Source organism: Vibrio sp. S/42/10, assembly GCF_029890535.1.
Lineage (GTDB): Bacteria > Pseudomonadota > Gammaproteobacteria > Enterobacterales > Vibrionaceae > Vibrio > Vibrio cyclitrophicus.
In genome coordinates this window covers 1-57671 of sequence record NZ_JAKMZC010000021.1, presented here as the reverse complement: position 1 = coordinate 57671, position 57671 = coordinate 1, and the positions used below count along the sequence as shown (strand labels likewise).

Genomic DNA, 57671 nt, shown 5'->3' with positions numbered 1-57671 from the left:
GTACTGATTTATCCAAGTTATTAGCGTGGATGGAAAAGAACAATTATCGCCTCGACTTCATTAGCCTTTCTGGTTTACAGGATTATCAAGGCTGGTTAGCTGACGCTGATTTTAAGCAGACTTCTCGTGCTCGCATGCTGTCGGCAATTCGTCGCTTATTTCAATATTTACACCGCGAGAAAATTCGAGGAGATGATCCCAGTGCCTTGTTGATCAGCCCTAAGTTGCCGCAACGCTTACCGAAAGATTTGAGCGAAGAACAGGTTGATGCCTTGCTTGAAGCGCCTGATCCGAACGATCCTATTGAGCTTCGTGATAAGGCGATGCTTGAATTACTCTATGCGACGGGTTTACGTGTTACGGAACTGGTCAGCTTAACCATGGAAAACATCAGCTTAAGACAAGGCGTAGTACGTGTTATCGGTAAAGGCGGTAAAGAACGCTTGGTTCCCATGGGCGAAAATGCCGTGGATTGGATAGAGACTTTTATTGAACAAGGTCGCCCACAACTACTCGGCGACAATAGCTCTGATGTGGTTTTTCCGAGCAAGCGTGCCAAGCAAATGACCCGTCAGACGTTTTGGTATCGTATTAAGCACTATTCAGTTGTGGCTGGTATTGATACTGAATTACTGTCACCACACGTATTAAGACACGCTTTTGCCACGCATTTACTGAACTATGGCGCAGATCTCAGGGTCGTACAGATGTTGCTGGGGCATAGTGACTTATCGACAACCCAAATTTATACTCACGTGGCGACCGAGAGGCTGAAGCAAATTCACGCTCAGCATCATCCACGTGCTTAAATCCATTTATTTTTAAGGTGAACTTAATGAGCGTATTACGCCGTCTTCCTCTATTAGCGTTTCCTCTTATGATTACTGCATGTAATGCATCAGAAGCGAAAGTAGAACCAACATCAACAGCCGTAGAAGTTGCTTCAGCTCAAGCTATTGATACCGCTGCGTTAACTAAGCGCTTTGAGAAAATCGGTATTAAAGTCGATAAGATCGTTCCTTCAGATATTGATGGCCTGCTGGAGGTTCAAACGAACAGCGGCATTATCTTTTCTTCTCCAGAAGGTGATCATTTTATCGCGGGTACTCTTTACTCTTTGGACGACAACGGCAAGTTCAGTGATGTTTTGGCTGAGCGTCAAGCGCCGTTGAATGCTGAAAAAGTCGCGGCAATGTCAGATACGGTTATCGAATATAAAGCCGATAATGAAAAGTACTTTGTGACTGTATTTACTGACATTACGTGTGGTTACTGTGTTCGTCTGCATAGCCAAATGCAAGGCTATAACGACTTAGGAATTACTGTTCGCTACATGGCTTACCCGCGCCAAGGCGCAACTGGACAAGTTGCCGACCAAATGGCGGCAATTTGGGCTTCTGACGATCCAAAAGAAGCCATGCACGATGCGAAAGTCAATCGTCAAATGCCAGCTTCTGGTAAAAACCTAGCAGAGCAAAAGCAGATCATCGCTAAGCAATACCAATTAGGCCGTGAGCTTGGTATTAATGGCACTCCAGCTATCGTGCTAGCAAGTGGTGAATTGGTGAGTGGTTACTTACCACCAGCACAACTGCTTCAACGTTTAGAGCAGTAATCTTCATTTCTGTATTACCAACATATTCCCCATGTTTTTGATTTAAGGAGTGGCCTGATTGATATCGGGCCCATTTTTATATGATAGAGATCCAACGCCGTCCTGAGGTCGATACTTCAGTTTTACCTGCTCATTTACCTGACTTGTTAAAGCGCATCTATGTGAGTCGCGGAATCAACAGTGCCGACCAATTAGAGACAGCAGCGAAAGGCCTACACTCTTATCAAAAACTGGGTGGTATCGATGCTGCGGTTGAATTATTGTTCAAAGCCATTCAGCAGCAAAAACGCATTATCATCGTTGGTGATTTTGATGCTGATGGTGCGACCAGTTCTGCTTTGTCGGTATTGGCACTGCGCATGCTGGGTAGTTCGAATGTTGATTATCTGGTACCAAACCGTTTTGAAGATGGCTATGGTTTGAGTCCTGAAGTTGTCGTGCAGGCTATCGAACTTGGCGCTGAGGTCATCATGACGGTCGACAACGGTGTCTCTTCGATTGAAGGGGTTCGTTTTGCTAAAGAGAAAGGATTAGAAGTTTTAGTTACTGACCATCATTTACCGGGTCATGAGTTGCCCATCGTCGATGCGATGGTCAATCCGAACCTTGAAAGCTGCGCTTTTCCATCAAAGGCTTTAGCGGGGGTTGGTGTCGCCTTTTATTTGATGATGGCGCTTTGTGTTCATATGCGTAAGTTGAATTGGTTTGCAGAACGCGGCATGACAGAACCTAAGTTGATGGAACTGATTGACCTTGTGGCTCTGGGCACCGTTGCCGATGTAGTCCCGCTTGATGAAAACAACCGAATTTTGGTACATCAAGGGTTGCAGCGTATTCGTGCAGGTAAAGCTCGTCCGGGTATTCAAGCTTTGATTGAAATTGCCAAGCGAGACGCTAAGCGTTTAGTCGCATCTGATTTTGGCTTTGCACTTGGTCCTCGCATTAATGCGGCCGGCAGACTGGACGATATGTCTTTTGGTGTTGAGTTGCTAATGAGTAACAACATCCATGCTGCACGTCGAATGGCGAGTGAGCTGGATGGTTTGAACCAAACACGTAAAGAGATCGAAGAGGGTATGAAGCAAGAAGCGATGGCTTTTTGTGAGCGCCTTGAGTTTGGTAAAGACGATCTGCCTTCGGGTTTAGCGTTGTTCCAGCGTGATTGGCATCAAGGTGTGATTGGTATCTTGGCTTCGCGCATCAAAGATAAATACCATCGTCCAGTGATTGCTTTCGCTGATGGTGGGGAAGGGAGCATAAAGGGCTCTTGTCGTTCGATTCCGGGTTTACATATGCGTGATGCGTTGGACCGAATCGACACTCAAAACCCAGGTTTGATTCTTAAGTTTGGCGGTCACGCAATGGCGGCAGGCTTAACGATTATGGAAAAGGACTTTGATCGCTTCAGTAAGCTGTTTAACGATGTCGTGAAGAATGAGCTTGGAGAAACAGCACTGAAGGGCATTATCTTGTCTGATGGTGAGTTGTTACCTGAAGAGTTCTCAATGCACACCGCCGAAACGCTTCGTTCAGGTGGTCCGTGGGGACAAGCTTTCCCTGAGCCAATCTTCGATGGTGAATTTAAAGTACTGCATCAAAAGTTGGTGGGTGAAAAACATCTTAAGTTGATGTTGGAGCCGCTCTACAAAGGTCACCCGACCAATGTGATGATTGATGGTATCGCCTTTAATGTGGACCTACGCCGCTGGCCTGATGCTTCGGTGAAAACTGTGCACCTTGCATTTAAGCTCGATATTAACGAGTTTCGTGGCAACCAATCTTTGCAGCTGATGATTGATTACATCGAGGCCAAATAGTTCTTTTTAGACTCAACAATTCTCATCATATAGCGCCAAATTCAACAAGCTTTGTTCAAAAACAGAGCTTGTTCTCTTTCCTTCCCTTACAAATTTTACGTGTTTTTTCTGCCTGTCAATTTTATATCCCATTAAGTTATTGAATCTTGGTTCACCGCTCTAAAAAATTCTGTATCTCCGTCACACTTTTGAGTACAATTCTTCGGTTAAATTCTACTCATAAATGATGAGCTAAAATGTTTGAAATCAATCCTATAAAAAACCGTCTGCAGGATGTGTCTGAGCGCACAAATATCCTGAGGGGGTATCTTTGACTATGACGCTAAGAAAGAGCGTCTAGAAGAAGTAAACGCAGAATTAGAACAACCGGATGTATGGAACGAACCTGAGCGTGCTCAAGCGCTAGGTAAAGAACGTTCTGCATTGGAAGCGGTAGTAGAAACAATCGACCAACTTGACCAAGGCGTTGAGGATGTTGATGGCCTATTAGAGCTTGCGGTTGAAGAAGAAGATCAAGAAACGTTCGATGAGATTGAACCAGAACTCGCCGAGCTTGAAGCTAAGCTAGAGAAGCTGGAATTCCGTCGTATGTTCTCTGGTGATCACGATGCATCAGATTGCTACATCGATTTACAGTCAGGCTCGGGCGGTACAGAAGCTCAAGACTGGACTTCAATGATGTTGCGTATGTACTTACGTTGGGCTGATTCGAAAGGCTTCAAGACTGAAGTTATCGAAGTGTCTGATGGTGATGTTGCTGGCCTTAAAGGTGCAACGGTACGTATCTCTGGTGAGTACGCTTACGGTTGGTTACGTACAGAGACTGGTGTTCACCGTCTAGTTCGTAAGTCACCATTTGATTCAAGTGGTCGTCGTCATACTTCATTTGCCTCTGCGTTTATCTATCCTGAGATTGATGACAACATTACGATCGACATTAATCCTTCTGACTTACGTATTGATGTATACCGTGCCTCTGGCGCTGGTGGTCAGCACGTAAACACCACGGAATCAGCGGTACGTATTACTCACGTTCCGACTAACACCGTGGTTCAGTGTCAGAATGACCGTTCGCAGCATAAGAACAAAGATCAAGCGATGAAGCAGCTACGTGCTAAGCTTTTTGAACTTGAGATTCAAAAACAAAATGCTGAAAAACAAGCGAGCGAAGAAACGAAATCAGACATCGGTTGGGGTAGTCAGATCCGCTCTTACGTACTGGATGATTCTCGTATCAAAGATTTACGCACCGGCATCGAAAACCGTAACACTCAAGCGGTTCTTGACGGTGACTTAGACAAGTTTATTGAAGCTAGCCTGAAATCAGGTCTGTAAGCTTTATCAACTATTAAGCTTTACCAATAATATTGGTAAAAATGCCTATATTTGAAAAAATATAGCTGTCCAAATTATAAAAGCAGGGTACATCTCTAATGACTGATGCTGTTCAAAACGAAAACGCACAAGAAGCTTCTTCACCTGAAGAGAACAAACTAATCGCTGAGCGCCGCAGCAAGCTGGATCACATCCGCCAAAACTGCAAAGCTAACGGTCACCCAAATGACTTCCGTCGTGAGCACCTAGCTGGCGACCTTCAAGCGGAATTCGGTGAGAAGACTAAGGAAGAGCTCGAAGAGCTTAACCACATCGTTGCGATCGCTGGTCGTATTATGGCGAAGCGTGGTCCATTCCTTGCGATTCAAGAAACTTCTGGTCGTATCCAAGCATACGCAGCGAAAGACGTTCAAAAAGTACTAAAAGAGAAGTACCAAGGCCTAGATATCGGTGACATCATCGGTGTTAAAGGTGCGCTTCACAAATCAGGTAAAGGCGACCTTTACGTGAACATGGAAGAGTTTGAATTGCTAACGAAAGCACTTCGTCCTCTGCCAGAGAAGTTCCACGGTCTAACTGACCAAGAGATGCGTTACCGTCAGCGTTACGTTGACCTAATCGTGAACGAAGACTCTCGTAACACATTCATCGTGCGTTCGAAGCTTGTGTCTTCAATCCGTAACTTCATGAGCTCAAAAGGCTACCTAGAAGTTGAAACGCCAATGATGCACGTGATCCCAGGCGGTGCAACAGCACGTCCATTCATCACTCATCACAACGCACTAGACATCGACATGTACCTACGTGTTGCACCTGAGCTTTACCTTAAGCGTCTAGTGGTTGGTGGTTTTGACCGTGTATTCGAGATCAACCGTAACTTCCGTAACGAAGGTCTTTCTCCACGTCACAACCCAGAATTCACAATGATGGAATTCTACCAAGCGTACTCTGACTACAAAGATCTAATGGATCTAACGGAAGAGATGCTAAGCACAGCAGCAATGGACGTTCTTGGTTCTACTTCTATGCCTTACGGTGAGGAAACAGTTGAGTTCGGTGGCACTTACGCTCGCATGAGCATGTTCGATGCAATCAAACACTACACTCCTGAAAATGCAAACATTCAAGCTTTGACTGAAGATGATCTTCAGAACAGAGAATTGATGGTTAAAATTGCAGAAGAAGTAGGTCTGTACGTTGAGAAGTTTTGGACGTGTGGTCAGCTTCTTGAAGAGATCTTTGGTGAAACGGCTGAGCCTCAGCTAATTCAACCAACGTTCATCACTGGCTACCCAGCGGACATCTCTCCTCTAGCACGTCGTAGCGATGACAACCCATTCTTCACAGACCGTTTTGAGTTCTTCATCGGTGGCCGTGAAGTCGCGAACGGTTTCTCTGAGCTTAACGATGCACAAGATCAAGACGAACGTTTCAAAGCGCAAGTTAACGCGAAAGACGCGGGTGATGATGAAGCTATGTACTACGATGCAGACTACATTACAGCACTAGAGCACGGCCTACCGCCAACAGCGGGTCAAGGTATCGGTATCGACCGTCTAGCGATGCTATTTACAAACACGCACACAATTCGTGATGTGATTTTGTTCCCGGCAATGCGCCCACAAGCGTAATTTTCGCTTACGGTTTGTAACAAACGCGTTAATTGAAAAGCCACCTTCGGGTGGCTTTTCTGCTTTTATGACTTTAAAACCTTGCTTGCACCGCACTCTTGATTCGAAAAATCACTATTTCTGACATAGTCTTACTATTGAGACGAAAAATCTAAGATAGTCTCATTATTATACGCCTCGGCGCTGAATACGATCTCGTGGCATTTTGTAGAGTTATCAGCATTAAACTCGTATTAGTCTGATTTAAATAAAAATAGAATAAGGAAGAAGGATGGGAACTCAATTTAAGATGGATTCCTTACCAGGTTCTCTTATCGTGGTTGGTGGTGCGTACGAACCCTGGTTATCAGTGTTAGAACAAGTGGGTTGGCAGTGTACCCAGTGTGCAGATCTACGAAAAGCCGATGCCTTGATTGCTGACATTGGTCCATGTATCGGTATTGTTGATCTTAGCCATGATGAGTTTAGTCTTAACGGTATTGCTAACCTCGTAAGCAATAACAAGCAGGTGCGATGGCTCGCCTTTATTCGTGAATCTCAATTGAGCTCTGATACGATCTGCCAATTTATCGTTAACTTCTGTATCGACTTTTTCACGGCACCAATCCCTGATGCTCAGCTACTGAGTACTATTGGTCACCAGTTGGGTATGCTCAAGCTTGAGCAGAAAGTATGGCCAAACTACGGCATTAACAACAATATGGGCCTATTGGGTGACTCTGTGGCTGTGAAGCGCTTGAGAGACCAAGTAAAGCGCATTGGGCCTACTGATGTCAGTATCTTAATTTACGGAGAGAGTGGGGCAGGTAAAGAGACGATCGCACGTTCTATTCATCAAAACTCTTCGCGAGCACAGAATCCATTTCTAACGGTTAATTGCCGTGCCTTGTCTGAAATGAGAATAGAAGCTGAAGTGTTTGGTATTTCAACACAGCAAACTTCGGCACCGTGTATATTAGAAGAAGCAGACGGCGGAACTATCTTACTCAATGATGTGTTGGCGATGCCCCGTAATCAACAATTGAATCTACTTCGCTTTTTACAAGAAGGCAAAATTGAAACTGCGGCAGGGCCAAAATCTATCGATGTACGTATTCTGGCGGCGAACTCTTCTGATATCGAAAAAGCATTGATTGAAGGTGACTTCAATGAAGAATTGTATCATTACATTAATGTGTTGCGTATTCATGTTCCGAGTCTGAAAGAGCGTGTGAGCGATATTTCTGTGTTAGCGAATCATTTCTTACGTGAGTACTCGAAAGAGTTTAATGCTCAGGCTAAGAGTTTCTCAGAGGATGCTATTCGTTCAATGAATCGCTACCACTGGCCAGGCAACGTTCGTGAGCTGATGAATCAGATAAAGCGTGTTGTTCTGATGTCGGATGCCGTGATCATAGAAGATCACCAACTTGATTTACCAAAACAGAATGATGAACGTCGCAGTTTGAAAAGCATTCGTGAGCGTTCAGAGCGCGATGCATTGTTGATTGTATTGGAATCTTACGGTGGACAGGTCTCGTTGGCTGCTAAGGAGCTCGGAGTATCACGAGCAACGATGTACCGTTTATTGAATAAACACAGCCTTATTTCTGAGGGCGTTATTTAGAATTCTTTGCTAAGTGATTCAATCTGTTAGTGTAAATTTAAGAGCGACGCATCATGCGTGGCTCTTTTTGTTGTTAGTCGCTGTGTTCACATTCGAACAATTGAGAGATGCCCCCTAGGTCACTAAGAGATATGTTCTGTGATTTTATATAATAATAGTGAATATCTTATATATAAATGTATATGCAACTTATATTCCAGGTGAATGCATTGTTTTAAAAATGTGAGCCAATTAGCGGTTGAATAATATACTCACTTGGTTAGAATTTAACCGTGAAAGCAGCGTTTTAACAAAGACTTGTCTGCTTTCACTACCCCATTTCTTTTTGGATTTTTAGTTAGCTTGGAGGCGCAAATGAAACATTTCGATTTTATACAGCATATTTGCGCTTCGTTTGATCCGTGTTCTGACATGGTGACTGTTATGTCACAAACATCAGCCATGGCCGATCGAAACACCCAAGATAAACCTAACTAATAGATCCGTATCCTTATTTGGCTGCGGAAAAATAGCAGCTAAGTGAGAAACCCTCATACGATCTAACACGCTATTTTTCCTCAGTTTATTCAACAACTGGAGAGTTATTATGCGTCACTCAGTATATTTAAAATTAGCAACAGTCCTTATCCGTGCAGACCTTCGTCGTGAAGAGCGTGAATGGCAACGAAAAGTTCGTCGCAGTTCATATGATCTACCATGGAACAATACTCACTTACTAAGAGATATTGGTCTTGAAGCCGATGGTCGACCTATTGGTTTTTCTGAACCCGAAGTTGTTACGATTGAACGTCGAGTACGTCACCTTCGTCGTGTCTTAAGTGCGCGAATACCGACGTAATCTGCGGGGTTGATAGCACCTTTCAACCCCTAGGATAAATCACAGTGATAGTTATGGCGTCGAAAGTGCAAACTTTTGAATTAGAACTGGCCAAAAAAGAGAAGCACTTGCTTCTCTTTTTTGCTTTTTTAAGTCGTTACCTAGTAAAGGAAAAGAGTTCTACTACTCTTTAAAGAGCAGGGGAGGACGGTTATGCAAAAGCATCAATTAGACATGTGGTTACATGGAGAGCACAAAGACTCTTATCAAACACCCAAAGTGTACGTTATTGGTTGTTCTGATATCTCAGAGTATCTATTGGCGGTGGAGTACAAACACAAGCTAGAACCTGTAAAGCAAGACGGCGAGCCGCTTCACTTTGGATCCTTGGATCAAGTGAAAGAGGAGTTACTCCGGCTCGGCTTTGAAAAGGCTTACCTTCGCTTGCACAACGCGTATGATGAGTTTGGTAATGAACCTAGCCAGAGTTACTGCGATATTGAATTAGCGCTTAAACCTCATTAGAGGGAATTTACAGCGTACTTATAATCAGTATGTTCGACTTTCGTTCTCGACAGTTATGCATAGTGTGCAGTCAGCAGTTTATGGGTGAACTGGGTTCTTAAGTAAAAACCACGAGGTTTGGTTTTTATGGGTTTACCGCTTGCACCGTAAGCTTCCGTTAACACACGACTGTTTGCGGCCTTAGGGCGTAAATGGAGTGCTTCACCGTGCCTTGCTGTTATCTGTTCAACATTGCCTAAAACAATCAACTCCATCAGCTCTTCCCAATCTCTTTTTAGAAGTTCATCTTCTTCTTGGCTTGGCGTCCATAATAAAGGTGAACCAACATGCCTTTCTGCCAACGGGATTTCTCTTTCTCCTTCAACTGGGATCCACAGCACTTTAGACAGTTTATTTCTAACGTGGCTAGTTTCCCATGTTATGCCTTGTACGCCCATCAGTGGCGCAACACAAACAAACGTTGTTTCGAGTGGCTTTCCAGAATAACCAATCGGAATGCTTTTAAGTTCGATGCCCAGCTTTGCAAAATCCTGTTCTGGCTTACTGCCAGCGGGTGCACCTAAATGCCATTCTAACAGCTGCCCAACCCAACCTTTATCACGCTTAAGGTCGCTTGGCATCACCATCTCGGCTTCATCGGAGAGCTCTTTGAAGGTCATCCCGGCAATAGTATACGCTCTGTCTAATAGCTCTTGTTGTGTTTGTGGTTCTGGTTTCATAATAAAAAGCATAATCAAAAAAACGATTTTACCAGAAGTTATCACCATATGACGACTGGTTAAGAAATGATCTCCTTACTTAAAAAGGGATCAAGCTCGTGGTTATCCACAGGACATAAAGGTAATTAATTGAAATATTAATTTGGTGTATAAATAAACAGGGGTTTGTGGTGGATAAAATGCTTGCTAAATAGGGGGCAAAATGAATCTTTCAGTTGCTAGTGTGGATAAACACCTGAGTGGTTGATCTTTAACCACGTTCGATTTTTGAAAGATCTTTTGCTTTCTAAATGTTTTTAAAATTATGATTATTATTTTAATTTGTTGATTTTTAATGGTTTAAAATGTTGATAATTGATTTGTTGTTTAAGGTGTTGATGAATCTATGGATTAAAAAAAACGATTGCGGGGAATTCTTCACATAGTTATTCACAGAAAAGGTGAATAAATGTGGTCTATGTCTCACTATTGTGTGGGTAACTAGAATTTGAGCAAAACTTATCCATATTCGTAGTTAATATTCATAAATATAGCGCTTATCACGTCACTAAGTTTGCTCCGATTGGGGATATGTGGAAAAATCAGAGTAATTAAAAATTTAGATAGAGGTTGGCCAGTGATAGATGGCGATGGTTACCGATTAAATGTTGGTATTGTAATCTGTAACAACCATGGTCAGGTCTTCTGGGCTAAACGATACGGGCAACATTCATGGCAATTCCCTCAAGGGGGAATAGATGAAGGTGAAACTCCGGAACAGGCAATGTACCGTGAGTTGTATGAAGAGGTTGGCCTTACTAAAAAGGATGTAAAGATCGTCGCGACAAGTCGTCATTGGTTACGCTATAAGCTACCCAAACGACTGGTTCGGTGGGATTCTAAACCTGTCTGTATTGGACAAAAACAGAAGTGGTTCCTTTTACGCTTAGATTGCGATGAATCGCAGATCAATATGCAGCGTGGAAGTACACCTGAATTTGATGGTTGGCGTTGGGTGAGTTACTGGTACCCTGTTCGACAAGTTGTTTCTTTTAAGCGAGATGTGTACCGTCGAGCGATGAAAGAATTCGCATCTTTGGCAATGCCGTTTAAAGAGCGAAAAACAAAAGGAAAACGCAAATTGCGTAGAGGTTAAGCATGCTCAGTCAACTAAGGGAAATAGTTGAACACGTATCAAGAGTTGAAGATGTGTCGACGGCTCTTGATATTTTAGTTAAAGAGACATGCAGTGCGATGCAGACGGAATGTTGCACCGTGTATTTGGCAAATAATGATATGCAGCGCCTTGAGTTGATGGCAACTCAAGGCCTGATCTTCAAAGGCAATAGTATTCACATTGGTTTTGACGAAGGCCTGGTTGGCCTTGTTAAAAGAAGCGCTGAACCTATCAACCTTGCACAAGCGTCTGCTCACCCTGCTTATAAATTTTTTCCGGAGTTGGGAGAAAAGGTTTATCACTCTTTTCTCGGTACTCCGATTATCCATCGCAAGCAAGTGCTTGGTGTTTTGGTTATTCAACAGAAATCTCCTCGTTTATTCAGTGAAATGGAAGAGTCTTTCCTTGTCACTCTTTCAGCACAACTTGCGGTTATTGTGGCGCATGCCCAAACCCAAGGTCATTGGTTATTAGAACAACAAAAGTTGCCGGCGACGAAAGGTATCGCAGCGTCATCAGGTGTAGCGATTGGTGATTTGTGGTGGGACAACACGCAACCTGAATTAACCGATGTTTATCCGGCTTCGACGCTTAATGTTGAAAGAGAGCATGAGTTGCTGGCGGTTGCTGTCGAAAATGCTCTGAATGACTTTAAGCGCATGCGCAAGCGTTTGGACAGCGAAATAAACAAAGATGCGTTGGCGATCTTTGACCTGTTTACTCACTTACTCAACGATCCCATGTTGCGTAAGGATCTGAAAAGCCAAATTCAGAAGGGCGATAAAGCTGATTGGGCACTAAGACAAGTTGTTGAAAGTTACTCTAATCGCTTTGCTCGTATGTCTGATGTCTATCTTCGCGAGAGAGCACAAGACATTCGAGAGCTCGGACAAAGGCTGTTGTATTTCCTTCATAACTCTGAGCATGAACTCCGCACGTTAGACAAGCCCATTATTCTGGTGGTACGTGAACTAACGGCCTCTGTTTTGGCGTCTATTCCAAAAGAAAAATTGTTGGCGGTCATTTCCTTGGAAGGGGCGGCGAACTCTCACGCAGCGATCTTATCTCGTGCGCTTGGCATTCCTTCGGTGATGGGGGTCAATTTCAACCTTGCCCAAGCTAATGGTAAGCAAGCGATTGTCGATGGGTATAGCGGTGAGATTTTTATTGAGCCGAGTCATAACTTACTTAGTGAATACCAAGGGCTGATTCTAGAAGAAAGTGAACTCTCTTCTATGGTCAACCGAGAATTATATTTACCAGCAAGAACGCAAGATGATCAGCAAATAGAGATCTTGCTCAATGCTGGTTTGAGTGCGGATACTAATATAGCGATTAACCAAGGGGTTGACGGCGTAGGCTTGTATCGAACGGAAATTTCTTTCTTGTTACAGCAGAGATTCCCGTCAGAAGACGAACAGTTCAAGCAGTACCGTTCTGTATTATCGAGCTATCCCGAGAAGCAAGTGGTGATGCGTACGTTGGATATTGGTGGTGATAAGGCATTACCTTATTTCCCGATTGAAGAGGACAATCCGTTTCTTGGCTGGCGTGGTATTCGTTTTACACTCGATCACCCAGATATCTTTATTATTCAACTACGCGCCATGTTGCGTGCGAGCTGTGATAGTCAGAATTTAAGTATCCTATTACCAATGATTTCGGGTGCTCAAGAGCTGGATGATGCGGTTCAGCTTATAGAACAGGCTTACGATGAAGTACACGAGCTTGATAATAGAGTACGCATGCCTCGCATTGGTATCATGATCGAAGTGCCATCAATGCTGTATTTGCTGCCGTTAATCGCAGGCAAGGTCGATTTTGTTTCTGTGGGTACCAATGACTTAACCCAATATTTATTGGCGGTTGATCGGAACAATTCCCGCGTATCTGATGTCTATGAATCCATGCACCCTGCGGTGATCATGGCATTAAAACAAATTCATGATACATGTAAGCAATATCAATTACCTGTGTGTATTTGTGGCGAGCTAGCTGGTGATCCTATGGGCGCATTACTGTTGATTGGGCTAGGGTACGAAACGTTAAGTATGAATACCTCAAATGTCGCTAGAACCAAATACTTGATTCGCCAATCTAACCTGAGTGAATTACAGGATTTAGCAAATAAGGCACTTTCAAAACCGTATGGTCGTGACATCTATAGTATGATGCTCAACTATTTCGAAGAGCGTGAATTTACAGGCTTCATTCGAGCAGGTAAAAAATAGGATTTGACGTGTCATATGAACTAATAGGCTTGTTAGCAGGTCTTGGTGCTGTTGTTGGTGTTTTAGCGGGTTTGCTGGGCATTGGCGGTGGCTTGCTGGTGGTGCCTGCCTTATTGTTTTTGCTTCCTAAAGCGGGCATCCCTCAAGAGTTTGCGATGCAGATGGCATTGGCGACTTCGTTATCAACCATTATTGTTACGTCAGGATCGTCTGCGATTAACCACTTAAAGTTGGGTAACGTAGAGATATTTGTCGTTAAATGGTTGATGCCAGGTGTGGTCGTGGGTGGTTTTCTCGGTTCTTTTGTCGCCGACATCATTCCAGCTCAATATCTACCGAAAGTCTTTGGTGTGATTGTATTGGTATTGGCATTACAAATGCTGTTATCGATTCGTTCTACGAGTCAGAAAGCGATGCCAGGCTCTGCAAAAACGATGTTATGTGGTGGCGGTATTGGTTTAGTCTCAAGCTTGGCTGGTATTGGTGGTGGATCTTTATCTGTGCCTTTTCTTAACCATCATGGTGTAGAAATGCGCAAGGCCGTGGGTTCCTCTTCGGTGTGCGGCTTTGTTATTGCTATTTCAGGAATGCTCGGGTTTATTTGGCATGGTTCGTCTGTAGATGATCTTCCAGCGTTTAGTTTGGGCTATGTTTACCTACCAGCTTTGGTCGCAATATCTTGTACTTCAGTTCTAACTACTCGAGTTGGTGCGAAACTGGCGACGCAATTGCCAACTCCCGTGCTAAAGAAATTCTTTGCAATATTTTTAATGTTTATAGCAGCTACAATGCTGCTGTAGTGTCTTTTTTGTCAGCTGCTGAGCTGACCGTTATTCAATTTAGATAGAGAGCCACGTATGTCTCAGGGTTTTATCGAATTCCCAAATATCGATCCTGTTCTTATCGAACTAGGACCAATTTCAGTTCGCTGGTATGGCTTAATGTACCTTGTTGGCTTTATGTTTGCTCTTTGGCTAGCAAATCGCCGAGCTGATCAACCAGACAGTGGTTGGACCCGAGAGCAAGTATCAGATTTGTTATTTGCAGGCTTTCTAGGTGTAGTACTTGGCGGTCGTATTGGCTACGTACTTTTCTATAACTTTGACCTTTTCCTAGCAGACCCTCTTTACCTCTTTAAGGTATGGACGGGTGGTATGTCTTTCCACGGTGGTTTGCTTGGTGTTATCACTGCGATGTTCTGGTATGCGAAAAAGAACGGTCGAACCTTCTTTGGTGTAGCTGACATGATCGCGCCATTGGTTCCATTTGGTTTGGGCATGGGGCGTTTAGGTAACTTCATGAACAGCGAGCTTTGGGGCCGTGTGACTGATGTGCCATGGGCAATCGTATTCCCTAATGGTGGTCCACTTCCTCGTCACCCATCTCAACTTTACGAGATGGCGCTTGAAGGTATTGTGCTGTTCTTCATCTTGAACTGGTTTATCAAAAAGCCGCGTCCTCTTGGTTCTGTGTCAGGGTTATTCCTCGCAGGATATGGTACATTCCGCTTCTTAGTAGAATACGTACGTGAACCTGATGCTCATCTAGGTTTGTTCGGTGGATTTATCTCTATGGGACAAATTTTGTCACTGCCAATGGTTATCATCGGTGTGCTGATGATGGTGTGGGCATACAAGCGTGGTCACTACAAAGATGAATTACCACAACAAACGAAGTAAGGAACTGGTGTGAAACAGTATTTAGACCTCTGTCAGCGTATCGTTGATGACGGTACTTGGATTGAAAATGAACGCACTGGCAAGCGCTGCCTAACTGTGATCAATGCTGACCTTGAATATGATGTTGGTAATAACCAATTCCCACTGGTAACAACGCGTAAAAGCTTTTGGAAAGCGGCAGTTGCTGAACTGCTTGGTTATATCCGTGGTTACGATAATGCTGAAGATTTTCGCAAGCTAGGGACTAAAACCTGGGATGCGAATTCGAACCTGAACGAGGCATGGCTGAATAATCCTTACCGCAAGGGTGAAGACGACATGGGCCGTGTTTACGGCGTTCAAGGACGTGCATGGGCAAAACCTGACGGCGGTCATATCGACCAACTGAAGAAGATTGTTGATGATTTAACTAACGGTATTGATGACCGTGGCGAGATTTTAAACTTCTACAACCCAGGCGAGTTTCACATGGGTTGTTTGCGTCCGTGTATGTACAGCCACCACTTCTCTCTGCTTGGTGACACCCTGTACCTAAATAGTACTCAGCGCTCTTGTGATGTCCCTCTAGGTTTGAATTTCAATATGGTTCAAGTGTATGTGTTCCTCGCTATCATGGCGCAGATCACCGGCAAGAAGGCGGGCGTGGCTTACCACAAGCTTGTTAACGCTCATATCTATGAAGATCAACTTGCACCAATGCGCGATGTTCAGTTGAAGCGTGAGCCGTTAGCTGGCCCTACATTCCATATCAATCCTGAGATTAAGTCTCTAGAAGATTTAGAAACATGGGTAACGATGGATGACTTCTGGGTTGAAGGTTACGAATGCCATGAGGCGATTAAGTACCCATTCTCGGTTTAATGCAATCCGTTTTATTTGATTAAAAGGCTGCCATTGTGCGGCTTTTTTTGTACCTGTAGCTCGGTAACGAGATACGAAGAGCGTGTTTAGATTTGAGTCAGTGATATACGAAATATCAAACGCAGATAATGAGGGGAGTCGCTTTTTTTTACTCGTTTACTCGAATCACGCATCTGCTTTTGCTTTTCGTCACTCGCTACTCGAATCCCACACCTTCTTTTTCTTCCCTCATCGGCTCCTAAAAAGAAAAAGCCCGCAACCTAGGAGGTTGCGGGCTTTGCTATAAGCGATGTGTCTTTCTAGCGGTTAAGCTATCTAATTCTTTAGCTATTAAGCAGTCAGTGCTAACACAGTACCAGGCAGTACAAGGAATACTGCAACAAGGTAACCAGCGACTACAGACTTATTCTTCACAGCCATATCAGAAATGATGTCAGAAGCTTTCACTGGAAGTTCACGTAGGAACGGAATACCGAAGATGAATACCGTTGCCATGATGTTGAACACCAAGTGTACTAGAGCAATCTGTAGTGCGAATACTGCAAACTCACCAGATACTGCTGTAGCTGCAAGTAGAGCGGTAATACAAGTACCAATGTTTGCACCCAGAGTGAATGGGTAAACGTCACGTACTTTAAGAACACCTGAGCCTACTAGCGGAACCATCAAGCTTGTTGTCGTAGAAGATGACTGAACAAGGATAGTCACGATAGAGCCAGAAGCGATACCGTGGATAGGACCACGACCGATTGCATTCTTTAGAATCTCACGAGCACGACCAACCATCAGGCTCTTCATTAGCTTACCCATTACAGTGATAGCTACGAAGATTGTTGCGATACCAAGAACGATAAGCATGACGCCGCCTACAGTGTCGCCAAACGTTGATAGTGGTTCTTTAATCGCACTGACTACTGGTTTAGTGATTGGCTTGATGAAGTTAAGACCACCCATGCTCATATCACCTGTTGCTAGCATCGGTGATACTAACCAGTGAGAAATTTTCTCTAGAATACCAAATGCCATCTCTAATGGTAGGAAGATAGCGACGGCTAATAAGTTAAAGAAGTCGTGAATGGTCGCACTTGCGAATGCACGTTTGAATTCTTCTTTACAACGAACATGACCAAGACTAACAAGTGTATTGGTTACTGTTGTACCAATGTTTGCACCCATGATCATAGGGATTGCTAGCTCAACAGGTAAACCACCTGCCACAAGGCCAACGATAATTGAAGTAACTGTACTTGATGATTGAATAAGTGCTGTTGCCACTAAGCCGATCATTAAGCCTGCAACTGGGTGTGAAGCAAATTCGAAAAGAACCTTTGCTTGTTCGCCTGTTGCCCATTTGAAGCCTGTACCAACCATTGAAACTGAAAGTAATAGTAGGTAAAGCATGAATGCCAAGTTAGCCCAGCGTAGCCAACGAGTAGTGCTCGAAATCGGCGCTGCTGCAGTAGTAGCTTGGTTCATAATGTTTTCTCCATTGGACCGTTTAAGTCTGTGTTTGGTCTGTTTGTTTAATCTGAGCGTGATGTTAGAGGGGAAATATTTCAGTAATATTACATTTTGGTTTAGGTGAGACTTTTTTGTGATGATTTGCTATTTAAATATCAAAACTTTAAATGGTGGTTGGTTAAGGTGTTGTTTTTAAATAATTTTATTTTTATTTTTGAGAGGTGATATAGATCTTAAAAGTTAGAAAAAAATTGAAAATAATCGCTTAAATATTACATTATGAAATTAGACACTTCGAAAAAATAAGTAGTAATCGATGTATAAGTTAGGTTTTTCCGAGTTTGTTGAGTGAGTGCGTCATATTTGATATAAAGGATATCTTCTCTTTTATTATTACGGCACATCTATGTCGCACCTCAACTACAACCACCTCTATTACTTCTGGATGGTTTGCAAGCAAGGTTCTGTTACTAAAGCTGCAGAAGCCCTATTTCTCACACCTCAAACGGTTACAGGTCAGATTAAAGCGTTAGAAGAGCGCATGGATGGCAAGTTAACTAAGCGCAATGGTCGCAGTGTTGAACCTACTGAGCTTGGTCAGCTGGTGTTTAAGTATGCTGATCGTATGTTTGGCTTAAGTTATGAAATGTTGGATATTGTGAATTACAGCCAGCACTCAAATATTCTGTTTGATGTGGGTGTAGCGGATGCGCTGTCAAAAAGGCTCGTGAGCAAGATCTTGATGTCGACGATTCCAGAAGATAACAGTATCCACCTTCGCTGTTTTGAATCGACTCATGAAATGCTTCTTGAACAACTCTCTCAACATAAGCTCGATATGATCTTGTCTGACTGTCCGGTGGATTCTAGTCAAAGCCCTGGCTTGTTTAGTAAGAAGCTGGGTGAGAGTGGTATGACTTTTTTCTGTTCTGGTAATGTAGAAGATGTGAGTTTCCCCGCTGTATTGGAGCAAAGGAAGCTTCTTATCCCCGGAAGTCGAACTTCTATGGGACGAAAGGTACTACAGTGGTTTGATAGGCAGGGTCTAAAGCCCGATATTTTAGGCGAATTTGATGATGCGGCACTGATGAAAGCTTTTGCTCGTTATCATCATGACGCTATTTTTTTAGCACCTACTCTCTATATATCTGAAGTTGAAGAAGACACATCGTTACAGCTGTTGGGTGGCATCGAAGAGTTAAAAGAAGAGTACTACGTCATATTTGCTGAGAGGATGATCCAACATCCAGCAGTAAAAAATGTATGTGACGCAGATTTTAGCAAATTGTTCGAGTGAGGTTGTTTGTTAATGAATTGATATCGATTATCATAACCCTACCATATGCCGGAAATTCTGATAGCCCGTAGTTGGCGTAAAGGTTGTAGGGAGCCAAACTATGAACTTAAAAGAGATGGAGAAGAACTCAGCGCAAGCTGTGATTCTACTTAAAGCCATGGCCAACGAGCGTCGCTTACAAATCTTGTGCCTGTTACATGGTACTGAGCTGTCGGTTGGGGAGTTGTGTGGCAAGTTAGAACTGAGTCAGTCTGCTTTATCTCAGCACCTTGCGTGGTTGAGAAGGGATGGCTTGGTTGATACTCGTAAAGAGGCTCAAACTGTATATTACACATTGAGTAGCGAAGAAGTAAAAGCAATGATTAACCTACTGCACGGTATGTACTGCAAGTAGCTTGTTGTTGGTAGGAGGGTAATCTCTTATCAGGAATAAGGTCGACACAAGGAAGTGTCAATATTTCACGTCGAACGTTAGTACCTATCAGTTATCTTTTATCAATCTACTCTCTTTGATCGATTTGTTAGACGTTTGTTTGTCTACTTATTTGTCTATCGGTCAACGAAACAATTTTTAGTAAGAAAAATATTTTGTAATAAACCAATAGCTGTTAGTAAGAAAAACAACGTTCAGCGAGAAAAATAACAGCGTTACTCAAAATTTAGATATAAAAAAACCGGCCAAGGCCGGTTTTTTTCGTTTTGCGTTGTAATCAAATTTCTATTAAAGAGCTTTGATTGCAGCAGCGAAACGAGACTTATGACGTGCAGCTTTATTCTTATGAATAAGGCCTTTAGTCGCCATACGGTCTAGAAGTGGTGTAACTTCTACAAGAGCAGCAGTTGCAGCTTCTTTATCACCAGCTGCGATAGCTGCGATAGTCTTTTTCATGTAAGTGCGCATCATAGAACGACGGCTAGCATTGTGCTGGCGACGTTTCTCAGCTTGGATAGCGCGCTTCTTAGCAGATTTACTGTTTGCCAAGGGTCTAACTCCCAAAAACTTAGTTCGGTGACAATTTAAGGGCGAGGACTATCCCTCATTAGCGCTTAATTGTCAAATGATTTGTGCAAAAACCAATCGTAGCCAAACAAACTTTGGTATGGAAAGGTCATCGCGGTTAAGATGGCGGGGATTCTAACAGCATTTTTAGACCAATGCTAATAAATATGCTTCTTAGGACAGGATAGTATTTATCCTCGCTTGAAAGTAATCAACCAGTGTCAGAGGTTTCTGTGAGTAAAAGACTATTAAAGTCAGGCCTGATTGTCAGTGCAATGACTTTTGTTTCCCGTGTATTGGGGCTAGTACGTGATGTAGTAGTAGCAAATTTAATGGGAGCAGGAGCGAGTGCCGACGTATTTTTCTTCGCTAATAAAATTCCTAATTTTTTACGTCGACTTTTTGCAGAAGGTGCTTTTTCTCAAGCGTTTGTACCGGTACTAACGGAATATCACGCTGCAGGTGACAAAGATAAGACACGAGATTTAATTGCTAAGGTGTCGGGTACTCTCGGAGTTTTAGTATCTATAGTAACCGTTATTGGGGTATTGGGCTCCGGTGTGATCACTGCGATGTTTGGTGCCGGTTGGTTTATCGACTGGCTGAATGACGGACCTGCAGCCCCAAAATTCGAACTTGCGAGCTTTATGCTTAAGATTACCTTCCCTTATTTATGGTTTATCACCTTTGTTGCTTTATCTGGTGCGATTCTCAATACATTAGGTAAGTTCGCCGTCTCTTCTTTTACACCTGTGTTCTTGAATGTGATGATCATTGGCGCAGCATGGTTTATCTCTCCTAATTTAGATCAACCAGAAATTGGATTAGCTATCGGTGTATTTCTCGGTGGATTAGTCCAATTCCTTTTCCAAATGCCGTTCTTAATAAAAGCAGGTGTGTTGGTTAAACCTAAGTGGGGTTGGAGAGATCCGGGTGTCGTTAAGATCCGCACACTAATGATCCCTGCGCTTTTTGGTGTATCGGTCAGCCAAATCAACTTACTGTTTGATACCTTCATTGCTAGTTTCCTAGCGACAGGTTCTATCAGTTGGTTGTATTACTCAGATCGATTGCTTGAATTTCCACTAGGGTTATTCGGGATCGCGATTGCGACGGTGATTCTTCCTGCTTTGTCTCGTAAACACGTAGACGCTCAAGGAGAAGGATTTGCGCATACCATGGATTGGGGCGTACGCATGGTTTTACTGCTTGGTATTCCTGCTATGTTGGGTCTGATTGTTTTGGCTAAACCCATGTTAATGGTGCTGTTTATGCGTGGTGAGTTTTCTCCCCACGATGTACAACAGGCGTCGATGTCGCTAGTGGCTTATGCATCAGGTCTGCTTAACTTCATGTTGATTAAAGTATTAGCTCCGGGTTATTACTCTCGCCAAGATACCAAAACACCAGTTAAGTACGGCATTATCGCTATGGTGACTAACATGGTGTTCAACGCGATCTTTGCTTACTTCTATGGTTATGTTGGTTTGGCGATTGCGACGGCCTTGTCTGCCTTTGTGAATATGGCCTTGCTATATCGGGGTTTGCATCTTGCGGGTGTCTATCAATTAACTAAGACAACTTTGTTGTTTAGTGCCAAGTTGCTTGTCTCTGGTGTAGTGATGGTCGCAGCCATTTTATGGCAGTTGGATAATATGCAACAGTGGCTGGATTGGGGCTTCAGTCAGAGAGCACTGACATTAACAGGCTTGATCGGACTTGGTGGCTTTGTTTATATTGTTTCGGTACTGATTTTAGGTATCCGAGTAAAACATTTAAAAGCAGCGACAGATTAATGCTGATTAGTATATAATCCGTCGGTTTCACACAATAAATGATGCAAATTACAGGTTTTAGCTGATCATAATGGAACTGATCCGAGGTATACATAATATTAAAGCGCAGCATCATGGCTGTGTATTAACCATAGGTAACTTCGATGGTGTTCATTTAGGGCATCAAGAAGTTCTGAGTCAGGTTTCTAATCAAGCTGCAGCATTAGGGCTCCCTTCTGTTGTTATGACGTTTGAGCCGCAACCTATGGAGTTGTTTGCTAAAGGTCGAGCGCCAGCGCGTTTAACTCGTTTACGAGATAAATATGTGCAATTGAGTAAGCTAGATATCAGTCGTTTATTGTGTGTTAATTTTAATCAGTATTTTGCTAGTTTATCCGCGGAAGCATTCATTAAGGAGCTTTTGGTTGATAAGCTTGGTGTGAAATTCTTGGTGGTTGGTGACGATTTTTGCTTTGGCAAAGGCCGAACAGGTAATTTCGCTATGCTTAAAGAAGCGGGTGAAAAATATGGTTTTGAGGTGGTGAGCACCCAAAGCTATTGCTTAAACCAATTACGAGTAAGCAGCACTGAGATACGAAATGCGTTAGCGGCCAATGACTTGGCTTCTAGTGCTACTATGCTTGGGCGTGACTACAGTATCAGTGGTCGTGTTTCTCATGGTCGTAAACTAGGGAGAACTATCGGTTTCCCTACCGCTAATATTCCATTAAAACGTTGTGTTTCTCCTGTGTCGGGAGTGTATGTTGTTGAAGCATTAGATATCGACGGTGTTCCTGTCGGTGGTGTTGCTAACATTGGACAACGACCAACAGTTAATGGGGTAAGGCAGCAATTAGAAGTACATTTTTTTGACTTTAAAGCCAATTTATATGGTAAACAGTTAGAAGTGCGACTTTTGCACAAACTGCGCGACGAGATAAAGTTTGAGTCGTTCGACGCATTAAAAAATCAAATAGAATTGGATGCTGAAGCCGCAAGGGTGTGGCTGCTTCAGCTAAAGAATTAGTCGGATGATTCCACCGATTAACATAATGTCTAACTTCGCCCAATATAACGGAATTAAGAATCGATGAGTGATTATAAAGATACCCTGAACTTACCAGAAACAGGGTTCCCAATGCGCGGCAATCTGGCAAATCGTGAACCAGAAATGCTTAAGCGTTGGTACAAAGAAGACCTTTACGGTGAAATCCGTAAGGCAAAGAAAGGCAAAAAATCTTTCGTGCTGCATGACGGCCCTCCATACGCGAACGGCGACATTCACATTGGCCACGCGCTGAACAAGATTCTTAAAGACATTATTATTAAATCTAAGACCCTTTCTGGTTTTGATGCACCGTACATCCCAGGTTGGGACTGTCACGGTCTTCCAATCGAGTTGATGGTTGAGAAGAAGAAAGGTAAGCCTGGTCAGAAGATTTCGGCTGCTGAATTCCGCGAAGAGTGTCGTAAGTACGCTGCGGGCCAAGTTGAAGGTCAGAAAGAGAGCTTCAAACGTCTTGGTATCATGGGCGAGTGGGATAAACCTTACCGCACTATGGATTTCGGCACAGAAGCGAACATCATTCGTTCTCTAGGCAAAATCGCAGACAAAGGTCACCTTCTTAAAGGTTTCAAACCAGTTCACTGGTGTACTGACTGTGGTTCTGCTCTGGCTGAAGCTGAAGTTGAATATAAAGATAAGGTTTCGCCATCTATCGATGTGAAATTTACTGCAGCTGACGAAGCGGCACTTCTAGAGAAATTTACTCTAGCGGAAGGTCACGCGGGTCAAGGCGAAATCTCAATCGTTATCTGGACGACAACACCATGGACTCTGCCAGCAAACCGCGCAGTATGTCTACGTGATGATCTTGAATACGTGCTTATCCAAGTTGAAGCGAATGGCGAACAGCCTGCTCAACGTATCGTTGTTGCTTCTGAATTAGCAAAAGACGTAATGGATCGTGCAGGTATTGAGCACTTCCATAATCTTGGTTTTGCGACTGGTGCTGATCTTGAGCTTTCTCAGTTCAACCACCCGTTCTACGATTTTACTGTTCCTGCCGTTCTTGGTGACCACGTTACTACTGATTCGGGTACTGGTGTCGTTCATACTGCGCCTGGTCATGGTCAAGAGGATTTCGTGGTTGGTAAGAAGTACAACCTAGAAATCGCTAACCCAGTAGGTTCAAACGGCGTTTACCTGCCAGATACTGAGCTATTCGCTGGTCAGCATGTATTCAAAGCGAACGATTCTGTTTTAGAAGTTCTAAAAGAGAAAGGTGCACTATTGCATCACCACGCTTACGAGCATAGCTACCCACACTGCTGGAGACACAAAACGCCAATCATTTTCCGTGCCACACCACAATGGTTCATCTCTATGGATCAAGCAGGCCTACGTGCAAAAGCACTAGAGTCAACAAAGAGTGTTGAATGGATGCCAGAATGGGGTCAAAGCCGTATCGAAGGTATGATCGAAGGTCGCCCTGAGTGGTGTATCTCTCGTCAACGTACTTGGGGCGTGCCAATTGCTCTGTTCGTTCATAAAGAAACATCAGAACTTCACCCAGATAGCCCAGCTCTTATTGAAAAAGTAGCGAAGCTTGTGGAAGAAAAAGGCATTCAAGCTTGGTGGGATGTAGACGCTGCTGAACTGATGGGTGCTGAAGACGCTGACAAGTACGAGAAAGTACTTGATACGCTAGACGTATGGTTCGACTCAGGTGTAACTCACTTCTCTGTTGTGGACTCTCGTGAAGAGTACAACTTCCCAAATGAAGAAAGAACGCACAGTGCTGATCTTTACCTTGAAGGCTCTGACCAACACCGTGGCTGGTTCCAGTCATCTTTGATTTCATCTATCGCGATGAAAGACGAAGCACCATACAAGCAAGTGCTAACGCACGGTTTCGTGGTTGATGGTAACGGCCGTAAGATGTCTAAATCTATCGGTAACGTTGTTGCTCCTAAAGATGTAACGAACAAGCTAGGCGCAGATATTCTACGTCTATGGGTTGCTTCTACGGATTACACTAACGAAGTTGCGGTTTCTGACGAAATCCTTAAGCGTTCTGCTGATGCATACCGTCGTATTCGTAACACGGCTCGTTTCTTCCTAGCGAACTTGAACGGTTTCAATCCTGAAACTGACCTAGTTCCAGCTGAAGAAATGGTTGCACTTGATCGCTGGGCTGTTGGCCGTGCTCAAGCTGCACAAGAAGAGATTGTTAAAGCATACGGTGAGTACAACACTCACGGTGTGACTCAACGTCTAATGCAGTTCTGTTCTATCGAAATGGGTTCTTTCTACCTAGACGTAATCAAAGACCGTCAGTACACAGCAAAACAGGGCAGCCATGCTCAACGTAGCTGTCAAACGGCGCTTTACTACATCGTAGAAGCTTTAGTTCGTTGGATGGCGCCTATCATGTCGTTCACTGCAGATGAAATCTGGAACGAGATGCCAAGCTCTTTACCAACTGGAGAGCAGCGCGACACGTTTGTATTCACTGGCGAGTGGTTCGAAGGCCTATTTGGTCTTGCTGACGACGAAGAGCTAAGCAACGAATTTTGGACTGAAATCCAGTCAGTTCGTGGCGCAGTGAACAAGCTTCTTGAAGATGCTCGTAAAGAGAAAACAATCGGTGGTGCACTGCAGGCTGAAGTTACTCTATACGCTGACGATGCACTAGCGGCTAAAATCAACAAGCTAGAAGATGAGCTACGTTTCGTACTTATCACTTCTGCTGCTGTTGTTAAGCCACTTAGCGATAAGTCTGATACAGCTCAAGCGACAGACGTTGAAGGTCTGTACGTTGAAGTTGCAGCAACTGAAGCTGAGAAGTGTGACCGTTGCTGGCACCACACTCCAGATGTAGGCACAATTGAAGGTCACGAGAAAATTTGTGGTCGTTGTGTGTCGAACATCGACGGTGAAGGCGAAGTGCGTAAGTTCGCATAACGACTCAGAGAAAGACTGAACTTTTTGTAAAAATCATAGCCCCAGTATCAACTGGGGTTATTTTTAATTATAGGAAATGTGTTTAACCAAGCTGACTTCTCGTGTTCATTCTTGAGAATGGATAATGAGATGATTTGACTGAGTAGATACTAGGAATAGAAATGAGTGAAGTTTCGTTAAAACAATCTGGTGTGCGTTGGTTATGGTTGGCTCTGCTGGTTTTCGTTGCAGATATCGGCATCAAACTTTTCGTCATGGACAACATGGGTTATGGCTGGGCAAACCGTATTGAGGTGCTGCCATTCTTTAATTTTTTGTATGTTCATAACTACGGCGCGGCATTTAGCTTTCTGAGTGATCAGAGTGGCTGGCAGCGTTGGTTGTTTACTGGTATCGCCTTTGCGGTAACTGGCATGCTGACATACTGGATGAGTAAACTACCTGCGGCAGAGAAGTGGAATAACATTGCTTATGCGATCATCATTGGTGGCGCTGTTGGTAACGTATTTGACCGAGTAGTACACGGCTTTGTTGTCGATTACTTAGATTTCTACTGGGGTACTTACCACTGGCCTGCGTTTAACTTAGCGGATATGGGGATCTGTATCGGTGCAGCGATGATCATCTTAGATGGTTTCCGTAAGAAAGACGAAAGCAAATAGGCGACTCTAATAGTAATGAGTATAAAGTAAATTGCTTTGAACTAGATGGCCTTAAAGTCAGTCTATGACTCACAGATTAGAATAGCCCTAAGCGCTGTCGGTTGATTCCGACGGCGCTTTTTTTTATGCTGCTCTTAATAAGGAAGCAAAACAGAATGCCCCTTCAAATAATAAAGAAATCTAAGGAAAGTAACGTGGCAACAATTAAAAATGATTCAGCAGTAACCTTACATTTTACGATTAAAATGAAAGATGGTTCAGTTGCCGATAGCACCGAAAATATGGGCAAACCTGCGAAGTTCGTTATGGGTGATGGCAGCCTAAGTGAGAACTTTGAACAGTGCCTGATTGGTCTTGAAACGGGGACTGAAAAGTCTATCGAATTGAAGGCGCAAGATGCGTTTGGTATGCCGAATCCTGATCATATTCACTATATGGATCGCGCGAAGTTTGTTGGTGACTCTGAAGTTGAAGTGGGCACTATCATGGCTTTCTCCGGTCCTGACGGTATGGAAATCCCTGGGATTATCACCGAGATCGCGGGTGATTCAGTGACGGTTGATTTTAATCACCCATTAGCAGGTCAAGACGTTACTTTCGATGTCAACATCTTAGCGGTTGAATAATTATCTTTACGGTGGAGTAGCTATCTTAACGGTAGAATAACCATCTTAACGTTAGAGTAGCACCGCCTACAGCTGTGATGTAACCCAGAGCTTCACTGTCTAGACGCTTCACTGTAGAATGCGAACCTCGCTGACGGCGAACTCTATAGAAACAACCTTAGTTCCGCGGTAAATGATGAGCAATGAAATGAAAATAATGTTAGCTAACCCTCGTGGCTTTTGTGCCGGTGTCGATCGTGCGATCAGTATCGTAGAGCGTGCACTTGAAATGTATCAGCCACCGATTTATGTTCGCCATGAAGTGGTACATAACCGCTTTGTTGTTGAGGGGCTCAAGCAGCGTGGTGCTATTTTTGTCGAAGAACTGAGTGAAGTGCCAGACGACAACATCGTGATATTCTCGGCTCACGGTGTTTCTCAAGCGGTTCGTAAAGAAGCGAAAGAGCGTGAGTTAACGGTATTTGATGCGACGTGTCCTTTGGTGACTAAAGTTCATATGGAGGTTGCTCGTGCGAGCCGCAAACATATGGAAGTGGTACTGATTGGTCACGCGGGCCACCCTGAAGTGGAAGGCACCATGGGTCAATACGCTAGCCAAACCGGTGGTATGTACTTGGTTGAAAGGCCAGAAGACGTACAGAACCTAGTAGTGAACGACCCGAGTAACCTGCACTACGTTAGCCAAACAACGCTATCAGTTGATGAAACAGCAGATGTGATTGAAGAGCTACGTCGCGTGTTCCCTGAGATCCAAGGTCCACGTAAGGACGATATCTGCTACGCGACTCAAAACCGTCAAGACGCAATTCGTGAAATGGCAAACGATGTAGACGTTGTAATTGTCGTTGGTTCTAAGAACTCATCGAACTCAACTCGTTTAAAAGAGCTGGCTGAGAAGCTAGGCACGCCAGGTTATCTAACAGACTGCCCTGAAGACATTCAAACTGAATGGGTTGAAGGGAAAAAGAAAATAGGTGTAACAGCCGGAGCCTCTGCTCCTGAAGAGCTAGTAAACCAGATCTTAGATCGGATTCGTGAGTTGGGTGCTACCGAGGTTGAAGAGATTCAAGGTCGCGAAGAGAACATGTTCTTCGAAGTACCCAAAGAGCTACAGATTAAGCAAGTCGACTGATCTCTAGTGATTCGTAACAAGACGATTCGTAAACACTAGCGATTTGCAAACACTATTGATTTGTAAACAGCAGGAAGCCAACGTGATACGTTGGCTTTTTTGATCGTGCTTTGGAACAGGGCGTCGAACTTCTAACGGGTTACTGGAGACCGAGTTGCTCTTTTAACGTCTTGAGATAACGACGACTGACAGGTACTTCAAAGCCGGTCAGGGTAATGATCTCTGCTAATCCATTTTCTAATAATTTGATTTCTTGGATCGATTTTATGTTGATCAAATACTGTCGGTGACAGCGGATCAAGTCGGTTTTTTCTTCGAGGATTTTTAGTGTTAACTGTGAGGTTGCGGTTTGCGATGAGCTACGTACGTGGACACCGCTGATATCGGAATACGCGCACTCGACCGTTTGACTTGCCATTATCACAATACGGTTATGTCCAATACATGGAATCTGCTCTAAATGACAGGGAGCAATCGCTGAGATGTTCTGGTCTGGTGCTTTCTGATTTTGTTTTATGACCTTATTTAGGCGACAAACGCTCTTGTTTAATCGACAAGGCTCGACTGGCTTAAGTAGGTAATCAAAAGCGTTATCTTCAAAGGCTTGAATAGCATATTGGTCGTAGGCGGTAACGAATACCACGTAAGGCATTGTGTCTGGGTCAAGCATACTCAGCAGTTCGATCCCGGTAACCTGAGGCATTTGAATATCCAAGTACACCACATCTGGCTTGAGAAGGTTAATCTGCTTAAGCCCTTCTATCGCGTTGCTCGCTTGGCCGATGACTTCCACTTCTCCGGTTTCGGTTAGTAGTTCAATCAGTTCTTCGCGAGCAAATAGCTCATCATCGACAACTAATGCCTTTAACATCCTACAATCTTCATCTTGATTTCATCCCTGTTTGATTCACGTTATGCTTTTAAATGTTAGCTTTAAATATGTCTACTCGGAGCTATTCGTCTTCGCAAATATCATTATTTTAATTTAGGTATGATAAAGCTCATTCGAGTAAATTGCTGTGGTTGAGATTCTATTTTTAGCGCTGAATCTTGTCCAAAGAAATTAGTGAGTCGTTTATCAACAATTTCCATTCCTAAACCGACATGGTTTGGTGACGGCTTTTGATAAGTCCCGGCATTATCCTCAACAACCAACTTGAAGCCACCTTTGAAAGCCTCGCTGTAAATCTTAACTTGACCACCTTCGAGCATATTGGAAATCCCATGTTTTATCGCGTTTTCAACTAATGGCTGCAAGGTAAAGCTTGGTAGCTGTGACTCATACAGTTGCGGATCGATATCCCATTCCACTTCCAGTCGGTCGGTAAAGCGTGCTTTTTCTATGGTCAGGTAAGCGTTGACGTGTGCAAGTTCATCTTTGAGCTTTACGGTGTTGATGTTCTGCTTTAGGTTACTTCTAAAGAAGTGGGACAGATGCTGAATCAACTCCCGAGCTTTATCTGGGTCGCGACGTGTCACTGCGCTGATGGTGTTAAGCGCATTGAACAAGAAGTGTGGATTCACTTGAGCGTGCAGCAGTTTTATTTCTGCTTGGGTAAGTAGCGTTTGCTGTTGCTGATAGTTACTAAACAGGATTTGGCTCGATAAGAGTTGAGCGATACCTTCACCCATCGACATGTTGATAGTCGAGAATAGTTTTAGTTTTGGCTCATACAGTTTGATGGTGCCGACGACCTCGTTACCCGCGCGCAGTGGGATAATTAGAGCAGAGCCTAATTTACAATCCTGCGACAGTGAGCATTGGTATGGATTCTCTTTGCCATCAAGGTAGATAATGTCGTTCTGTTCCATCGAAGTGAGTGTGCTTTGTGATGAAATCGGCGTATTGGGAATATGGTGTTCATCACCAATGCCGACGAACGCGAGAATTTTTTCTCGGTCGGTAATCGCGACCGCCCCAACATTGGTCTCTTCATAAACGATACGTACGATTTTTTGTGCGTTATCGGAATTAAACCCACCATGCAGAATACCTACCGAACGTTCGGCGATGGTTAATGCGCGACGTGAGAAGGTCGCTGAGTATTTTTCGAAGATGGTTTTACGGTCTTGGATGATACTCATAAACAGCGCAGCACCGACTGAGTTAGCAATGATCATTGGCGCCGCAATATCGGAAACCAGAGCATAGGATTGCTCAAACGGTTTCGCGACAGCAAGCAGAATCAGCATCTGAATAATCTCTGCAAACAGGGTTATCGAGAAAACCACCATCGGATTAAACAACTGGCTGGCTTTGTTTTTTCTGACTAAGTAAACGTGTAATAGGCCACCAATTAAGCCTTCTGCCGTAGTGGAGATAGCACAAGCTAGATCGGTGAATCCACCCAAAGAGTAACGATGGATACCGCCAGTAAAACCGACCGCAAAGCCGACAACCGGACCACCAAACAAGCCACCCATGACCGCTCCCATCGCACGTGTGTTGGCAATGGCATCATTGATCTGCAATCCAAAATAGGTGCCCATAATACAGAACAGAGAAAACAGAACATAACAGCTGACTTTATGGCTTAAGCGTGAAGATATGCTCAACAAAGGCAGAATCAGTGGAGTTTTACTTAGCATGTAAGCAATCACTAAGTAGACACAGGTTTGTTGCAGCAGAGAGAGAATGAGTTCCATATTTTCACCTATTGAGACGCGTGTTAAGTGTAAAGCTCATTGCGTAGTAACGGTAGCTTTGCTTGTGTTTTCGTTGGTTATATTGCTTGGTTATTGCTTCAGAAAGCTGAAGTATCCAAGTTGATGTACTAATGTTGATTGAACTAAGTTGAGATACAGTAAAGCCCATCACGGTGGATGGGCTTTAGTCTTATTTTCCACGAATCAGCGAGTGATTGCGGGAGCAAGCGAAGTGTGTTTGGCTTGTTCTTTTGTCTTTCTATGAAGACTTGTCTCTTCTTAAAAGAGCTTTCAAGAACTAGGCGGTTTTAGTCACGCCCTTTGCTTCTTTCTCTTCTTGTTCATCAGCAAGATCGATATCGCCTTTGCCTTTCGAGATTTTGATAACGTAAGCCGCAACACCGAATGCACTCACCACACCGATGATGGTTGAAAGCTGCATTGGTAGACCAAAGCCTAGTTGGCTGTTGTTGAGGATGAATGTGATACATACAGACGTCATGAAGATAGCTGGAACCGTTGTTACCCAGTGCAGTTTGTTGTGACGAAGTAGGTAAGCTGAAGCTGTCCACAACATCATTACTGCCGTTGATTGGTTAGCAAAACCGAAGTAGCGCCAGATGATGCCGAAATCTACTTGAGTCAGGATGCCACCAAGAACGAACAATGGTAGAGCCATTAGTAGGCGGTTACGCAGAGTTTTCTGTTCCATGTTGAAGTATTCAGCAAGGATAAGACGGCTTGAACGGAATGCAGTGTCACCCGAAGTGATAGGTAGGATAACCACGCCAAGGAAAGCAAGGATACCGCCGAACACACCCAATAGACCAAATGAAGCGCTGTATACCACGTTACCTGGGCCGCCGTTTGCAATTGCATCAGATAGAGACTCAACTGAACCGAAGAATGACAGAGCAAGTGCACACCAAATTAGAGCGATGATGCCTTCACCAATCATTGCACCGTAGAATACGAAGCGACCGTTCTTCTCGTTTTCCATACAACGCGCCATCAAAGGAGACTGAGTTGCGTGGAAGCCAGAAATAGCACCACAAGCGATAGTGATGAATAGAGCAGGCCAAAGTGGTAGGTCATTCGGGTTCATGTTGGTGAACATGTCTTTCATCTCGAAGCCACCCATGATTTGGTGCTCGTCAGATAAACCAATCGCAGTGATTAGGCCAACAGACATAAAGATAAGTAGTGCACCAAACAGTGGGTAGAAGCGACCAATGATTTTATCGACAGGGACAATCGTTGCGATGATGTAGTAAGCAAAGATGATAACAACCATAGTGCTTGTAGACATTACGAAATCAGTTTGGTCGTTCACTAGGTTAGTGATCATGCCTGCAGGAGCAGAAACGAAAACCACACCAACAAGAAGCAGTAGAACAATGGCAAAGATGTTCATAAAGTGTTTTGCGCCATTGCCTAGGTAACGTCCCGTGATCGTTGGAACCGAAGCGCCACCATTGCGGATAGATAACATACCTGAGAAGTAGTCGTGTACTGCACCTGCGAAGATACAACCTAGCACGATCCAAAGCATTGCAGCTGGGCCGTAAAGGGCACCCATGATAGGGCCGAATATTGGACCTACACCCGCGATGTTAAGCAGTTGAACTAGGTAAACCTTTGGCGTCGACATTGGAACGTAGTCCACGCCATCTTGCTTAGTATGAGCTGGTGTTTGACGCTTTTCATTGATACCGAAAATTTTCTCGATAAAGGCACCGTAAATAAAGTAGCCACCAATGAGTGCTGCAACACAGGTAAGAAACCACATCATAATTTGTTATCCCTGAATGTATTAATTAAGTCAGGGTGTATATTAAAGAAGTCGAAGAGAATAAACTTCCGCTTCTTGAGTGAGTGGTCGAATAGCAAATTTAGTGGTGCTATGACTGATTGAATGGTTTGTTATTGGACGGAAGTGGCGAAGATTAGACAATGAGTGGACATCGACTGGTGTTCAGCGGAGAATCACAAACAAAGCAATGCTTCGTCAGGAAGTGGCTCTGTAAAAATAAAGGATTGAAATGAAAAAAATAATCGCACTATTCACTGTGGCATTTAGCCTTGCAGGATGCAGCGCTAATGTTCAAGATTTAGCCGCTGAAGGCAATTGGCAAGAGATCGGCTACCGTGATGGCATCAAAGGCCACACTCAGCGTTCGTATTCAGATATGACCGCGCTTGGTGCTGTTGATCAAGCCAGTTACACAGAAGGTTACCACCTAGGCGTTACTGAATACTGCAATCCGAACCATGCTTATCAGATTGGTTTATCTGGTCAGGTATATGAAGGTGTGTGTTCTGGTACGGAAGACGCTCAACGTTTCCGTATGGAATGGCAACGCGGCTGGGATGAGTTCTCAAACGACTATTAAGCTCAAGCTAGCAATAAGAAAATTAGATATAAAAAGACCAGTACTTTATGTGTGCTGGTCTTTTTATATGTAGCGAGAGTAACTCTCAACAGCATAAGCATAAGCCGATTATTGATTATTCTCGACGGCTTTTCTCAAGAAGCCATTTTGCTTATCAAGTTGAGCCTTGGCTAACTCTAAATCTAGCCCTGTTAGAATTATCAAAATAGATAACTTCACATCGTAATCAGTCGTTTTAAGTGTCGATACTGCCAGTGCTTTATCACACTCCGTTGCTTGGATAACGATACGAGCAGCGCGGGCAACCAACTTTTCATTGGTCGCTTTTACGTCGACCATCAGATTTTGGTAGCTTTTACCGATACGAATCATGCTGGCAGTCGTTAGCATATTAAGTACTAGCTTTTGTGCCGTACCTGACTTCAGTCGTGTTGATCCCGTTAAGGCTTCTGGGCCAACCACTGGGCTAATTGCGATTTGAGCAATCTCAGCAATTGGAGATCCTGGGTTACAAGACAGCGCAACTGTAACCGCGCCAAGCTGATTGGCATAGTTGAGTGCACCTATTACGTAAGGAGTGCGACCACTGGCTGCTATGCCAACCACAACATCATTTTCTGAAAACTGAATCGCTTTGAGATCTTCAATTCCGAGAGTCAGTGAATCTTCTGCTCCCTCTTTGGCTTTCAAAATTGCTTCTGGTCCGCCTGCAATTAGGCCGATAACCATTTTGTCTGAAACGCCGAAAGTCGGTGGGCATTCTGATGCGTCTAACACACCTAATCGACCACTGGTGCCTGCGCCCATATAAATCAGTCGGCCACCATTTTGAAAGGCGTAAGCGATCTTATCAACCGCTTTCGCGATCTGTGGCAGTTCCGCCTCGATCGCCAGTGGTACCTGTTTGTCTTGTTGGTTAATCTTTTCAACCACTTCGAGAGAGGTGAGCAGATCAATATCCATAGTGTCAGGGTTTCTCCCCTCCGAAACGAGGTGCGAGAGCGCTGATATGAGAGCGTCGTTACTCATAATGATCCTTAAATGGTGATTCTAAAATGATGGTTCTAGATTTGTTTAGTCAGCACGATATAGAACGCCTAGAGAGGCAGCTCTGCTTGCGCCAGTCACTTCTGGTAAATTGCTTGGCAGTTGATGAACATGACGTTGAGCAAGCCACGCAAAGGCCATCGCTTCCATGTAATCAGCATCAACACCTTTACTGGTTGTCGACTCAACTTCCCAACTCGGAAGCAGTTCTGCCAACCTTTTCATCAACAATGGGTTTCTCGTCCCGCCACCACATACGTACAGCGCAGGTTGGTTACCCAAGCGATAAGCCTCTACTTCATTGGCTATCGTCAATGCGGTGTATTCACAAAGTGTGCGCTGAACATCTTCTGCTGCAAGGTATTTAAATTCTGTAAGTTGTTGTTCTAGCCACGGTAGATTAAACAGCTCTCTACCAGTGCTTTTCGGTGGCATTTGAGATAGATAAGATTCACTTAGAAGCTGTTCGAGCAAGGCTTGATTCAGTTGGCCTTTTAGTGCGAACTGCGCATCACGGTCAAACTTATCACCGATGTGTTTATCTACCCAAGCGTCCATTAACATATTGCCCGGGCCTGTATCATAACCAAAAGTTGGCTGATTCGGGCGCAGCACTGAAATATTCGAGATACCACCAATGTTCAACACCACAACCGAGCTGTCTTTTGGGTGAAAAATCGTATGGTGAAACGCTGGTACTAACGGCGCCCCTTGTCCGCCAAGCGCCATGTCTTTGCGTCGGAAATCTGCGACTGTTTGAATCTGTGTTTTAGCGGCAATGATATTGGCATCACCCAGCTGCATGGTAAATGGCGAATCACCGGTTGGCTGATGGAATACTGTTTGGCCATGGTTACCAATCGCACTCACAGAAGATGCAGGCGTACCTGACTTGTCGAGAAGTTGCAGAACCGCATCAGCAAACAGGTGGCCAAGCTGGTGGTCGAGTTCGCCAATGGAAATCAAATCGGTTTTCTGACCAATACAAACTTCAAGCAGACGCGCTTTTAGGTCGTCAGGCATTGGGAACTCATCATGAGCTAGCAATGTGATGCGCGTATCTTCAATCGACACTAAGGCCGTATCAACGCCGTCCATGCTCGTCCCTGACATCACACCGATATACAGTTCTTTATGATCCATTTCTAAGCTCTTGCACTGCATTCTTAAAGTCTTCCACAGATTGGTTTAAAAACATTGTAAAGCAAATTTAAAGAGAATAATCTCGGGAAGTTTATGAAATTAGGTTTAATAAGGGATAAATATGGGACCGTTGTGGGTTGATGTTGCAGGCTACGAGCTGACAGCTGAAGACAGAGAAATTTTAGAGCACCCAACCGTTGGTGGTCTAATCTTGTTTGCTCGAAACTACCACGATAGCAAACAGTTATCGGCGTTAACTAAAGAGATCCGCAAGGTAGCGAAACGTCCTATTTTGATTGGTGTTGACCAAGAAGGTGGTCGAGTTCAACGCTTTCGCGACGGCTTTTCAATTATCCCTGCCGCTCAAGAATTCGCGACTAAGAATAATGGTGAGCAGTTAGCAGAACAAGCTGGTTGGTTGATGGCTGCGGAATTGATTGCCCATGATATCGATCTGAGCTTTGCGCCTGTATTAGATAAAGGTCACGAGTGTAAAGCGATTGGTAGCCGAGCGTTTGGTGAAGATATTGATACCATCGTTCGCCACAGTAGTGCTTTTATTAATGGCATGAAATCGGTTGGCATGGCGACGACAGGGAAGCACTTTCCAGGACACGGCGGCGTGATTGCTGACTCACACCTTGAAACGCCTTATGATCCTAGAAACGACATCTTTGAAACTGATATGGCCATTTTCAAGGCTCAAATTGAAGCTGGAATATTAGATGCGATGATGCCTGCACATGTGGTTTTTTCTCACTATGATGATCAGCCAGCGAGTGGCTCTGAGTATTGGTTGCAGAAAGTATTGAAGCAGCAGCTTGGATTCAAAGGCTTGGTATTCTCTGATGACTTAACAATGGAAGGAGCTGCCATTATGGGGGGGCCGGCAGACAGAGCGAAAGCGGCCTTAAGTGCGGGTTGTGACATGGTGCTGATGTGTAATAAACGAGATGCACAAATAGAGGCTCTGGACAACTTAACGATTCAAGAGGTGCCTTTAGCTAACTCATTGCTTAAAAAACACAGCTTCGATTTATCGACGCTTTACTCGGATAGTCGGTGGAAAGAGGCCTCAGAGCAAATTAAGCGAATTTTAAACGCTGGGTGATAAATAAACACTCTATAAGTTTGAAGAAGGCGATATGAGAAATATCGCCTTTTTTGTATGTATAGGGTGTGGTTTTGGCCGCTATGTATCTTCTAACGAGTCAAATAGTAAGTGTAAATTATAATTTACATCAAATGTTTTTTATTGTTTACACTTGCAATCGTTTTTGTAGCTGTTATTGTGTTTTTAAAGATTGTTAGCCCAAATGGAAATGTTGGGTGTAAAAATAAATATACAGGTTGAGTTATGCAGAAAAGTGAATTAAGCAATGTCAATATCATCGACGAACAGGTACTGATTACTCCTGAAGAGTTAAAAGCAAAACTGCCTTTGAGTGATAATGCTCGTCGTTTCATTCAAGAGTCTCGTCAAACTATCGCAAACATCATTCACAAGAAAGATCATCGCATGCTTGTAGTATGTGGCCCATGCTCTATCCATGATATTGAGGCGGCGAAAGAGTACGCGAAACGTCTAAAAGCCTTATCTGAGCAACTTAGCGATCAACTGTATATTGTTATGCGTGTTTACTTTGAAAAGCCTCGTACTACTGTGGGTTGGAAAGGCTTGATCAATGACCCACATCTAGATGGTACGTTCGATATTGAGCATGGTCTGCATGTTGGTCGTGAGCTTTTAGTTGAGCTAGCTGAGATGGAAATTCCACTAGCGACAGAAGCACTAGACCCAATTAGTCCACAATACCTAGCAGATACCTTCAGCTGGGCTGCGATTGGCGCACGAACTACTGAATCTCAAACTCACCGTGAAATGGCAAGTGGCCTTTCAATGCCAATCGGTTTTAAGAATGGCACTGACGGTAATTTAGGCACTGCAATCAATGCAATGCAGGCGGCTTCTTCGAGCCACCGTTTCATGGGTATCAGCCGCGAAGGTCAAGTTGCGTTATTAACAACGCAAGGTAATCCAAATGGTCACGTAATTTTACGTGGCGGCAAGCAGACTAACTACGATTCAGTGTCAGTACATGAATGTGAGCAAGAGCTTGGTAAGTCTGGATTAGAGGCGGCATTGATGGTTGATTGTAGCCATGCAAACTCTCGTAAAGACTTCCGTCGTCAACCACTGGTGGCTGAAGATGTGATTCATCAAATTCGCGAAGGCAACAAGTCGATTATCGGCTTGATGATTGAGAGCCATATTAACGAAGGAAATCAATCCTCGGATATACCTCTCAATGAGATGAAATACGGTGTTTCTATTACCGACGCGTGTATCAATTGGGATTCAACTGAGGCACTATTGAAGCGTGCACATACGGAATTAGTCCCGTTCTTAGAGAACCGCTTGAAAGGTTAGTCAGAGTTTAAAATTTAAGTGCCTCATCTAATGGGGCATTTTAAGATCTGTTGCTAACAAACCTGCGCCAGGTGGGCTTATAGATTAGTACGGGTTTATAGATTTAGTAAGGAATAAAATGGCCGTTGAACTGAACGAATTACGCGACCAAATCGATGTTGTCGATAAACAAATGTTGGATTTACTGGCTCAACGTCTCGCTCTAGTAGAGAAAGTGGGCGAAGTAAAAAGTGAACATGGTTTACCTATTTATGTACCAGAGCGCGAAGCTGCGATGCTGGCGTCTCGTCGTCAAGAAGCCGAGAAAATAGGGGTTCCACCGCAGTTAATCGAAGATATTTTGCGTCGTACGATGCGTGAGTCTTACGCTAGTGAAAAGGATTCTGGTTTTAAGTGTCTTAACCCAGAGTTACGTTCAGTGGTTATCGTTGGTGGTAATGGTCAACTTGGTGGTCTGTTTGGCCGTATGTTCAAGCTTTCTGGTTACGAAGTGAAAATCCTTGGCAGCCAAGATTGGGATAGAGCCGATGAGATTTTAGATAATGCCGGACTTGTGGTTGTTACGGTTCCAATTCACCTGACAGAAGGTGTGATTGCGAAGCTGGGTAACCTACCAAGCGATTGTATTCTTTGTGATTTGACGTCGATTAAATCAAAGCCTCTGCAAGCAATGATGAACATGCACCAAGGCCCAGTGGTTGGGTTGCACCCAATGTTTGGTCCTGATGTTCCAAGCCTTGCGAAACAAGTGATTGTTTACAGCGATGGGCGTGGCTCTGAAAGCTACCAATGGCTATTGAATCAATTTGGTATTTGGGGTGCGAGCCTTTGCCAGATGGATGCAGCTGAACACGATCACGGTATGACTCTGATTCAAGCACTACGCCATTTCACCTCTTTTGCTTACGGCTTGCACCTAAGTAAAGAGAACCCGAATATTGATCAGCTTCTGAAGCTAAGCTCGCCAATCTACCGACTTGAGATTGCGATGGTTGGCCGTCTGTTTGCTCAAGACCCGAACTTGTATGGTGATATTATTCTTTCTTCGGATGAGAATATTGAGATGATTCGACGTTTCCATAGCTGTTTCGGCGAAGCATTAGAAATCTTAGATGGCAAAGATAAAGCTAAATTTGTTGATAGCTTTAACCAAGTGAGCGATTGGTTTGGTGATTACTCACAACAATTCTTACAAGAGAGCCAAAGTCTGTTAAAACAAGCACATGACTCGATTCATCGTGGCTAATACTGATTTGAAATCATAAAAAAGAGCGACCTGATGGTCGCTCTTTTTTTATCTAATTCAGAACTAAAAGTAGTTGGCCTACTGTAGGCTAAAAGCAATTAGATCATCATAGGCCAAACCAACAGGTCTTAGTCATTAACAAATAGTTAGCCACTAACAACTAATTAGTCGTGATTGGTTTTTTGTTATCTTCACTCGATACAGTGTCTATGGTCGAGCTAATGTAAGGCACGTTCGTTAGGTTGATCTGCAAGCGAACCACATTATCAATCAACTGAACCAGTGGGCCCCACTTAACTTTCTTTTCTTTTTCAAACACGTAGTTGAAGTTCTCTGGTGTCCAATCCATCAAGTATTGAGGGTTCAATGAACGGCCAAGGAAACGTACCTCATAATGCAAGTGTGGTCCGGTAGAGTTACCTGAGTTACCACAATTTGCAATTACGTCGCCTTTACTGACGAATTGACCGCTGCGTACTTTGAATTTCTGAAGGTGTGCGTAAGAGCTCATGAAGCCAAATGAGTGACGCATGGTTAGGAAGTTACCAAACCCTTTGTTACTTGGACGAACGGTTTCAATGACACCATCAGCAGGTGCTAGGATCTCTTCACCTCGCTTACACGTTAAATCGATACCGGTATGGTTATGGCGCTTACCTGAAATAGGGTTTGTGCGACGACCATAAGACGAAGAGATTCGTTGATAAGTCATTGGACTGTCGTTTGGAATCAAACGGAACATTGTCGCTCTTACTGCTGAATCTATCGCAGCAGCATCAATGCGATCTTCTAAAGAGACATCGTCTGTAAGCAGTTCTTCATCGGCAAGGCCAAGCACGGATTCAACATCGAAAACACGCTTACCAAGTAATTGAATCGCACCTTCTTTCTCAGTCAATGTTTGTGACAGCGAGTGGTTTGTTTCTACCTGTTCAGCGTAAAGAAACTCAGTTTGCTCTTTTTCAACAATCAGCGTTTCGATCAACTGCTGTGCATCACCAGCTTGTGATGCCAGCTCTTGCTGACTTTCAAAGTGCATGTAGGTTGCTCCGCCGATCAAGGCTGGAACAGAGAAAAGAGCAGTGGTGCATAAGAGCACGGCTTTTCGGCCGAAGTAAAACGTTTGTTCCCCTTGGCTTGAGGGGATCGTAATAGCAATTTTTTTAGACATGGTTCTGTATTAACTAAATGCTTCTAATAGAAAAAGGATTATGGAGATATTATTCTTTACCCAAATCGGTAAGGTGCTCAATCTCTCTATAAAGCAGTTCATCGTCACCAACGTTAAGTTCTATAAGACGCTTAAGGTGGCTGATACTATCAATATCTAAATGCTCTATGCGTAAACGCATTGAGGTATTGATGGTAGAGACTATCGTTGCTTCTAACTGAATATTGATATCACTGTTTGCGAGCGTAAAGCTGACTTGAACAGGAATATCATGGCTGAGTTGCTGAAAGTCATCGCACTGAATGAGTAAACCATGAAGAGATAAGTCTTGTACCGAACCGGACACATTTACTGGTCCTTGTGATAATTCAGTTGGCACTTGATAAACAACTCGTGAAAACTGACGTCTTTCAATCATAATTCATCTCTCTATATCGATGCGTAACGTGTAAGCTAGATATATCAAAGGCCGCTATTATTGCGGCCTTTGTTCAAAATGCAAGCGAATTTACTTAGCGATACGCTTGTACTTGATACGGTGCGGTTCTGCTGCCTGTGCGCCCAGAGTTTTCTTCAACCACTCAGTGTACTCAGTATAGTTACCTTCGTAGAAGTTAACTTGACCTTCATCACGGTAGTCTAAGATATGGGTCGCAATACGGTCAAGGAACCAACGGTCATGCGAGATAACCATTGCACAGCCAGGGAACTCAAGCAGTGCTTCTTCAAGTGCACGTAGAGTTTCGACATCAAGGTCATTGGTTGGTTCATCGAGTAACAGTACGTTACCGCCCGCTTTTAGCAGTTTAGCTAGGTGAACACGGTTACGTTCACCACCAGAAAGCTGACCGATGATTTTCTGTTGGTCGTTGCCTTTGAAGTTGAAGCGAGAGCAGTATGCACGTGCAGGGATTTCGAAGTTGTTGATCTTAATGATATCAGCGCCTTCAGAGATCTCTTGGAATACTGTTTTTGTATCGTCCATGCTGTCACGGAACTGATCAACAGAAGCAAGTTTAACCGTTTCGCCAAGTTCAACTGTCCCTGAATCTGGCTGTTCAGCACCACTTAGCATCTTAAACAGTGTTGATTTACCTGCACCGTTGGCACCAACGATACCAACGATAGCGCCTTTAGGCATGCTGAATGATAGATCATCGATAAGAACGCGATCACCAAATGACTTAGTTAGGTTCTTAACTTCAAGTACCTTGTCACCTAAACGCTCACCCGGTGGGATGAACAGTTCGTTGGTTTCGTTACGCTTCTGGTATTGGCCAGTCGTCATTTCTTCAAAACGAGCCATACGAGCTTTAGACTTCGCTTGACGACCTTTAGGGTTTTGACGAACCCATTCAAGTTCTTTCTCAATCGTTTTTTGGCGTGCGCTTTCGCCTGCTTTTTCTTGCTTCAAACGCTCATCTTTCTGCTCTAGCCAAGATGTGTAGTTACCTTCCCATGGGATACCTTCACCACGGTCAAGTTCTAGAATCCAGCCAGCAGCGTTGTCTAGGAAGTAACGGTCGTGGGTAATTGCCACAACAGTACCGCTGTAATCAACAAGGAAGTGCTCAAGCCATGCTACTGATTCTGCATCCAAGTGGTTGGTTGGTTCATCAAGTAGCAGCATGTCTGGTTTTTCAAGAAGTAGACGACATATCGCAACACGACGACGCTCACCACCTGATAGAAATTCGATTTTCGCATCCCATTCAGGAAGACGAAGTGCGTCAGCAGCGCGCTCTAGAGCTGTTTCTAGGTTGTGACCATCTTTTGCTTGGATCAGTGCTTCAAGCTCGCCTTGTTCTTTAGCAAGAGCATCAAAATCTGCATCTGGTTCTGCGTAAGCTGCGTAAACTGCATCGATACGCTTAAGCGCGTCTGCAACATCAGAAACCGCTTCTTCTACGATTTCACGCACGGTTTTTGATTCGTCTAGTACAGGTTCTTGCGGTAGGTAACCGACTTTAAGGCCTTGTTGTGCACGAGCTTCACCATCAATATCAGTATCAATACCAGCCATGATACGTAGTAGGGTAGATTTACCTGAACCATTTAGACCCAAAACACCGATTTTAGCGCCAGGAAAAAAGCTAAGAGAAATGTCTTTAAGAATTTGACGCTTAGGTGGAACAGTTTTGCTCACCCGAGACATGGTATATACGTATTCAGCCATTGCCGATCGATCCTAATTTATTGTTCAAAATTGTCTGCTATTTTATACCAATATCCCCAAAGATGTTACTCCTTGGGTAGAAAAGCCAATCTTGGATAAATTCTTACCAGTTATTGTCACAATAATCAGTAAAGCCTTATTTAATAGGCTTCTGAGGCGAAGTGTTAAATATTAATAATATTTACACTCAAAACCTTTACATTTGATGTGATGTCGGGCGTAAATAGACTTCACGTATTCATACACGCACTAAGGAAAGAGCGAATGTTTTTCCGCATTGGTAATACGAAGGTTGCTGTGGCTGCAGCAGCAATTTTGTCTTCATTTTCACTGGCTCCGACGGTTATGGCTAGCACTGTCTCTGAGCTTGAAATGCAGCGTGATGTTTATGACAGAGCGCAAGAGGTTTTAGACAACCGAGACCTAAAAGCTTACTCGGCGCTACGTAATAAAATTCAAACATACCCTTTAACTCCATACACAGATTATCGCGCCTTTCTTATTGGCTTAGGCGATCGTACACCTGCTGAAGTGGATACTTTTATAGAAGAAAACAAAGCCCTGCCATTTTCGAATCGTATGCGCGCACCTTATCTGGATTCACTAGCCTCTCAAAAGCAGTGGCAAACGATATTGGAATTTCAAACCCAAGAGCCGACTGGCGAAAAATACCAATGTATCTATTACCGAGCTCATTATGAGCAAGGTAATCAAGAAATCGCGTTTAAAGGTGCGAAGCAACTTTGGTTAAGCGGCAGTGGTGTTGATGACGCATGTGACCCGCTTTTTGAAGAGTGGGATAAAGCTGGCTTAAGAACCGATGAGTTGATACTAGAAAGGATGTTGTTGGCGTTTGAAGGCCGTAACGGTAAGTTGATGACTTATCTAATTAAACAATTAGATTATGATGAGGCAATTGCTCAAGCCAAGCAGATGAAGGCGTTGTTCAACAAGCCTGAAGATGTTCTCGCGTTTGCCAAGAAGCACCCTGCGAATGAATTTTACCAAGCTCAAACCGAGTTTGGTTTTGAGAAACTGGCAAGGAAGTCAGCAAGCAGCGCTCAAGAGGTTTTTGATGATGTTGTGAAAGCTCAAAAGTTTTCGAAAGAAAAATCCCAAGAGCTAGCGGACTACCTAACGTTCCGCTTGATCAATACCGACTCTGAAGAGTTGATGGCGTGGCGAGACAAAATGCTCGCGAGCTCATCGAAACAGGTCTTGCTGGAGCGACGTGCTCGCTTAGCTATCCAACATGCAGATTGGACTGGCTTGAAAGAGTGGATAGCGCGCTTAGATGATAAGCATCAGGCTTCTCTTCGCTGGCAGTATTGGCAGGGTCGAGCTGAGATAGCGACGGGGGATAGCGCTCAAGGTAACAAGAGACTATCCGATATTATGGGGCAGCGTAACTTTTACAGTGTAGCGGCAGCTAAGCAGTTAGATGAGCCTATCCAGTACCCAACATCCACGTTGAAATACAATGCTGAAACAGTGAAACCTTTTAACACATCATTGACTCGTATTGGTGAGCTGATTGAACGCGATAAAATTGCGGCAGCTAAGAGTGAGTGGCGTTGGTTATTAGCCAATGCAGACAAAGACCAAAAATCGATGCTTGCGGCTCATGCTGCGACAAAGCGTTGGAATCATCTAACGGTCACGGCCAGTATATCAGCGAAGATGTGGGACAATATTACTTTACGTTTCCCAGTTGCGCACAAGTGGTGGTTCAACTTCTATGCCGAAAAACACGATATTGACCCAATCACTTTGATGTCTTTAGCGAGACAAGAAAGCGCGATGGATTCAGAAGCTCGCTCTCCTGTTGGCGCACGTGGCATCATGCAAATCATGCCGAAGACAGCTCAATACACGGCTAAAAAGCATCAAATTAAGTATCAGGGAAGCGACGACCTTTATAATGTCAGCAAGAATATTGAGATTGGTAGCCACTATTTAGATGGTTTGCTTGCTCAATATGACAACAACCGTATTTTTGCTTTTGCCGCTTACAACGCAGGGCCTAGCAGAGTAAAACAGTGGCGTTCACGTAGTGATGAAAAGTTAGATGCGTATGCCTTTATTGAAATGATTCCATTCAAAGAGACGCGCGGTTACGTTCAGAATATCTTGATGTTCGAGACGTATTATCGAGATATTCTAGGTGAGAAAGGCGCGTTTTTGGCCCCTAATGAACTAGCCACTAAATATTAGTGGCTCGATGCTTTTTGTTTAAAGCTGAGTAATATAAAAGGCAGTGAGTTCGAACCATTTCCACTTACTGCTTTTTTGCATTGGATCAAAGTTAGTGTTTCGGTATAAAGTGTTAAACGCTTTCAATCGTTAAGCGGCTACTTCAAGCCAAAATTTAAAAGTAAGTGTAGATATATGGCATCACAACCTGAATATGATAATTGGCAACAACTAATGGATTTGGTAAAAACAGCGGCTGAAAAAGATCAGCATGAGCTGTTGTTGACCATGATGATGACATCTGATGAGCGAGATGCTTTGGTTGCTCGAGTGAATATCCTTTGTGAACTCATGAAAGGTGAAATGTCACAGAGACAGGTGAGTCAAATGTTAGGAGTGGGTGTGGCGACTATCACGCGCGGTTCAAACGAACTAAAAGCTAAATCAGAACAAGAGAAAGCCGCTATTTCGGGGTTGCTACTCAAGTAAGCCCTTAAAACAGCACACTTTAAGAATTCGATAAAAACGCTAACCACAAGTTAGCGTTTTTTGTTTCTGACTCACTCACTTTTTATCTATCGAATCTAAATGTTTGATAAAAATGCTTTCAATGAAATCTAGCTAGGGAAGTGTTCTGGGTTAACAAATGGGATCAGCGCTAAGATCAAAGCTTGATGATACACAGAACTTCGAGATAGTTGATTGTGTGTAAGTAAGCCAATTGCGCCGCCCTTTTGTTTTATGTTATCCGTTCCGAAGACTTCATCCATTACGTCTCCTAATTCATTCGCATGCTGGAGTTTATCAAGCACAACAGGTGGTAACATTAAGCTTGCAGAGCGAGACTCGCCACGTTGACCATTTGCTTCAATTATCATCCAAGCAAAGGTAACGTTGCCTTCAATTCCAGATTCTAACCCAACATGAAAATCTGCATTTGGCAGTTCTTGGATTGCATTGTTAACGCGATTTAGAGCGCCTTGATAAGTCTCATCATTGCTCATCGGTTGATCGGACACTCCACTAGGGACGCTGATACCTTTGAATTCGAATTCAGAATCAGGAAAAGCAGAAAGGAATGCACTTTTAACGGCGTTTATTTTAGCTGGGTTCAGCGACGCAATGACGACGGATTTCATGTATTGGATTCTTTTTGTTGTCGATTAAATTGAGTTGGTGTAGTCGATACCATTCGTTCAGTTCTTCCAATGGCATCGGTTTACCGAAGTAATAGCCTTGCAGCATATCGCACTGCGCATCTTGCAACCAGTGATGCATGCTTTCGGTTTCGATGCCTTCGGCTGTGACCTTTTTGCCTTGAGCATGGCATAGCCCGATAATCGGTTTTACTATGTTCTGATTATCGGTTTCAATTAAGGTGTCTAAAAAGACTTTATCTAGTTTGATTTTTTGAGTCGGATACTGCACCAGTTGAGTGATCGAAGTATATCCAGATCCAAAGTCGTCAATCGCTAATCGATAGCCCATTAGCGAGAGTTGGTTGAGCAACGGAAAGCCTTGTGAATCTGAGTAAAATGTTTCGGTTATTTCGAAATCAATCAAGCTAGGTGGAATTTGATTAATATCAGCATGTTCTTTAATGAAGTCAGCAAGGTGCGTCGTTTCTATCCCTGCAGAAGATAAGTTAATTGATAGCTGTACCGAGTGATCAAATTGAGCCTGAAGTCGATGAAAAGACATGAATGCATTTTGAATTACCCAACGGTCAACTTGTTCGAACAATCCAGTTTGTTCAGCAATTGGAATGAATTCATCAGGTGGAACTAAACCAAGTTGTTTCGAATCCCAGCGCAATAAAACCTCAACACCAATAATATGGGCTCCGGTTGAATCCATATAGGGCATATAGACGAGTCTAAATTCGTCATCAAAGTTCTTGTCTCTGAGTGCTCGCTCGATGTTTGCTTGGCGTTGAATTACTTTGTCTAAATCTCTTGAATAGTCAGCAAATTGGTTTTTCCCCGCACGCTTGGCTTGGTACATCGCCGTGTCAGCATGTGAGATTAACTTCTCAATTGAGTGACCGTCGTTAGGGTATGTTGCAATGCCGATACTGGCTGTAATTGGAAAACTTCCAGATTCGGTGGTAAAGCCTTTTTGAAGTGGTGTCAGCAAATCGTCCGAAAACTTATGGGCGATATTTCCTCTCTGAGTGGGAGCATTGATGTACACGACAAATTCGTCTCCAGAGAGGCGAGCAGGCATACAGTGAGCGTCGTATTTTGTTTGATAATGGGCACAAATATCGGAAATACGCTTGGCGAAAGAGACCAATATTGAATCACCAATTTGATGTCCGTATTTGTCGTTAACAAACTTGAAATTATCCAGGTCAAAGTAGAGAACCCATGTTTCGGTATTTGAGCTAGGCTTTGGTAGCGATTGTTGAACAAAGGTTTGAAATTGATGCCTATTGGCTATTTGTGTTAATTGATCATTCTCAGCCAAAAGCTTAGTTTGCTGATAGGTATTATCTAACTCTTGGTACATGTCATAAAAACGCTGCGATAGACGACCAATTTCATCACGAGTACCCAAGCGTTCAATATTCTTACGTTGTTTTTTCTCTACTTGTTGTAGCTGTCTATCGAGTCGTGTTATCGGAGTAATAACACTGCGTGACAAAAGCATGAGCAATAAAATGACGGTAACTAAGGCAGAAAGTGCAAATGATAAACTTAGTTTGTTCCAAATGGAGTCGAGTTTGTTCTCTAATAGAAACTGTGCAGGGTCTACTGTGGCGTAAAGCTCTGGTGCAAGCTTTACTGAGTGAGTAACACTGTTGTCCATCGAAACCGCGATAGGTGTGAAAAACAGACTTGTTTGATAGTCGAACTCTATCTGTTTTCTCAGTGCATTAAATTTGTCGAGAGAGACCGAGACTACAACAAAAAAAACATCATTGAGTGGGCTGTTTGTGGATGGATCAACGGCTTTTTTACCTAGCATATCATAATGAACCAACATTCCTTCTCCTTGAGAGTTTTGGATATAGTTGGTGCTCGATGTTGCTAATGTCTCTTGGTAATGTTGATCAACAAATTCTAATATCTTAGTGTCAATCTGAGCTCTAACATCATTGCTATTGTCTGCGTAGTAATTGAGCTTTCGATCACCATTGAGGATCGCTAAGCCAGTATAACTTTCATCACCATCCTGCAATACATGTATGGCTTTTCGAAGATTACTAACCAATTCAAGATCGCGAGATAAACTCTGTTCGGTGAAAAAGTACCGCTTAACCATATCACTTTGAGTCAATGTGTAAGAGTAGCTATTGAGGAAGGCGCGAGACTGTCGAAAATGCCCGGCTAACTTTTCCATATTCAGTTGAAGTGCGTTGTCTTCGCGTTTGATGAAGCTGCTTTTCTGCGTTGAATAGATAATATAGTTAGAAGCCGCGGTACTGATCAGTATCACAGGAGTTATCAGTAGTAATATTTTAGTACTTAGCTTCATAGTTAATGACAACACTATTTATAAATTAAGCAGATGATTTTATGTTACTTAATGCTTGCTCGCTATTAATTGCACTTAGTTCGATGCGTTCCTGTGAAGGGAATTAGATTTTCGATTTATTGTTGGAAGTTTTATCAATGAAGATGGAGTGAATGAAGCTGTTGATTTGGTGAAGCTAGAAAGGTTTGATAGCTGACAATAACCTGCTAACGAATAACTAATTGAGATATAACAAAATATTTTTGTACGTCATTTGGTCGAATCGTTATTACGTTAGCAGTGATGTTATTTTACTTAGTGGTCTATCATAGGCCAAATGCTAGTCACGTCATGCTCACGACAACTTAACTTGAGTCGCCTTAATGTTTTCACTTGGGTAGCATCCCAGTACTTTCAGGTGACGGGTAATGGCCGTTAGTTCAGTTATCGCTTGTTGCATGTTATCTGAATCTAGGTGCGCCTCTAAATCAACATAGAACATCTCTTCCCAAGGGTTTCCCATGATAGGACGAGATTCCAGCTTGGTCATGTTGATACCTAGACGTTGCAAAATAAGTAGTGTCTCCACTAGGGAGCCAGCTTCTTGAGATGTCGACATAATCAACGTTGTTTTAGCTGGAATTTGAGTTGAAACCTCAACGGGTTTGCGAGCTACAACGATGAAGCGAGTATGGTTCTCTGTTTGGTTTGCAATATTGCCTTGGATAGGCTGCAGGCCGTAAAGCTTACCACTAGACGCATTACCAATAGCGGCAACATCATCACCATCCAGTTCTTTTACTTTCTTCATTGCATCTGCTGTGCTTGCACAAGATTCAAGACTCACGCCTTTTAAGCGACTCAAAAACTCACTGCATTGTTGATGTGGCTGTGGGTGTGAATAGAGTGTTTTGATGTCTTCTAAACGGATATCACTTTTCGCAACAAGGCAGTGCTCAATAGGCTGAGAAAGTTCACCAACGATGTAAAGAGTCGTGTGTTGTAGTAGGTCGTAGACTTCGTTAATTGACCCTGAGCTGGTGTTCTCAATAGGCAATACACCGTAGTCAGCATGGCCAGATTCTACTGTTGATGCTACTTCTTTGAAGTGATTACAGTTTAATTCAATCAACTCCATATTCTTACGGCTAAAATATTCACGGCTCGCCAGATGAGAGTAGGAGCCTTTAGAGCCTAAGAATGCAACGCGAGCCAGTGGCTTACGGCTTTGTGGATTCGCCAAATTTTGCAAGTATGACTGTTGCAGTAGAACGGAATCTTCAATGATTGTGTGAAACAGTTTAGTGATGTACTGCGCATCAAGCTCATATTTATCTTTACCATTGTTAATGAGCTTAACCAGAAGCTGCTGCTCACGAACAGCATCGCGTACAGGCTTTGATGTTTCTACTTTGCTTTTCGCAACTTCGATACTGAGTTTGCGACGTTCGGAAAGTAAACTCAGCAGTTCGTCATCTAAATCATTAAGACGAAGGCGGATATCATCCAGTGAAATTGAGCGGTCAGTCATAAATGTGTCCTTATAAAAAAGCCTCCCTAGTGTGGGAGGCTTCTTGTTCGTTTTTGACTTGTTTTTCTAAAACGACTCAGCCTCCGATTTACGGAAGAAAAAAGAAGTCAAAAATAAACAAAGATTGAGAGTGCATAAAAAGTGATTGTTTTATGAATGTTTAAACACAATAAGCAAGCGAGCTACGAGCGTCAAGCAAAAAAATAGCGCCTTGAGGCGCTATTTTTTAATCTGTTCTCTTTCCTTATTCTACTTCAGCTTCTAGCTCTTCAATTTCAGGCTTTTCAGCGCGGCGCGCTTCTGGTTTATGGCGTAGCTTGTTGAGTTGACGCTCTAGTTTTTGTTCTACTTCGTTGATAGCTACGTAGAGGTCGTCATGGATTGATGAAGCAACAAGTTTGCCTTTCGGTACGGTTAGAACCGCTTCAAATTTCTTTTTCTTGTTTGGTTCTTCACTAAAGCTCGCTTGGCAACCAATGATGTCTACTTGCCATTTATCAAGCTTTTTAAATTTGCTTTCTATGTGATCACGGATTGCAGAGGTAATGTCGATGTTTTTACCAGTGATGTTCATTTTCATAGAAGTTTTCCTCTGTTGTATCCCTCATGGGTTAACTTCAGATTACGACTTTTAGGAATTTAGAATGTGATCTGGATCTCATTTTTATTGGGTGGGATGAGCATTAAAATCAAATGTGATCTTACGCAAGTCTTGATATATTTTTGGCGAAAAATGCTTGTTATCCTTATGAAAAACGATAACTTGGAGGCAAGGCTTCGCTAAAAATTACATCAGTTTTTAGGGGCGTTTTACAGCCTTTTTAAAGTGCGTGATGAAAATTCACTCAATAAGATTATGTGAACTAACGCACACTTAGCTTCTGCTTTAATGGAATATTGAAAGCCCGCACCGGTTTCCTTGTGCGGGCTTTTTAGTTTTTCGTTGCTTCGCGATTTCGCAATCGGAAAGTTTAGTATGGACTCAATATGACTTTTTTGAGTTTGTACGTTAATCGCTGGTTTGTAGTAATCTCGCTGTACCGTTCTCTCGGATGGTATTAATTGCCTGTAATTGTTTGTAAATAACGAAGTAGCGGTTGATATTAGTGACGTAAGTAACGGGTTCTTTACTCACATACTTACGCGTGATGATTTCTACATTCTTGAACCAGATGTTGGGGTTATAACCTTTTTCCTTGGCTATAGCTCTCATCTTTCTAATTTTAGCGGGTCCGGCGTTGTAAGATGCCAACGTAAAGTAGATTTGGTTATCAGGAGATATTGCCGGGTCATCAAAATACCGATCTTTGATAAAACGCATGTATTTCACGCCCGCGTGGATATTGTTATCCACTTTGTGAATGTTTTTAATATTGACGTTTTTGTCTCTAGCAGTACTCGGGAGTACCTGCATTACGCCAATTGCACCTCGGTGAGAAACCCTGCTCTGATCAAGTCCTGATTCTTGAAAGCCTTGAGCTGACATCATTAAAGGGTCAAATTCATACTTGCTTGAGTATTTTTCAAACACATCAGCGAGTTTAGCCACTTTGTCGACTTTGTTAGGATTGAGAGCTCGGCCTAGCCAGCGAGTATTATCGATATACTTTTGATATATCACGTTGCCGAGTAAGGTGCCGCTGCGAGAGGTTTTAACGTATTTATTGATCTCTTTCTTTAAAATTGGACTGTCTTTTCTTAATGCCCAAGCAATGCGACCATTTTCTCGTAAAGGCAAGTCGGTATGGACTTGAATATTTTCCATTACGTCAGTCCATAGTTTTGCTTTGTGACTATCGAGTATCGTGCCTTGTATATAACCTTGGTTAACTAACTCGATCAGTTCGTAGTCTTGTAATGATTCTTCGACAAAGTGGACGTGAAGTGGGGATAAATCTAATCTATTGAGTTCTTTGTTCACTCTCTGCACACTCTCGAAATAACTTGAGCTTGCACGAATCCACACCTCTTTGTCGCTTAGTTGTTTGATATCGGTAATAGGGGGAGACTTTTTCCCAGTGATAATGAGTTCTTTGACACTTGTTATCATTGGGTCTGAAAAATCGATGGCTTGTAAGCGTTTATCGGTGACCGTTAGGTTTGCTACGGCGATATCGCCATAACCAGATTGCAACGAGGGGAGTAGGTCATCTCTTTGTATGGGGATGATTTGAACATTGAGGTAAGGGTGTTTCTTACGAAGATTTTTCTCAAAGTGATAGAGCATCTCTGCCACTATACCCTTTGGTTTGCCATCTTCTATGTAATAAAATCCAAGATCGGCCGACACGAGTACTCTAACCATTCCTTTGGTTTTAAGTACATCCAAGTCGCCCATGTAAGGCTTATTGCTTAATGGGGATAACTCCAATGAGTGGGAAATTTGGCTAAATAGCATGATCCCAATAAATAATAACAACCTACTCACATCCACACTCCATGTTGATGATTTGTTAAAAGTTATTTATTGAAGATACCGTGTATTATGCGATTCATCAAGTTTACGAAATGTGGTTAAAAAAAAGCGCGCTAATAAATTAGCACGCTTTTTTATATTGATATGTAAGTAGTTGATTAAGGTAGTGGGTTTAGCTCAATTAACTGCTCTGTTCTTGCTACCGCATCTTCCAGACCTAGTTTTTTGTAGGCTTCTAACTGTATGTCTAAAGATTTACGAGCCGCAATGGTATCAGGGTAGGTTTTTTGTAGTTCTTGTGTACGGTTCACTGCAGCAATCCAAGCTTCACGTCGTAGGTAAAAGTCAGCCGTTGCTAAGTCATACTCTGCTAGGCGGTTTTTAAGTGCGAACATGCGTTTTTGTGAGTCTTCGGCATAAGGGCTGCTAGGGAAGCGTTCGAGCAGTCGCTTGAAGTCAGCAAAAGCAAGCTTCACGGGTTCTGGATCTCGGTCACTTCGGTCGATATTAAAAATATCGTGCATGAAGTTTCTATCTTGAGCCATGTGCGTTAAGCCACGCATGTACAGTACCCAGTCTTGTTTCTCATGGGTTGGGTTCAAACGTAAGAATCGCGAAATAGTTGCAAGGCCAAGTGCCAAGTCATCATTTTTGTAGTACGCGTAAATTAGATCCAGTTGTACTTGTTCTGAATAGGCGCCGAATGGGTAACGAGAGTCTAAGGCTTCTAGCTTTTCGATTGCTGAAAGCCAACTACCACTCTGCAGTGATTGTTGAGCGTCAGAGTAAAGAACCGATGGCGGTACATCCGGTACTATTTCTTCACTACTTGAACAGCCAACTAAGAGTGATACGGCTAATAGACCCGATAAAGTAAGGTGTTTCATGTCAGGCGTCGATTCCTTGAATTAAATATTTCGTAAGCTTCCGTTACTTTCTAACCAGTAACAGATACAATGATGCAATTATTCTATTTTATCCATACTAATGGGTATTAGTCTCACGGTTTTTAAAAAAGTTCGATATGGCTCAGCAGATAACATTAACAGACACAGTAAAAAGCAGCCAGTTAGGTCAACGTTTAGACCAAGCTGTCGCTGAACTATTTACTGATTTTTCTCGCTCTCGTATTAAAGAGTGGCTTCTTGACGGCAAAATCCAAGTGGATGGCGAAGTTATCACTAAACCGCGCACTACAGTTTTGGGCGGTGAAGCGATCATCTTACAAGCGGAGCTTGCGGATGAAGAACGCTGGGAAGCACAAGATATTCCGTTAGACATTGTCTATGAAGATGATGATTTATTGGTTATCAATAAACCTCGTGACCTGGTTGTACACCCAGGCGCAGGTACGCCGGATGGAACCATACTAAACGCATTGCTTTTCCATTACCCTCAGATTGCCGAAGTACCTCGTGCTGGTATTGTGCACCGTCTTGATAAAGACACAACTGGTCTTATGGTTGTGGCTAAAACGGTTCCAGCTCAAACTCGCCTTGTACGAGCTCTTGCCAAGCGTCGTATTACTCGTGAATATGAAGCAATTGCTATTGGTAAAATGACTGCGGGCGGTGTAGTAGAGAAAGGCATTAGCCGTCATGCAACGAAGCGTACGTTAATGGACGTCAATGAATTGGGTAAGCCTGCGGTAACTCACTACCGTGTTGCTGAGCATTTCCGCGAACATACTCGTATTCGTCTGCGTCTAGAAACCGGTCGTACTCACCAAATCCGTGTTCACATGTCATATCTTCAGCATCCGCTGTTAGGTGATATAGCGTACGGTGGTCGTGCACGTATTCCAAAAGGTGCATCTGAAGAACTAACGACAATGATTCGTTCTTTTGATCGCCAAGCACTACACGCGGTTATGCTGAAGTTTGTTCACCCGATTACTGGTGAAGAAGTTGAGTTCCATGCACCTGTGCCAAATGACATGGTTGTGATGGCTGAAGCATTGCGTGTTGATGCTCGCGAAAACATAGAAGACGACATTTAATCGTGTCAATGATCATCCCTGACTGGAATGCACCACAAAACGTAAAAGCATTTGCTTCGACTCGTTTTGATGGTTGTTCTACAGGTGCTTATCAAGGGTTAAACCTTGGTATGCACGTTGGGGATGATGCTTTACTTGTTGAAAGTAATCGAACATGGCTAAAGCAACAATCTAAGATGCCCACGGCTCCGGTATGGCTAAATCAAACTCACTCAACTGATGTTGTTACGGTTTTAGAACCTGCGGTGAATGTGCTTGATGCGGATGGTACATTTACCACTGCAAAGGGTGTTGTGTGTTCTGCGATGACAGCCGATTGTTTACCGGTCATCCTTACCGATACCAAAGGTACTCAAGTTGCTGCAGTTCATGCAGGTTGGCGTGGTCTTGCTGGTGGTATTCTTGAAAATGCCGTCGCAAAGTTTTCAAACCTAGATTCAGATAACCAGATTATTGCTTGGCTTGGCCCTGCAATTGGTAAAGAGGCATTTGAGGTTGGCAACGATGTGTTGGACGCTTTTGTTCGTTTTGACGCTCAAGCGAAGTTAGCATTTAAAGCCAAATCCGAACCTGGCAAGTGGTTAGCAAACATGTCTCAACTAGCAACCCAACGACTCAATAAGGTTGGCGTTACTTCGGTGACAGATTCGAATTTATGTACTTATACTGATTCCGATGCTTTCTATTCTTATCGTCGTGATGGCATTACTGGGCGTCAGGCTACCTTTATTTGGTTAGAGTAACTTCTAATTAATGTAATTACCCATCGAGCTCATTTATATTTCCATATAAGCTCTATTCTTCATTTTTATCCCTTGAAAATCTTCGTTACCGTATCCATCTTCTAAACATAAGATAAACATATCTAAGAGTAGGAAGGTTGGCATGCGTCTCGATCGATTCACTAGTAAATTCCAAATTGCGATATCTGATGCTCAGTCGCTCGCATTAGGTCGTGATCACCAATATATAGAACCAGTACACCTAATGGTGTCGTTGCTTAATCAAGATGGTAGTGCAATTCGTCCATTGCTTACTATGTTGAATATTGATGTGGTTCAACTTCGTTCTAAATTGAGTGAAATGTTAGACCGTGTACCGAAAGTAAGTGGTATCGGTGGTGACGTTCAGCTTTCTAGTGCGATGGGTACGTTGTTCAACCTATGTGACAAGGTGGCGCAAAAGCGTCAAGACAGTTATATATCCTCAGAAGTCTTCTTACTTGCAGCTATTGAAGATAAAGGACCTTTAGGTAACTTGCTTAAAGAGCTAGGTCTTACAGAAAAAAAATTATCTCAAGCTATCGAACAAGTTCGCGGTGGGCAGAAAGTCGATGACCCGAATGCAGAAGATCGACGTCAAGCACTCGAGAAGTTCACCATTGATCTGACTGAAAGAGCAGAGCAAGGCAAGCTTGACCCTGTGATTGGTCGAGATGATGAAATTCGTCGCACCATCCAAGTTCTTCAGCGTCGAACCAAAAACAATCCAGTTATTATCGGTGAACCTGGTGTTGGTAAAACCGCAATTGTTGAAGGCTTGGCGCAACGCATTATTAATAACGAAGTACCTGAAGGTTTAAGAGGCCGTCGCGTGCTGTCGTTAGATATGGGTTCTTTGATTGCGGGCGCTAAATATCGTGGTGAATTCGAAGAGCGTTTGAAATCAGTTCTCAACGAATTATCTAAAGAAGAAGGAAACATCATCCTCTTCATTGATGAAATTCATACTATGGTAGGTGCGGGTAAAGGCGAAGGCTCTATGGATGCCGGTAATATGCTGAAACCAGCATTGGCTCGCGGTGAGTTGCACTGTGTCGGAGCAACAACTCTTGATGAATATCGTCAGTATATTGAGAAAGATCCTGCTTTAGAGCGTCGATTCCAAAAGGTGATAGTCGATGAACCAACCGTAGAAGATACCGTTGCTATTCTCCGCGGTTTAAAAGAACGCTATGAACTTCATCACCATGTAGAAATTACCGATCCAGCTATTGTGGCTGCGGCAACATTATCTCATCGGTACGTTTCAGATCGTCAGTTACCAGATAAAGCTATTGATTTGATTGATGAGGCTGCTTCGAGCATTCGTATGCAAATAGACTCAAAGCCTGAGTCATTGGACAAATTAGAACGCAAGATAATCCAACTGAAGATCGAGCAGCAAGCGTTAACTAACGAAAATGACGAAGCCAGTGAAAAGCGTCTTCGTACATTGCAATCTGAGCTTTCCGATAAAGAACGAGACTTCGCGGAACTTGAAGAAGTGTGGAATGCAGAAAAAGCGGCTTTGTCTGGAACGCAACATATCAAATCGGAATTAGAACAAGCTCGAATGGATATGGACTTTGCAAGACGAGCTGGTGATCTTAACCGAATGTCAGAGCTTCAATATGGTCGAATTCCAGAGTTGGAGAAGCAGTTAGATCTTGCGACTCAAGCTGAAATGCAAGAAATGACGTTATTACGTAACAAAGTCACCGATGCAGAAATAGCAGATGTTCTATCGAAGCAAACGGGTATCCCTGTTTCTAAAATGCTAGAAGCTGAGAAAGAGAAGCTTCTTAAAATGGAAGGTGTTCTGCACAAGCGCGTTATTGGTCAAGCAGAGGCGGTTGAAGTGGTATCGAATGCGATTCGTCGTAGCCGTGCTGGTTTATCAGACCCAAACAAGCCGATTGGCTCTTTCTTATTTCTTGGCCCTACTGGCGTAGGTAAAACCGAACTTTGCAAAACACTCGCTAACTTTATGTTTGATAGTGACGATGCCATGGTGCGTATCGATATGTCTGAGTTTATGGAGAAACACTCTGTTGCTCGTTTAGTTGGGGCTCCTCCGGGCTATGTTGGATATGAAGAAGGTGGCTATTTAACAGAAGCTGTACGCCGTAAACCTTACTCAGTGATTTTGTTGGATGAAGTTGAGAAAGCACATCCGGATGTTTTCAATATCTTATTACAGGTTCTCGATGATGGACGATTAACTGATGGACAAGGTCGTACGGTAGATTTTAGAAATACGGTCGTGATCATGACATCTAATCTAGGCTCTTCGAGAATTCAAGAAAACTTCAATACACTTGATTATCAAGGAATCAAGAATGAGGTGATGGAAGTGGTCAGTAAGCATTTCCGTCCTGAGTTTTTGAACCGTGTTGATGAAAGTGTTGTGTTCCATCCTCTAGGCCAAGATCACATTCAGTCCATAGCCTCTATTCAGCTTGAACATCTTAAAAAGCGAATGGAAGAAAATGGTTATGAACTTGAAGTATCCGACAAAGCACTTAAGTTGATTTCTCAGGTTGGTTTCGACCCAGTGTATGGCGCACGACCATTGAAAAGAGCGATTCAACAGAGTGTCGAGAATCCGTTAGCGAAAGCGATATTGGCGGGAAAAATCAATCCTGATAAGAAAGTGCAGCTATTAGTGAATAATGACCGAATTATTGCTCATCAATAATCAAACTATGAATAATAGGTACGATTAGCCGAAATTAAGGTTTAATCGTACCTATTTTGAACGCTTTGTGTGAATAGTGTCCGAACGGTCGCTTGCGACGGTTTTTTTTCATTTTTGCCCTTGTGCAAAGGATTATTCTCTCTATAATGCGCCTCCGTTCCCAAGGATAACCAAGCGGTTTGAACTAAGTAACGAGACGCCATTAAGCATTTAAGATGCTTTGAAAAATTAGCGAGAAAAAGTGTTTGACACTGGAACCCAATTCGCTAGAATGGCCGTCCACTTCGAGAGGCTCCTTACTTAAAAGGAACGCTTAAGAAGTAAAGCTCTTTAACAATTTAAACCTATCAATCTGTGTGGGCACTCGTTGATGAATATCAAAACGTTTTATCCTTTGGATAAAACAGTTACTTCGGTAACACAATGATTTCAATGAACTGAGTGACCAA

Annotated in this window: 47 protein-coding genes and 1 other annotated feature (1 of these 48 running past the window's edge); of the genes, 30 read left to right on the top strand and 17 right to left on the bottom strand. The window is 43.3% G+C overall.

What is annotated here, in order from left to right; all coding sequences use genetic code 11:
• The 8 genes from xerD to L8S15_RS19055 form a co-directional block, all read left to right on the top strand.
• Window positions 1–809 carry the 3' portion of a site-specific tyrosine recombinase XerD gene (gene xerD, locus L8S15_RS19090; protein WP_010434816.1) on the top strand. It extends 106 nt beyond the left edge of the window, so the window shows 809 of its 915 coding nt (coding positions 107–915); its start codon lies beyond the left edge, outside the window; the stop codon is at window positions 807–809.
• A 26-nt stretch (window positions 810–835) separates the two neighbouring features.
• Window positions 836–1615: a thioredoxin fold domain-containing protein gene (locus L8S15_RS19085; RefSeq protein WP_016767734.1), complete on the top strand. Its 780-nt coding sequence runs from the start codon at window positions 836–838 to the stop codon at window positions 1613–1615.
• Between the two features lie 80 nt (window positions 1616–1695).
• Window positions 1696–3432 (top strand): single-stranded-DNA-specific exonuclease RecJ, encoded by a 1737-nt coding sequence (recJ, locus tag L8S15_RS19080; RefSeq protein ID WP_010434818.1) that lies wholly within the window; start codon window positions 1696–1698, stop codon window positions 3430–3432.
• 236 nt (window positions 3433–3668) lie between these two features.
• A protein-coding gene (prfB, locus tag L8S15_RS19075) for a peptide chain release factor 2 (protein WP_100208942.1) occupies window positions 3669–4767 on the top strand; the annotation gives its coding sequence in 2 pieces (ribosomal slippage) (window positions 3669–3743 and window positions 3745–4767; 1098 coding nt in all).
• Between the two features lie 98 nt (window positions 4768–4865).
• Window positions 4866–6398 (top strand): lysine--tRNA ligase, encoded by a 1533-nt coding sequence (lysS, locus tag L8S15_RS19070; protein WP_010434820.1) that lies wholly within the window; start codon window positions 4866–4868, stop codon window positions 6396–6398.
• A 271-nt stretch (window positions 6399–6669) separates the two neighbouring features.
• Window positions 6670–8004, top strand: a complete 1335-nt coding sequence (gene vpsR, locus L8S15_RS19065) for a cyclic-di-GMP-binding transcriptional regulator VpsR (RefSeq protein ID WP_010434821.1) — start codon at window positions 6670–6672, stop codon at window positions 8002–8004.
• A gap of 586 nt (window positions 8005–8590) precedes the next feature.
• Window positions 8591–8842 carry a hypothetical protein gene (locus L8S15_RS19060; protein ID WP_004735015.1) on the top strand — a complete coding sequence of 84 codons (252 nt, stop codon included), beginning with the start codon at window positions 8591–8593 and terminating at the stop codon, window positions 8840–8842.
• A 192-nt stretch (window positions 8843–9034) separates the two neighbouring features.
• A complete protein-coding gene (locus L8S15_RS19055; protein ID WP_004735016.1) occupies window positions 9035–9346 on the top strand; it encodes a DUF6482 family protein in 312 nt (103 codons plus the stop codon).
• Between the two features lie 53 nt (window positions 9347–9399).
• On the opposite strand, the gene mutH is transcribed toward L8S15_RS19055, so the two are convergent.
• Window positions 9400–10065 (bottom strand): DNA mismatch repair endonuclease MutH, encoded by a 666-nt coding sequence (gene mutH, locus L8S15_RS19050; RefSeq protein ID WP_010434822.1) that lies wholly within the window; start codon window positions 10063–10065, stop codon window positions 9400–9402.
• A gap of 616 nt (window positions 10066–10681) precedes the next feature.
• Between mutH and rppH the strand changes: the two genes are divergently transcribed.
• Genes rppH through L8S15_RS19025 form a run of 5 tightly spaced genes read left to right on the top strand, consistent with a single transcriptional unit; the run spans window position 10682 to window position 15992 of the window.
• The gene (gene rppH / locus L8S15_RS19045) at window positions 10682–11200 is read left to right on the top strand and encodes an RNA pyrophosphohydrolase (protein WP_004735018.1); all 519 of its coding nucleotides are present in this window, start codon (window positions 10682–10684) and stop codon (window positions 11198–11200) included.
• Window positions 11201–11202: 2 nt separating this feature from the next.
• Entirely contained in the window at window positions 11203–13452 is a 2250-nt protein-coding gene (gene ptsP, locus L8S15_RS19040; protein WP_016767731.1) for a phosphoenolpyruvate--protein phosphotransferase, read from the top strand.
• 8 nt (window positions 13453–13460) lie between these two features.
• The gene (locus L8S15_RS19035) at window positions 13461–14252 is read left to right on the top strand and encodes a sulfite exporter TauE/SafE family protein (RefSeq protein WP_010434824.1); all 792 of its coding nucleotides are present in this window, start codon (window positions 13461–13463) and stop codon (window positions 14250–14252) included.
• Window positions 14253–14309: 57 nt separating this feature from the next.
• The gene (gene lgt, locus L8S15_RS19030; RefSeq protein ID WP_010434825.1) at window positions 14310–15131 is read left to right on the top strand and encodes a prolipoprotein diacylglyceryl transferase; all 822 of its coding nucleotides are present in this window, start codon (window positions 14310–14312) and stop codon (window positions 15129–15131) included.
• A 9-nt stretch (window positions 15132–15140) separates the two neighbouring features.
• Window positions 15141–15992 (top strand): thymidylate synthase, encoded by an 852-nt coding sequence (locus L8S15_RS19025; protein WP_010434826.1) that lies wholly within the window; start codon window positions 15141–15143, stop codon window positions 15990–15992.
• Between the two features lie 330 nt (window positions 15993–16322).
• Here the strand turns inward: L8S15_RS19025 and L8S15_RS19020 are convergent, their stop codons facing one another.
• Complete coding sequence (locus L8S15_RS19020) at window positions 16323–17468, bottom strand: Na/Pi symporter (RefSeq protein WP_010434827.1); 1146 nt, start codon at window positions 17466–17468, stop codon at window positions 16323–16325.
• 391 nt (window positions 17469–17859) lie between these two features.
• Here L8S15_RS19020 and nhaR point away from each other — a divergent pair, with 391 nt between their 5' ends.
• The gene (gene nhaR / locus L8S15_RS19015; RefSeq protein ID WP_010434828.1) at window positions 17860–18750 is read left to right on the top strand and encodes a transcriptional activator NhaR; all 891 of its coding nucleotides are present in this window, start codon (window positions 17860–17862) and stop codon (window positions 18748–18750) included.
• A 100-nt stretch (window positions 18751–18850) separates the two neighbouring features.
• Window positions 18851–19144, top strand: coding sequence for a metalloregulator ArsR/SmtB family transcription factor (locus tag L8S15_RS19010; protein ID WP_010434829.1), 294 nt, complete (start codon window positions 18851–18853; stop codon window positions 19142–19144).
• A gap of 327 nt (window positions 19145–19471) precedes the next feature.
• On the opposite strand, the gene rpsT is transcribed toward L8S15_RS19010, so the two are convergent.
• Window positions 19472–19732 (bottom strand): 30S ribosomal protein S20, encoded by a 261-nt coding sequence (gene rpsT / locus L8S15_RS19005; RefSeq protein WP_004739529.1) that lies wholly within the window; start codon window positions 19730–19732, stop codon window positions 19472–19474.
• A 251-nt stretch (window positions 19733–19983) separates the two neighbouring features.
• On the opposite strand from rpsT, the gene murJ reads away from it, so the two are divergent.
• From murJ to ispH, 6 genes are all read left to right on the top strand, one after another.
• Complete coding sequence (gene murJ / locus L8S15_RS19000) at window positions 19984–21546, top strand: murein biosynthesis integral membrane protein MurJ (protein WP_010434830.1); 1563 nt, start codon at window positions 19984–19986, stop codon at window positions 21544–21546.
• A 70-nt stretch (window positions 21547–21616) separates the two neighbouring features.
• Window positions 21617–22552: a bifunctional riboflavin kinase/FAD synthetase gene (gene ribF / locus L8S15_RS18995; protein WP_010434831.1), complete on the top strand. Its 936-nt coding sequence runs from the start codon at window positions 21617–21619 to the stop codon at window positions 22550–22552.
• Window positions 22553–22615: 63 nt separating this feature from the next.
• On the top strand, window positions 22616–25492 hold the full coding sequence (gene ileS, locus L8S15_RS18990) for an isoleucine--tRNA ligase (RefSeq protein WP_010434836.1): 2877 nt from the start codon (window positions 22616–22618) through the stop codon (window positions 25490–25492).
• A gap of 161 nt (window positions 25493–25653) precedes the next feature.
• On the top strand, window positions 25654–26154 hold the full coding sequence (gene lspA / locus L8S15_RS18985) for a signal peptidase II (protein ID WP_010434837.1): 501 nt from the start codon (window positions 25654–25656) through the stop codon (window positions 26152–26154).
• A gap of 194 nt (window positions 26155–26348) precedes the next feature.
• Entirely contained in the window at window positions 26349–26780 is a 432-nt protein-coding gene (fkpB, locus tag L8S15_RS18980) for an FKBP-type peptidyl-prolyl cis-trans isomerase (RefSeq protein ID WP_016767727.1), read from the top strand.
• A gap of 175 nt (window positions 26781–26955) precedes the next feature.
• Window positions 26956–27912: a 4-hydroxy-3-methylbut-2-enyl diphosphate reductase gene (gene ispH, locus L8S15_RS18975; protein ID WP_029189243.1), complete on the top strand. Its 957-nt coding sequence runs from the start codon at window positions 26956–26958 to the stop codon at window positions 27910–27912.
• A gap of 139 nt (window positions 27913–28051) precedes the next feature.
• Here the strand turns inward: ispH and btsR are convergent, their stop codons facing one another.
• The 3 genes from btsR to L8S15_RS18960 all read right to left on the bottom strand — a co-directional run bounded on the left by btsR (window position 28052) and on the right by L8S15_RS18960 (window position 32350).
• Window positions 28052–28783 carry a two-component system response regulator BtsR gene (gene btsR, locus L8S15_RS18970; protein WP_010434840.1) on the bottom strand — a complete coding sequence of 244 codons (732 nt, stop codon included), beginning with the start codon at window positions 28781–28783 and terminating at the stop codon, window positions 28052–28054.
• Window positions 28784–28887: 104 nt separating this feature from the next.
• Window positions 28888–30558 (bottom strand): sensor histidine kinase, encoded by a 1671-nt coding sequence (locus L8S15_RS18965; protein WP_102363629.1) that lies wholly within the window; start codon window positions 30556–30558, stop codon window positions 28888–28890.
• A 298-nt stretch (window positions 30559–30856) separates the two neighbouring features.
• Entirely contained in the window at window positions 30857–32350 is a 1494-nt protein-coding gene (locus L8S15_RS18960) for a carbon starvation protein A (RefSeq protein ID WP_016783944.1), read from the bottom strand.
• 250 nt (window positions 32351–32600) lie between these two features.
• On the opposite strand from L8S15_RS18960, the gene L8S15_RS18955 reads away from it, so the two are divergent.
• The gene (locus L8S15_RS18955; protein ID WP_010434845.1) at window positions 32601–32951 is read left to right on the top strand and encodes a DUF2799 domain-containing protein; all 351 of its coding nucleotides are present in this window, start codon (window positions 32601–32603) and stop codon (window positions 32949–32951) included.
• Window positions 32952–33059: 108 nt separating this feature from the next.
• Here the strand turns inward: L8S15_RS18955 and murQ are convergent, their stop codons facing one another.
• Together murQ and L8S15_RS18945 are read right to left on the bottom strand one after the other, a co-directional pair.
• Window positions 33060–33980, bottom strand: coding sequence for an N-acetylmuramic acid 6-phosphate etherase (murQ, locus tag L8S15_RS18950; RefSeq protein WP_010434846.1), 921 nt, complete (start codon window positions 33978–33980; stop codon window positions 33060–33062).
• A 45-nt stretch (window positions 33981–34025) separates the two neighbouring features.
• The gene (locus tag L8S15_RS18945; RefSeq protein ID WP_280574677.1) at window positions 34026–35141 is read right to left on the bottom strand and encodes an anhydro-N-acetylmuramic acid kinase; all 1116 of its coding nucleotides are present in this window, start codon (window positions 35139–35141) and stop codon (window positions 34026–34028) included.
• 121 nt (window positions 35142–35262) lie between these two features.
• Here L8S15_RS18945 and nagZ point away from each other — a divergent pair, with 121 nt between their 5' ends.
• From nagZ to tyrA, 3 genes are all read left to right on the top strand, one after another.
• Complete coding sequence (nagZ, locus tag L8S15_RS18940; protein ID WP_280574675.1) at window positions 35263–36252, top strand: beta-N-acetylhexosaminidase; 990 nt, start codon at window positions 35263–35265, stop codon at window positions 36250–36252.
• Window positions 36253–36498: 246 nt separating this feature from the next.
• A complete protein-coding gene (locus tag L8S15_RS18935) occupies window positions 36499–37572 on the top strand; it encodes a 3-deoxy-7-phosphoheptulonate synthase (RefSeq protein ID WP_016767721.1) in 1074 nt (357 codons plus the stop codon).
• 118 nt (window positions 37573–37690) lie between these two features.
• Complete coding sequence (tyrA, locus tag L8S15_RS18930; protein WP_046209296.1) at window positions 37691–38818, top strand: bifunctional chorismate mutase/prephenate dehydrogenase; 1128 nt, start codon at window positions 37691–37693, stop codon at window positions 38816–38818.
• Between the two features lie 160 nt (window positions 38819–38978).
• Here the strand turns inward: tyrA and L8S15_RS18925 are convergent, their stop codons facing one another.
• The 3 genes from L8S15_RS18925 to ettA all read right to left on the bottom strand — a co-directional run bounded on the left by L8S15_RS18925 (window position 38979) and on the right by ettA (window position 42165).
• The gene (locus tag L8S15_RS18925; RefSeq protein WP_010434851.1) at window positions 38979–39989 is read right to left on the bottom strand and encodes a M23 family metallopeptidase; all 1011 of its coding nucleotides are present in this window, start codon (window positions 39987–39989) and stop codon (window positions 38979–38981) included.
• 49 nt (window positions 39990–40038) lie between these two features.
• Window positions 40039–40407 carry a PilZ domain-containing protein gene (locus L8S15_RS18920; RefSeq protein ID WP_010434852.1) on the bottom strand — a complete coding sequence of 123 codons (369 nt, stop codon included), beginning with the start codon at window positions 40405–40407 and terminating at the stop codon, window positions 40039–40041.
• Window positions 40408–40497: 90 nt separating this feature from the next.
• Complete coding sequence (gene ettA, locus L8S15_RS18915) at window positions 40498–42165, bottom strand: energy-dependent translational throttle protein EttA (RefSeq protein WP_009848459.1); 1668 nt, start codon at window positions 42163–42165, stop codon at window positions 40498–40500.
• A 264-nt stretch (window positions 42166–42429) separates the two neighbouring features.
• Here ettA and sltY point away from each other — a divergent pair, with 264 nt between their 5' ends.
• Window positions 42430–44379 (top strand): murein transglycosylase, encoded by a 1950-nt coding sequence (gene sltY, locus L8S15_RS18910; protein WP_280574669.1) that lies wholly within the window; start codon window positions 42430–42432, stop codon window positions 44377–44379.
• A gap of 174 nt (window positions 44380–44553) precedes the next feature.
• On the top strand, window positions 44554–44847 hold the full coding sequence (gene trpR / locus L8S15_RS18905) for a trp operon repressor (RefSeq protein WP_010434864.1): 294 nt from the start codon (window positions 44554–44556) through the stop codon (window positions 44845–44847).
• Between the two features lie 128 nt (window positions 44848–44975).
• Here trpR and yjjX read toward each other — a convergent pair whose 3' ends face one another.
• The 6 genes from yjjX to L8S15_RS18875 all read right to left on the bottom strand — a co-directional run bounded on the left by yjjX (window position 44976) and on the right by L8S15_RS18875 (window position 52651).
• Window positions 44976–45497, bottom strand: a complete 522-nt coding sequence (gene yjjX, locus L8S15_RS18900) for an inosine/xanthosine triphosphatase (protein WP_010434866.1) — start codon at window positions 45495–45497, stop codon at window positions 44976–44978.
• On the bottom strand, window positions 45460–47838 hold the full coding sequence (locus tag L8S15_RS18895; RefSeq protein WP_280574665.1) for an EAL domain-containing protein: 2379 nt from the start codon (window positions 47836–47838) through the stop codon (window positions 45460–45462). Before L8S15_RS18895 ends, yjjX begins: the two co-directional genes overlap by 38 nt.
• A 334-nt stretch (window positions 47839–48172) precedes the next feature.
• On the bottom strand, window positions 48173–49348 hold the full coding sequence (gene pheA, locus L8S15_RS18890; RefSeq protein WP_010434870.1) for a prephenate dehydratase: 1176 nt from the start codon (window positions 49346–49348) through the stop codon (window positions 48173–48175).
• A 12-nt stretch (window positions 49349–49360) separates the two neighbouring features.
• Window positions 49361–49482, bottom strand: a sequence feature (Phe leader region).
• Between the two features lie 110 nt (window positions 49483–49592).
• Entirely contained in the window at window positions 49593–49928 is a 336-nt protein-coding gene (raiA, locus tag L8S15_RS18885) for a ribosome-associated translation inhibitor RaiA (protein WP_280574662.1), read from the bottom strand.
• Window positions 49929–50357: 429 nt separating this feature from the next.
• Window positions 50358–51782: a lytic transglycosylase F gene (locus tag L8S15_RS18880; RefSeq protein WP_315897589.1), complete on the bottom strand. Its 1425-nt coding sequence runs from the start codon at window positions 51780–51782 to the stop codon at window positions 50358–50360.
• A 140-nt stretch (window positions 51783–51922) separates the two neighbouring features.
• Window positions 51923–52651: an outer membrane protein assembly factor BamD gene (locus tag L8S15_RS18875; protein ID WP_010434874.1), complete on the bottom strand. Its 729-nt coding sequence runs from the start codon at window positions 52649–52651 to the stop codon at window positions 51923–51925.
• 137 nt (window positions 52652–52788) lie between these two features.
• Between L8S15_RS18875 and rluD the strand changes: the two genes are divergently transcribed.
• The 3 genes from rluD (at window position 52789) to clpB (ending at window position 57222) form a co-directional block, all read left to right on the top strand.
• A complete protein-coding gene (gene rluD / locus L8S15_RS18870) occupies window positions 52789–53763 on the top strand; it encodes a 23S rRNA pseudouridine(1911/1915/1917) synthase RluD (protein WP_010434876.1) in 975 nt (324 codons plus the stop codon).
• A gap of 8 nt (window positions 53764–53771) precedes the next feature.
• Window positions 53772–54506, top strand: coding sequence for a peptidoglycan editing factor PgeF (gene pgeF / locus L8S15_RS18865; RefSeq protein WP_010434878.1), 735 nt, complete (start codon window positions 53772–53774; stop codon window positions 54504–54506).
• Window positions 54507–54648: 142 nt separating this feature from the next.
• Window positions 54649–57222: an ATP-dependent chaperone ClpB gene (gene clpB / locus L8S15_RS18860; RefSeq protein ID WP_010434880.1), complete on the top strand. Its 2574-nt coding sequence runs from the start codon at window positions 54649–54651 to the stop codon at window positions 57220–57222.
• Window positions 57223–57671: the final 449 nt, after the last annotated feature.

Bases quoted from the DNA above. Each gene is read 5' to 3' on its own strand.
- L8S15_RS19055 (WP_004735016.1), top strand. From the start codon at position 9,035: ATGCAAAAGCATCAATTAGACATGTGGTTACATGGAGAGCACAAAGAC.
- ileS (WP_010434836.1), top strand. From the start codon at position 22,616: ATGAGTGATTATAAAGATACCCTGAACTTACCAGAAACAGGGTTCCCA.
- nagZ (WP_280574675.1), top strand. From the start codon at position 35,263: ATGGGACCGTTGTGGGTTGATGTTGCAGGCTACGAGCTGACAGCTGAA.
- ptsP (WP_016767731.1), top strand. From the start codon at position 11,203: ATGCTCAGTCAACTAAGGGAAATAGTTGAACACGTATCAAGAGTTGAA.
- lysS (WP_010434820.1), top strand. From the start codon at position 4,866: ATGACTGATGCTGTTCAAAACGAAAACGCACAAGAAGCTTCTTCACCT.
- sltY (WP_280574669.1), top strand. From the start codon at position 42,430: ATGTTTTTCCGCATTGGTAATACGAAGGTTGCTGTGGCTGCAGCAGCA.
- btsR (WP_010434840.1), bottom strand. From the start codon at position 28,783: ATGTTAAAGGCATTAGTTGTCGATGATGAGCTATTTGCTCGCGAAGAA.
- pheA (WP_010434870.1), bottom strand. From the start codon at position 49,348: ATGACTGACCGCTCAATTTCACTGGATGATATCCGCCTTCGTCTTAAT.
- L8S15_RS18935 (WP_016767721.1), top strand. From the start codon at position 36,499: ATGCAGAAAAGTGAATTAAGCAATGTCAATATCATCGACGAACAGGTA.
- recJ (WP_010434818.1), top strand. From the start codon at position 1,696: ATGATAGAGATCCAACGCCGTCCTGAGGTCGATACTTCAGTTTTACCT.
- L8S15_RS18920 (WP_010434852.1), bottom strand. From the start codon at position 40,407: ATGATTGAAAGACGTCAGTTTTCACGAGTTGTTTATCAAGTGCCAACT.
- L8S15_RS19010 (WP_010434829.1), top strand. From the start codon at position 18,851: ATGAACTTAAAAGAGATGGAGAAGAACTCAGCGCAAGCTGTGATTCTA.
- L8S15_RS18960 (WP_016783944.1), bottom strand. From the start codon at position 32,350: ATGATGTGGTTTCTTACCTGTGTTGCAGCACTCATTGGTGGCTACTTT.
- mutH (WP_010434822.1), bottom strand. From the start codon at position 10,065: ATGAAACCAGAACCACAAACACAACAAGAGCTATTAGACAGAGCGTAT.
- raiA (WP_280574662.1), bottom strand. From the start codon at position 49,928: ATGAAAATGAACATCACTGGTAAAAACATCGACATTACCTCTGCAATC.
- L8S15_RS19085 (WP_016767734.1), top strand. From the start codon at position 836: ATGAGCGTATTACGCCGTCTTCCTCTATTAGCGTTTCCTCTTATGATT.
- L8S15_RS19060 (WP_004735015.1), top strand. From the start codon at position 8,591: ATGCGTCACTCAGTATATTTAAAATTAGCAACAGTCCTTATCCGTGCA.
- pgeF (WP_010434878.1), top strand. From the start codon at position 53,772: ATGATCATCCCTGACTGGAATGCACCACAAAACGTAAAAGCATTTGCT.
- L8S15_RS18895 (WP_280574665.1), bottom strand. From the start codon at position 47,838: ATGAAGCTAAGTACTAAAATATTACTACTGATAACTCCTGTGATACTG.
- L8S15_RS18925 (WP_010434851.1), bottom strand. From the start codon at position 39,989: ATGTCTAAAAAAATTGCTATTACGATCCCCTCAAGCCAAGGGGAACAA.
- ettA (WP_009848459.1), bottom strand. From the start codon at position 42,165: ATGGCTGAATACGTATATACCATGTCTCGGGTGAGCAAAACTGTTCCA.
- ribF (WP_010434831.1), top strand. From the start codon at position 21,617: ATGGAACTGATCCGAGGTATACATAATATTAAAGCGCAGCATCATGGC.
- L8S15_RS18955 (WP_010434845.1), top strand. From the start codon at position 32,601: ATGAAAAAAATAATCGCACTATTCACTGTGGCATTTAGCCTTGCAGGA.
- nhaR (WP_010434828.1), top strand. From the start codon at position 17,860: ATGTCGCACCTCAACTACAACCACCTCTATTACTTCTGGATGGTTTGC.
- lspA (WP_010434837.1), top strand. From the start codon at position 25,654: ATGAGTGAAGTTTCGTTAAAACAATCTGGTGTGCGTTGGTTATGGTTG.
- lgt (WP_010434825.1), top strand. From the start codon at position 14,310: ATGTCTCAGGGTTTTATCGAATTCCCAAATATCGATCCTGTTCTTATC.
- yjjX (WP_010434866.1), bottom strand. From the start codon at position 45,497: ATGAAATCCGTCGTCATTGCGTCGCTGAACCCAGCTAAAATAAACGCC.
- ispH (WP_029189243.1), top strand. From the start codon at position 26,956: ATGAGCAATGAAATGAAAATAATGTTAGCTAACCCTCGTGGCTTTTGT.
- L8S15_RS19020 (WP_010434827.1), bottom strand. From the start codon at position 17,468: ATGAACCAAGCTACTACTGCAGCAGCGCCGATTTCGAGCACTACTCGT.
- L8S15_RS18875 (WP_010434874.1), bottom strand. From the start codon at position 52,651: ATGAAACACCTTACTTTATCGGGTCTATTAGCCGTATCACTCTTAGTT.
- clpB (WP_010434880.1), top strand. From the start codon at position 54,649: ATGCGTCTCGATCGATTCACTAGTAAATTCCAAATTGCGATATCTGAT.
- L8S15_RS18965 (WP_102363629.1), bottom strand. From the start codon at position 30,558: ATGGAACTCATTCTCTCTCTGCTGCAACAAACCTGTGTCTACTTAGTG.
- murQ (WP_010434846.1), bottom strand. From the start codon at position 33,980: ATGAGTAACGACGCTCTCATATCAGCGCTCTCGCACCTCGTTTCGGAG.
- tyrA (WP_046209296.1), top strand. From the start codon at position 37,691: ATGGCCGTTGAACTGAACGAATTACGCGACCAAATCGATGTTGTCGAT.
- L8S15_RS18945 (WP_280574677.1), bottom strand. From the start codon at position 35,141: ATGGATCATAAAGAACTGTATATCGGTGTGATGTCAGGGACGAGCATG.
- rluD (WP_010434876.1), top strand. From the start codon at position 52,789: ATGGCTCAGCAGATAACATTAACAGACACAGTAAAAAGCAGCCAGTTA.
- vpsR (WP_010434821.1), top strand. From the start codon at position 6,670: ATGGGAACTCAATTTAAGATGGATTCCTTACCAGGTTCTCTTATCGTG.
- trpR (WP_010434864.1), top strand. From the start codon at position 44,554: ATGGCATCACAACCTGAATATGATAATTGGCAACAACTAATGGATTTG.